Here is a 57,671-nt window from a genome sequence, read left to right on the forward strand (position 1 = left end):
CAGCGCGAGCTTGCCGTCACTGCCTTCGCTGAACCACCCGCCGCCGGAAGAGCCGCCGGTCATGGTGCAGCCGATGCGGTACATCGTCGGAGTGCTCGGGCTGACGGAGAGCCGGCCGGGGCGGTCGACGCACTTGTGCATGATCAGGCCGTCGTACGGCGGGGCGGCGGGGTAACCCCAGGCGCCCATCGCGCTGATCTTCGAGATCTCAGGGGCATCGAAGTTGACCGGCAGGGCGTTGCCCACGGTCTCCTCCAGGGACTTGCTGCCCTTCTCCGGCTTCACATGCAGCACCGCGTAGTCATAGGGGGCGCCTTCGCCCCCGGTGGGACCGCCATCGGCGAGCCATTCACCGGACGTCGTGGCCCAGTCGGCCCAGTACGCGCCGTACGGGGCGATCTCCTGCGGCTGCGCGTTCTCCAGCGCGGCGGCGGACTTGCCCTTGTCGTTGTACGCAGGAACGAAGACGATGTTGCGGTACCAGCCGCCCTTCGAACCGGCGTGCACACAGTGTCCGGCGGTCCATACCAGATTGGACCTGCCCGGGTTCTCCGGGTCCTTGACGACCGTGCCCGAGCAGACCATGGTGCCCTCGGGGGAGTCGAAGAACACCTTGCCGACCGGGGCCGCGTAGTCGTGGTACGGAATCTTCTCGCGCTCGGCCTTGACCGGGGCGGGCTCCGGGTCGGTGACGCCCTGGTCGCCGGAGAGGTCGCCGGCCGCCATGGTCTTTGCCGGGTCCTTTGCCGACTTCATCCGGTCGGGCTTCCACAACCCCTCGATGACCGGGTTGACGAAATCCTTGGCCTCACGCAGCCACTTGTCCTTGTCCCAGTTCTTCCACTCGCCGTTCTTCCACTTCTCCGGGTCGACGCCATGCTTCTTCAGCGCGTCGGCCAGACCGTCGGACAGGGAGCCGGAGTCCTTGGTGCCCGCGGAGTCGGCGGCGGCGGGTTTGTCGGCTGCGTTGTCCTCGCTCGGACCACAGGCCGTGGCCGTCAGCGCGAGCGCCGCGACGAGGCCGGTCGCGGCGAGCAGCGGACGTATGGATCGCATGGAAAGGATTCCCCCTGAAATCTCCGAAATTGCCATGAACTTGTCATGTGAAACGGTGGCCGGACCAATGGCCACCGGCGGTGCAGGCCCACCCTATGACGGTGCGGACCATGCTCCCTTCCACAGAGACGCAACCCGCATGGGGTGCGCGCCACTCGGGCCCGTAGCGCGACGACAAAGGCCCCGGCGGGCAGCAGCCGCACCGGGGTCCCTGATGTGCCGTCACCGTCACCCGAACCTCGCCGGGTGACGGTCCGTCGTCACTGCCCTGCGTACTTCTTGCTGACCGACTCGTAGACGCCCTTGGCTTCCTTGCCGAAGCGCGGTCCGGCCAGCCAGCCGGCCGTCACCGGGCCGATGGAGGTGTTCGAGACGAGGGCGGGCTTGCCGTCCTGGCCCGCCGCGACCCAGCCACCACCGGAGGCACCGCCCGTCATCGTGCAGCCGATGCGGTACATCGTGGGGTCCTGCGCGGTCAGCGAGAGCCGACCCGGCTTGTCCGCGCACTGGAAGGCCTTCTGGCCGTCGTAGGGCGGAGCGGCCGGGAATCCGGTGGCGGTCATGCTGTCGATGTTCGGTACGGCCGGGGCATTGAACTCGACAGGCAGCGCCGAGCCGACCGTTTCCTCCAGGGACTTACCCGTCGAGCCCTTCTCCGGCGTGACATGCAGCACCGCGAAGTCGTACGGGGCGCCCTGCCCGCCGATCGAGGAACCCTGAGAGATCCACTGGTCGGATGTCTGTGCCCACTGGCCCCACCACACGCCGTAGGGTGCGATCTCCTGCTTGCTCGCCTTCTGCAGCTCGGCCGTCGACAGACCGCTGTTGTTGTACGACGGCACGAAGGCGATGTTGCGGTACCAGCCGCCCTTCTTGCCCGCGTGCACACAGTGCCCCGCGGTCCACACCAGGTTGGACTTTCCGGGGTGCGCCGGGTCCTTCACCACGGTCGCGGAGCAGACCATGGAGCCCTCGGGGCTGTCGAAGAGCAGCTTCCCGGACTCCGCGGCATTGGCGTGGTACGGCGTCCGGACACCGGCGGCCTGGACCGGCGCGGGCGTCGGGTCCGTCACACCCACGTCACCCGAGATGTCATTGTCGACCGGCTTCTCCGGCGACTTGTCGGCATCCCGCATCCGGTCCGGGTCCCAGAGGCCCTCGATGATCGGGTTGACGAAGTCCTTGGCCTCGCGCAGCCACTTGTCCTTGTCCCAGTTCTTCCACTCGCCGTTCTTCCACTGGTCGAGGTCGATCCCGTGTTCCTTGAGCCGGTCCTTCAGATCGTCCGGAATGGTGATCTTGCCGTCCGAGGACTGGCCGGCGGAACTGCTCTGCTTGTCACTGGCGGTGTCCTCGCTCGGACCGCAGGCCGTGGCGGTGAGCGCAAGGACCGCAGCGACCGCTGCCACGGCGAGCACCGAGGAACGCGTGCGACGTGCGCTCCCCTGACGTGCGGTGAGAGCTGGTCGAATGAGTCGCATGTGGTGATCCCCCTGGGACTTCGTAACTCAACACTTCTGTACTGCACTTCGGTACTGCTCCGAGCCATCGGATCCGAACGTCCTGCGGACTCCCGGAAATCTGCCCGAGCCCTCCGTGCGGCCCCCACTATGCCGGTGCCGATGGGGACGGCACGCAGCAGGGCCACGGTTCCGCCCCGCAAGGATCTTCGGATTTACCCGTGATCCCCTGCGTTCTGCGTCGTTGGTACGTGCGAGGGACTCGAGGGCAGCGTTCATCCCCGCAGTCCGTCCGTGCGCCGACGTACTGACGTGCAACGCAACTGTTACAGCGGGAGGACCAACAGCCGTGGCCGTGACCGAACCAGCCCCGGTGGCAGCACCGGCGGTGCACGAGGGGATCCTGCGCCGTCAGTCGCTGCGCGAATCCGCCGCCCGTACCTATGCGCGCTCACTGCCGATCGTGCCGGTGCGCGCCCGTGGGATGACCATCGAAGGCGCGGACGGGCGGCGATACCTCGACTGTCTCTCCGGAGCCGGCACCCTGGCGCTCGGGCACAACCACCCGGTGGTTCTGGAAGCGATCAGGAAGGTGATCGACTCGGGCGCACCGCTGCATGTGCTCGACCTCGCCACCCCCGTAAAGGACGCCTTCACCACGGAGCTGTTCGCCACCCTGCCGCGGCAGTTCGCCGACAACGCCCGGATCCAGTTCTGCGGACCTGCCGGTACGGACGCCGTCGAGGCGGCGTTCAAACTGGTCCGTGCCGCGACCGGCCGCAGCGGACTCCTCGCCTTCACCGGCGCCTACCACGGGATGACGGCAGGAGCCCTTGCCGCCTCGGGCGGTGCCGAGGACGTACGGGTGACGCGTCTGCCCTTCCCGCAGAACTACCGCTGCCCCTTCGGCATCGGTGGCGAGCGCGGTGCGGAGATCGCCGCCCGGTGGACCGAGAACCTCCTGGACGACCCCAAGGGAGGCGCGCCGGCGCCGGCCGGGATGATCCTCGAACCGGTGCAGGGGGAGGGCGGTGTGAACCCCGCCCCCGACAGCTGGATGCGCCGGATGCGCGAGATCACCGAGACCCGGTCCGTCCCCTTGATTGCCGACGAGGTCCAGACGGGCGTCGGCCGCACAGGTGCCTTCTGGGCGATCGAGCACAGCGGGATCGTGCCCGATGTGATGGTGCTCTCCAAGGCCATCGGCGGTTCCCTCCCGCTCGCAGTGATCGTCTACCGCTCCGAACTCGACACCTGGCAGCCGGGCGCCCACGCCGGCACCTTCCGGGGCAATCAGCTCGCGATGGCGGCGGGCACGGCCACCCTCGCCTTCGTGCGCGAGCACCGTCTCACCGAGCGCGCCGCGACACTCGGCGCCCGGATGGTCGCACGCCTCCAGGCACTGGCCACGGACCACCCGTCCATCGGAGACGTCCGCGGACGGGGCCTGATGATCGGGGTGGAACTCGTCGACCCCGAGGCCGCTGCGCGGGGCGGCAGCCCTGAGCCACCGCCCGCCCCGGTGCTCGCCGCAGCCGTCCAACAGGAGTGCCTGCGCCGCGGGCTCATCGTCGAACTCGGCGGACGCCAAGCCACCGTCGTACGACTCCTCCCGCCCCTCACCCTCACCGACGAACAGGCAACAGCGGTCGTGGACCGCCTCGCCGATGCCCTGGCGGCCGCCGAGCGCCTGCCGCACCGCCGGACCACGACCGGGTCGATCCGCTGACCCCGGACACCATCACAAGAAAGACCGCCGTGAACCCCACCCCCGCACCCCAGGCCGACGGCTCTCCCCCCACCCCGCAGCGAGGACAGGCCGGACCGGCCGGCAACCTCGTCGTCGAGCAGACCACCGTGCCCCGTCAGATGGCGGCACTGCACGTCGAGCGGTACGCCCCGCAGACCACGTTCACCTGTGCGGCACCGGCCGACCTCCTCGACCATCCGGACCCGCTGAGGGCCGCCGACACAGCGGCTGTCGAAAATCTGCTCCGCTGCTGGGTCCGGGAGTGCGACCTGCCCCGGCCGGCCGGGGAAACGCTCCGCATCCCGCTCCCCGTCAGCGGAACCGCTCTGCTCGTCCCCGTCCTCTACTGGTCCGCCACGGGCTGGCACCGCTTCGGCATGCCTGCCCTGGAGGGGGCACCCGAAGGAGCACCGCCCGCCGACGCAGTCACGGTCGCCGCTCTCCTGGGACGCGAGGCCGACCGCCATGAAGGCGCCGACATGGTGGCCCGGGTCGCCGACTCCGTACAGCGGACGGCCGGCTTCATCGCCGAGCGGCGCCGCGCCCCCGGCGCCCCGGCCGAAGCGGACCTCTTCCTCACCGCCGAGCAGTCACTTCTCCTCGGACATCCGCTCCATCCCACCCCCAAGAGCCGTGAAGGCCTCTCGGAATCCGAATCCCGCCTCTACTCACCCGAGTTGCACGGCTCCTTCCCGCTGCACTGGATGGCTGTCGACCGGTCCGTACTGGCCACCGACTCCGCCTGGACCGACGGAGGCCGTCCAGTTTCGGCCACGGAACTGATCACCTCCCATGCCGAAGGGCTGCAACTCCCCGACAACACCACACCGATTCCGCTCCACCCGTGGCAGGCCCGCGAACTCGGACACCGGCCCGCAGTCACCGCCCTGCTCGACGCCGGACTCCTGCACGACCTCGGACCGCACGGGAAGCACTGGCACCCCACCTCATCCGTCCGTACCGTGCATCGGCCCGGTGCGGAGCTCATGCTCAAGCTCTCCCTCGGCGTTCGCATCACCAACTCCCGTCGAGAGAATCTCCGCAAGGAACTCCACCGCGGAGTGGAGGTCCACCGGCTGCTCCGCAGCGGACTCGCCGCGCAGTGGCACGCCGTCCATCCGGGCTTCGACATCGTCCGTGACCCCGCATGGCTCGCCGTCGACGGCCCGGACGGCGAGCCTGTCGCAGGCCTCGACGTGATGCTGCGCCACAACCCGTTCGGTCCGTACGACGACGCGGTCTGCATCGCCGCGCTCACCGCCCCGCGCCCCTGGCCGGGCCGCACGGGCATGCACTCACGCATCGCCGAGATCGTGATCTCCCTGGCCGCTGCCACTGGAAGAGCCGTAGGTGCCGTCGCCACCGAGTGGTTCCTGCGCTACCTCGACCGCGTCGTACGCCCTGTGCTCTGGCTCGACGCCCACGCAGGCGTGGCCCTCGAAGCCCACCAGCAGAACACCCTGGTGCTGCTCGATCCCCACGGCTGGCCCGTCGGCGGCCGGTACCGCGACAACCAGGGTTACTACTTCCGCGAGTCCCACCGTGCGGCACTGGAGCACCGGCTCCCAGGCATCGGATCGGTCAGCGACACCTTCGTCTCCGACGCGGTCACCGACGAGCGCTTTGCCTACTACCTCGGCATCAACAATGTGTTCGGCCTGATCGGAGCCTTCGGGGCCCAGCACCTCGCCGGCGAGCACGTACTCATCGCCGCGTTCCGTCGATTCCTCGGCTCGGCCGCCGCACTGGGCTCCCCGTTGCCCGCACATCTGATGGAAAACCCCCATCTGCGGTGCAAGGCCAACCTGCTGACCCGGCTGCACGGCCTCGACGAACTCGTCGGGCCTGTCGACACCCAGTCCGTCTACGTCACCATTGCCAACCCCCTGTGTGCCTGAGGGAATATGACCACCGCCTGAACCACCGAGAGGAGAGCGACACCATGGCCCCCGCCGATGCGCACACCGACGCCGGTACCGGCCCTGCCCCACAGGCCGACACAGGCGCCGAGGACACTCTGGACCTGCCGCTCTCCGAAGAACTCCTCGCCCTGTTCGGCGAGGACGCACCCGCCACCACGACACGTCCCCGGCCGCCGAACGCGTCCGCGTCATCCGAACCGGACGACGCGGGCCCGGTCACAGGCACGCAGGCAACCATGAGCAGGCCGGCCGCCTCGGATCTGCTCGACCACCCTGCCGACTGGGGACCGGTCACCACCCCGGCCGGAGTGTTCCAACTCGTCCCCGTGCGACTGGAACGCGATGTCGCCGTGATCAGTCGTTGGATGAACGACCCCGCAGTCGCCGCATTCTGGGAACTCGCCGGATCCGAATCCGTCACAGCCGACCATCTGCGCCCTCAACTCGGCGGTGACGGACGCAGCGTCCCGTGCCTCGGCGTGCTGGCAGGCGTCCCCATGAGCTACTGGGAGATCTACCGCGCGGATCTCGATCCGCTGGCGCGTCACTACCCCGCGCGACCGCACGACACCGGAATCCACCTCCTCATCGGCGGTGTGAACAACCGCGGACGCGGGGTCGGTACCACCCTGCTCCGGGCCGTCTCCGACCTCGTACTCGACAACCGTCCCCTGTGCGCACGTGTTGTGGCAGAGCCCGACCTGCGTAACACCCCTTCCGTCTCCGCCTTCCTCAGCGCAGGCTTCCGCTTCTCCGCAGAAGTCGAACTCCCCGACAAACGAGCCGCCCTGATGGTCCGCGACCGAACCCACCGTGCCCAGCTGTGAACGATCTGCTGCTTTGCATACACCGCTCGAACCCCATCGGTTTCATCCCGAGGAGTCCCCGTGCCGAAATATCCTGCGAGCCGTGATTCGGCGGAGTCTGCCGACCTGCTCAGCACGCCAGAACTGAACCGGACGGTCTGGGACAAAGCCGCTGCCCGACTGCTCGCGAAGATGCTCGGTCAATTCGCCTACGAGGAAGTCATCGAGCCGGTCCGGCAGGCCGACGGGGGCGATACGTACACCCTCGGGCTCGATGACGGTGGAACCCTGAGCTTCAGTGCCCGGCGGGGCGTGTACGGCAGTTGGCACATCGCCCCCGATTCGGTTCGGGAGACGTGCGGGAGCGCCCGGGAGTCACCGGCGGAATCGATGCGGGAGGGCGTCCGGGGCACGCCTGCCGAGCCATTGCGGGACCGGAACACCGACACCGTCTCCTTCCGCGACCCGCTGCAGTTCCTCGCCCGCGCCCGCCACATCCTCGGGATCGACGGTGCCACCCTCGGCCACCTCATCCGCGAGATCACCACCACCCTCGCCGCCGACGCCCGGCTCGACCACACCGCGCTCTGCGCCGACCGGCTGGCCGATCTCGACTACGCCGAGCTGGAAGGGCACCAGACAGGACACCCCTGGCTCGTCGCCAACAAGGGACGCCTCGGCTTCTCCGCCACCGACGCCTCCCGTTACGCACCGGAGGCCCGCACGCCGGTCAGGCTGCCGTGGATCGCCGTCTCCACCAGGATCGCCGCCTACCGCGGAGTGACCGGCCTGGCCACACCCGAGCAGTTGTACGTGCAGGAACTCGACCCGTCGGTCCGCGACTCCTTCGCCGCCGTGCTCCGCGCCCGCGGCCTCGATCCCGGCAGCTATCTGTGTCTTCCCGTGCACCCCTGGCAGTGGGACGAATGGATCGTTCCGGTCTTCGCCCCGGCCATTGCCGCAGGCGACATCGTTCCGCTCCACACCGACGCCGATCTCCGGCTGCCTCAGCAGTCCATCCGCACGTTCACCAACGTGGCCCGCCCCGACCGGCACACCGTCAAACTGCCCCTGTCGATCCTCAACACGCTGGTCTGGCGAGGACTGCCGACCGAACGCACCCTCGCGGCCCCCGCCGTCACCGCCTGGGTCCAGGGTTTGCGCGACCGAGACGCCTTTCTGCGCGACACCTGTCAGGTCATTCTGCTCGGTGAGGTGGCCTCCGTGACCGTCGAGCATCCGCTCTACGACCACCTCCCGGAGACCCCGTACCAGTTCAAGGAGATCCTCGGTGCGATCTGGCGAGAACCCCTCCAACCCCGGCTCGCGCCGGGAGAACGGGCCCGGACCCTTGCCTCGCTGCTCCACACCGATCCACAGGGCCGCGCCTTCACAGCCGAGCTCGTCGCCCGCTCGGGGCTCACGCCCACGGCCTGGCTGACCCGGCTCTTCGCCGCGCTGCTTCCGCCGCTGCTGCACTTCCTCTACCGCTACGGCACCGTGTTCTCCCCGCACGGCGAGAACGCCATCGTCGTCTTCGACAACCAGGACGTACCGGTACGCCTGGCGATCAAGGACTTCGTGGACGATGTGAACATCAGCGCCCGGCCGCTGCCGGAGCATGAGTCGATGCCACAGGACGTACGCCGCATCCTGCTCACCGAGGAGCCTTCCTTCCTCACCCAGTTCATCCACGCCGGACTGTTCATCGGTGTCTTTCGCTTTCTGTCCCCACTGTGCGAGGAACAGCTGGGAGTTCCGGAGGACGATTTCTGGTCACTTGTGCGGGCCGAGATCCTGCGGCACCACGCCCGCTTCCCCGAGCTCAAGGAGCGATTCGAGATGTTCGACATGCTGACGCCCCGCATCGAACGTCTCTGTCTGAACCGCAACCGCCTGCACGTGGACGGCTACCGGGACCGCCCCCGGCGCCCGCACGCTGCCATTCACGGGACCGTTCCCAACCCGCTCCACCCCTCCGTCCGAGTCCGGGAGTGATCGCCGTTGTCAGTGGTGCCCCGTAGGCTGGTCGAGCTATGACAAAGCCATCCCTCCCCGAGCTCCTCCACGCCGCCGTGACCGCCGTCGGTGGTACGGAACGGCCCGGCCAGGCCGCCATGGCCGAAGCCGTTGCCGAGGCTGTCGACGACAATGCCCATCTGCTCGTCCAGGCCGGCACCGGCACGGGCAAATCCCTCGGCTACCTGGTGCCCGCGCTGGCGCACGGGGAGCGCGTCGTGGTGGCGACGGCGACGCTGGCATTGCAGCGCCAGCTCGTGGAGCGCGACCTTCCGCGCACGGTCGACGCCCTGCATCCGCTGCTGCGCCGCCGTCCCCAGTTCGCCATGCTCAAGGGCCGCTCGAACTATCTCTGCCTGCACCGGCTCCATGAAGGAGTGCCCCAGGACGAGGAGGAGGGGCTCTTCGATCAGTTCGAGGCAGCGGCCCCGTCGAGCAAGCTCGGTCAGGATCTGCTGCGGCTGCGGGACTGGTCGGACGAGACCGAGACCGGCGATCGCGACGACCTCACCCCGGGCGTATCCGACCGGGCCTGGGCGCAGGTCTCCGTCTCCTCCCGCGAATGCCTGGGCGCCAGCAAGTGCGCGTACGGCGCGGAGTGCTTCGCGGAGCAGGCCCGTGAGCGTGCCAAGCTCGCCGATGTCGTCGTCACCAATCACGCCCTCCTCGCCATCGATGCCATCGAGGGCGCCCCCGTGCTTCCGCAGCATGAGGTACTGATCGTCGACGAGGCCCATGAGCTGGTCTCCAGGGTCACCGGAGTGGCCACCGGCGAGCTCACCCCCGGCCAGGTCAACCGCGCGGTGCGCCGAGCGGCGAAGCTGGTCAACGAGAAGGCCGCTGACGCCCTGCAGACCGCGTCGGAGGGCTTCGAGCGAGTGATGGAGCTGGCGCTCCCCGGCCGCCTGGAAGAGGTCCCCGAGGATCTCGGCTACGCACTGCTGGCCCTTCGTGACGCCGCGCGTACGGTGATCTCGGCCCTGGGCGCCACACGGGACAAGTCGGTCCAGGACGAGGACGCCGTCCGTAAGCAGGCACTCGCATCGGTGGAGACGATTCACGGCGTCGCCGAGCGCATCACCCAGGGCTCGGAGTACGACGTCGTCTGGTACGAGCGGCATGACCGTTTCGGCGCCTCTGTGCGGGTCGCCCCGCTCTCCGTATCCGGACTTCTGCGCGAGAAGCTCTTCGCCGAGCGGTCCGTCGTCCTCACCTCGGCCACGCTCAAGCTCGGCGGGGATTTCAACGGGGTGGGGGCGTCGCTCGGACTCGCCCCCGAAGGCACTGAGGGCGACGACATTCCGCAGTGGAAGGGGCTCGACGTCGGGTCGCCGTTCGACTACCCGAAGCAGGGAATCCTGTACGTCGCCAGGCATCTGGCCACGCCCGGCCGGGAGGGTTCTCGCACCGACATGCTGGATGAACTCGCCGAACTGGTGGAGGCGGCGGGCGGGCGCACCCTCGGGCTGTTCTCGTCCATGCGGGCGGCCCAGGCCGCCGCCGAGGAACTGCGCGGTCGGCTCGACAAGCCGATCCTGCTGCAGGGCGAGGAGACCCTCGGAGAGCTGATCAAGAACTTCGCAGCCGATCCCGAGACCTGCCTCTTCGGCACGCTGTCGCTCTGGCAGGGCGTGGATGTGCCCGGGGCCAGCTGCCAGCTGGTCGTCATGGACAGGATTCCGTTCCCGCGTCCCGACGACCCACTGATGAGCGCACGCCAGAAGGCGGTCGAGGAGGCCGGAGGCAATGGGTTCATGGCTGTCGCGGCGACGCATGCCGCGCTGCTGATGGCTCAGGGCGCCGGCCGGCTCGTACGGGCCACGGGCGACAAGGGTGTGGTCGCGGTGCTCGATCCGCGGCTGGCCAACGCCCGGTACGGCAGCTATTTGCGCGCCTCGCTGCCAGATTTCTGGTACACCACCGACCGCAATCAGGCGCGCCGCTCACTTGCGGCTATCGACGCGACGGCCAAGGCCAACGACCAGTAGCCCGCCCTCGGCCCCCGGTGCCCGGCGGCACAGGCAGGACCCCGGGATCGGCGCAGTGGATCCCGGGGCCTGGTCGGAACCGGCGAGTCTTCACACCCGCCGCAGTACCGCCACCACCTTGCCGAGAATTGTCGCCTCGTCGCCCGGGATCGGCTGGTACGCGGAGTTGTGCGGGAGCAGCCACACATGGCCGTCCTCGCGCTTGAAACGCTTGACCGTGGCTTCGCCGTCCAGCATGGCTGCCACGATGTCGCCGTTCTCAGCGACGGGCTGGCGGCGCACGGTGACCCAGTCGCCGTCACAGATCGCCGCCTCGATCATCGAGTCACCGACGACCTTGAGGACGAACAGCTCTCCGTCACCGACCAGCTGGCGGGGGAGCGGGAAGACGTCCTCAACCGATTCCTCGGCGAGGATCGGGCCACCGGCTGCGATCCGGCCGACCAGCGGCACATACGACGCCGCGGGCTTTCCTGTTGTATCGGTGGGCTGCGAGCTGGGCTGGTCCGAACCACGGACCTCGTACGCCCGCGGGCGATGTGGGTCGCGACGCAGGAAACCCTTGCGTTCCAGGGCCATCAGCTGATGGGCGACGGAGGACGTGCTGGACAGGCCCACCGCCTGACCGATCTCCCGCATCGAGGGCGGGTAGCCACGCCGCTGCACGGAGTCCCGGATCACCTCGATCACTCGCCGCTGCCGGTCCGTGAGCCCCGAGCTGTCCGCCCGGATACCTGGAGGTCGGCCGGGCAATGAGCGCGCCGGGCGCACGGGCTCTGGCCCCTCCGTGTTCGTGACTGAGTCATTCATGGCATGCACCGGCTCGAGTCGGCTCTGGGAGCGGTCCTGGGCAGTGATGGTGGCACTGTCTGCGGTGGTGGTCACGTCGGCCCCTCTCGAATGGTCTCCCTAGCTGGACAACGGTAGTAGCTTTCGAAAGGTTGCGCCAAACACACGTTCGAGTGAAAAACGAATAAAAGTCTGTCGTGTGTTCACTGCTGGGTGTATGCGCAATGGCTGGAGTGACCGGAACCCTGCTTGGACCGACCTCTTGGGCCGACCGGCAATTCGGACTATTACGGTAGCGTTCGCCGGCGCGGCGTCGCCACGCGGGGTGGCCTCCGCGTCGTTGTCCGAGTCTGACAGCGGGAGCCCCGCAATCCTGGCAGCCGCGCGGTTCCCGTAACCTCGTGCTCGGCCGTACGCTGCCTGCGGTCCGCCCGCGATGTGCGACACGCGCTAGGGCTGAATGAGCGGCCAAACCCAAGATCTAGTGGTTGGATTGTTCCAACCGCCCAGAAGTTGTGGTCCCTGGTCCGCCGGGGGTGCGGCCATCGCCTATGCTTGTGACAGCTTCGAGGGGCCTTGACGGGCCCTGAAGAGGCTATTCAGTCGTGCTGTGAAGGAGGGTTGGGAGCCATGCACTGCCCCTTCTGCAGGCACCCCGACAGCCGGGTCGTCGACAGTCGCACCACCGATGACGGCACGTCGATCCGCCGTCGCCGTCAGTGCCCCGACTGCTCCCGCCGTTTCACGACGGTGGAGACCTGCTCGCTGATGGTGGTGAAGCGCAGCGGTGTGACCGAACCCTTCAGTCGTACCAAGGTCATCTCCGGCGTGCGCAAGGCGTGCCAGGGGCGGCCGGTCACCGAGGACGCCCTCGCCAAGCTCGGCCAGCGGGTCGAGGAGGCGGTGCGTGCCACCGGCAGCGCCGAGCTGACCACCCATGACGTGGGTCTGGCCATCCTCGGCCCCCTGCAGGAACTCGACCTCGTCGCGTACCTGCGTTTCGCGTCCGTGTACCGGGCGTTCGACACACTTGAAGACTTCGAGGCCGCCATCGCGGAACTTCGCGAGCGGCGGCCTCCCGTGGAGGAGCGTGGGAGGGGCGAGACCCTTGAGGTCCCCGTTCCCGCCGTCGCCGCCGACTGAGTGACACCGGCCGATCGACACATGTCCGTGGATCGGCGACAGGGCGGCTGCATATAGACCCGCTCCGGGTGCTGTGCGTGGCACCCGAAGTATCAGAGACAGACTGTGCCCCGGGAAGTTCTGGGCACTTCAGGGCGTTTTTGCCCACATATGGGAGGCGGCATGACAGAGACGGCGAGCGGCCCGGCACGAGGTTCCCGAGCCAAGGGATCCAAGTCGAGCAAGGGTCTGCGTATCGAGCGCATCCACACCACCCCCGGCGTACATCCGTACGACGAGGTGGCGTGGGAGCGCCGTGACGTCGTCATGACCAACTGGCGCGACGGCTCGATCAACTTCGAGCAGCGTGGCGTCGAGTTCCCCGACTTCTGGTCGGTGAACGCGGTCAACATCGTCACCAGCAAGTACTTCCGCGGGGCCGTCGGCACCCCGCAGCGCGAGACCGGTCTGCGACAGCTCATCGACCGGATCGTGAAGACGTACCGCAAGGCCGGTGAGGACCACGGCTACTTCGCCTCTCCCGCGGACGCCGAGATCTTCGAGCACGAGCTGGCATACGCCCTCCTGCACCAGATCTTCAGCTTCAACTCGCCGGTCTGGTTCAACGTCGGAACGCCCCAGCCGCAGCAGGTCTCCGCCTGCTTCATCCTGGCCGTCGACGACTCCATGGAGTCGATCCTCGACTGGTACAAGGAAGAGGGCATGATCTTCAAGGGCGGCTCCGGCGCCGGCCTGAACCTCTCCCGTATCCGCTCCTCCAAGGAACTGCTGTCCTCCGGTGGCAACGCCTCCGGTCCTGTCTCCTTCATGCGAGGCGCCGACGCGTCCGCCGGAACGATCAAGTCCGGTGGCGCCACCCGTCGTGCGGCCAAGATGGTCATTCTCGACGTCGACCACCCCGACATCGAGAACTTCATCGAGACCAAGGTGAAGGAGGAGGAGAAGATCCGCGCCCTGCGTGACGCGGGCTTCGACATGGACCTGGGCGGGGACGACATCACGTCCGTCCAGTACCAGAACGCCAACAACTCGGTCCGTGTGAACGACGAGTTCATGAAGGCCGTGGAGTCCGGCGGCAAGTTCGGGCTGCGCGCCCGGATGACCGGTGACGTCATCGAAGAGGTGGAGGCCAAGTCCCTCTTCCGCAAGATGGCCGAGGCGGCCTGGGCCTGTGCCGACCCCGGCATCCAGTACGACGACACGATCAACCAGTGGCACACCTGCCCGGAGTCAGGCCGGATCAACGGCTCGAACCCCTGCAGCGAGTACATGCACCTGGACAACACCTCGTGCAACCTGGCCTCGCTGAACCTGATGAAGTTCCTCAAGGACGACGGCAAGGGCAACCAGTCCTTCGAGTCCGAGCGCTTCGCCAAGGTCGTCGAGCTCGTCATCACCGCGATGGACATCTCCATCTGCTTCGCCGACTTCCCGACCCAGAAGATCGGCGAGAACACCCGCGCCTTCCGTCAGCTCGGTATCGGTTACGCCAACCTCGGCGCCCTGCTGATGGCGACCGGCCACGCGTACGACAGCGACGGCGGCCGCGCCCTCGCCGGTGCCATCACCTCGCTGATGACCGGCACCTCGTACAAGCGCTCCGCCGAGCTCGCCGCGGTCGTCGGTCCGTACGACGGCTACGCCCGCAACGCCGAGCCGCACCAGCGCGTCATGAAGCAGCACGCCGACGCCAACGCCGCGGCCGTCCACATGGACGACCTGGACAACCCGATCTGGGCCGCCGCCACGGAGGCCTGGCAGGACGTGATCCGTCTCGGCGCGAAGAACGGTTTCCGCAACGCGCAGGCCTCGGTCATCGCCCCCACCGGCACCATCGGTCTCGCGATGTCGTGCGACACCACCGGCCTCGAGCCCGACCTCGCCCTGGTCAAGTTCAAGAAGCTGGTCGGCGGCGGCTCGATGCAGATCGTCAACGGCACCGTGCCGCAGGCCCTGCGCCGCCTGGGCTACCAGGAGGAGCAGATCGAGGCGATCGTCGCCCACATCGCCGAGCACGGCAATGTGATCGACGCCCCCGGCCTGAAGACCGAGCACTACGAGGTCTTCGACTGCGCGATGGGCGAGCGTTCCATCTCCGCGATGGGCCACGTGCGCATGATGGCCGCGATCCAGCCGTGGATCTCCGGCGCGCTCTCCAAGACGGTGAACCTGCCGGAGACGGCCACCGTCGAGGATGTCGAAGAGGTCTACTTCGAGGCGTGGAAGATGGGCGTCAAGGCGCTCGCGATCTACCGCGACAACTGCAAGGTCGGCCAGCCCCTCTCCGCGAAGACCAAGGAAAAGGGAAAGTCCGCAGCGGATGCAGTCACGGCCAAGGCCGAGGAGACCATCCGTACCGCGGTCGAGAAGGTCGTCGAGTACCGCCCGGTCCGTAAGCGCCTCCCCAAGGGCCGTCCCGGCATCACCACCTCCTTCACGGTGGGCGGCGCCGAGGGCTACATGACCGCCAATTCCTACCCGGACGACGGTCTCGGCGAGGTCTTCCTGAAGATGTCCAAGCAGGGCTCCACCCTCGCGGGCATGATGGACGCCTTCTCCATCGCAGTCTCGGTCGGTCTGCAGTACGGCGTCCCGCTGGAGACGTACGTCTCGAAGTTCACCAACATGCGCTTCGAGCCGGCCGGTATGACGGACGACCCGGATGTGCGAATGGCGCAGTCGATCGTCGATTACATCTTCCGCCGCCTCGCGCTGGACTTCCTGCCCTTCGAGACTCGCTCGGCACTCGGCATCCACTCGGCCGAGGAGCGCCAGCGGCACCTCGACACCGGTTCGTACGAGCCCTCCCTGGAGGACGACGAGATGGACGTCGAAGGCCTGGCCCAGTCCGCCCCGGTGCGGACGGAGCCCCTGAAGGCGGTGGCCGCCGTACAGGAGGCCGAGAATCCGGCCCCGAAGACGGCGCATACCTCGGCGGAGCTCGTCGAGATGCAGCTGGGCATCAGCGCGGACGCGCCGCTCTGCTTCTCCTGCGGTACGAAGATGCAGCGCGCCGGATCCTGCTACATCTGCGAGGGCTGCGGCTCGACCAGCGGTTGCAGCTGACACCGGGCGCCACCGCGTGGGGCACAGCGTCCGACGTAACCTGCGCGCCTAGCTGATCAGCAGCTCGTACGAAGGGGATCGACCGATGGTCGGTCCCCTTCGTCGTGCCGCGGCTCCAAGGCAGGGACGGGACGCGTGCTGCGTGGACCGCGCCCTGTGACATGTCACGCTCCGGGCGTGCGGCTTCCCATCATTCCGGCGAACGAATCGGGGTCCCCGTCGAAGCCCCGGACCGATCCGTGGAACTCCCAACTGTCGGAGGCGCCGCGGATGAACTCGGCGACGGTTGCCGCGGTGGCGGCGCCGACCGCGGAGAAGTCGTCCTCCGCGAGATTCGTGTAGCCCTCCCGAATCTGAACGCCGGTGTTCGCTATTTCGGCGAATGTCCTGCGGCCGTCGCGCTGCTGAATGGCGACTCCGACGACGACCCGGGTGTACGTGGTCGACAACCGGCCCAGTTCCAGAGTCATGACCTCGTCGAAACCGAGGCCCTGGCCGGTTCTGCTGTCGCGGTTGAGGGCGATGGTGCCGTCCGGGGAGCGGCTGTCGAAGTGCACGAGATATGCAGGGCTGCCGTATGGCGCCTCCGCGAGGTAGGTCGCCGCGATGATGTCGAGGTCATGGGCCGGGGCACCTGGAGGGCTGGGATCCCATTTGAGCCTGACTTCGACCTTCTCTATGTCCTTGTTGGGCGTGCTCATCGGACTTGCCTCCCTGGCTTGCCGCTGGTCCGTTGTCGGGCTACATACCACCCGATCATGTCCGTAACCGACCGTGGATCCAACCGGCTTGGCCGTCGGCGACGGAATCGGGCCACTGCCGGTTCGGCGGTTCAGTGCGGAATCCGGCGCGGTGGTCTCTGGCGGACCTCTTCCCGGAAGACCTCGATGGCGCTGCTGACCTGTCGGATGAGGTGGGTGTGCTCGATGCGGTCGAGATAGAGGCAGTTGCGGGCCACTCCGTCCAACTCGAAGGCGAAGCAGAGCGTCATCAGAGGGTTGATGAAGAGTTCGCTGCCCCGGGTGCGCGAGGTGAACTGGGCGTCTCCGAAGGCTCCCTGGACTGCTGCGGCAATCGACCCGTTGACGATGCTGGGGTGGTCAGGAGTGTGGTGCTGAGCATGCGCCACCGCATCGACGAAGAGGGCGCCTTCGCGTGTCGTACGGGATATGGAGAATGCGCCGAGGAAGGAACCGTCGCGTTCGAGGGCGGCGATGTTCTCCAGTACGAGGCCGTGGCTCACCCCGTGATAGGCGTCGATACCGAAGCCGACGGACACAACCAGGCTTTCCGGTACGTCGATTGCGGCGAGTGCCGCGACGCTGGTCAGGTCCTCCTCCGGTGTGCCGAGCCCGGATTCGTCGCCGCGCATCAGGATGTCCGTACCGCCGTCGACCAGGACGACCGCATCGATGTCGTATGTCTCGATCAACGCCCGGTAGGCGGCGCGCAGCGGTTGCACACCCACTCGGGAGAAGGCGTGCACACTGCTCGGGTAGCTGTGCAGGGCGAGCCACTGGGCGAGGGTGCGTTCCGGGAAGTAGGCCTGGTGGAGGGCCGTTTCGGGCGTGATGACGGCGACGTCCGGCGCGAGCCAGGCGTCGAGGGGCAGCCCTTCGAGAGCACTGAACGACAGATTGGCGAGCTGGACGTGCTTGCCCTGGTGGAGCAGGGAGAGCGCGATGGGGAGGCCCGCGTAGATGTCGAAGCCGCCGCCGGCCCCTGCGACGAGGATGCGTTCTGCGGATTCGAGTCGGGAGAACAGGGAGTTGGTGTGCAACGAGACCATGGAGATCATTCTGCGATTCACGGCCATCGATTCGGGCGTACTCCAATAGAGCGTGACCCGTGCCACGTTCGGCACCGTACGATGGCGCGGTGCTGGTCAAGTGGATTCGTTGCACCGTGGTGGACCGTCGAGGTTTTGAACGGGGACAGCGAAAGTGGGCGGGGCTGCTGGGTGAGCCGGGGTTCAGGGGACAGGGCGGCGGGTGGAGTCGAGGGCGTCCGGAAGTGGCCCACGTCTTTGCTTTCTGGGAGAACCGCGTCTTCTACGACTCGTTCATGGCGCGTGCGCACGACCGACTGGCTGCCGAGCAGTCCGGCACGTACAGCAGCATCCAGGTCAAGCTGTTCGAGTACCGCTTCGATGTGAAGACCGGCTTTGAGCCGCGCTTCACCGATGCGGATGTTGTCAGGGTGGCGCACAGCAAGGTGCACGAGGACCGGGTCGAGCATTTCGCATTGATGCAGGAGCGGGTGTGGAATCCGGCGATGGCCGGATCGCCGGGCATGCTGCGAGGGGTGTTCGGGGAGGCACCGGGGCATGAGTTCCTCGTGTTGTCCATGTGGCAGTCGAGCGCCGAGCGCGGCAAGTATCGGGCGGGGAGCATTGAGCGGCTGACTCAACGGGCGCGGACCGAGGACGATGTGGCGGCGGTGACGGGAGACGTCGTGCAGCTTGAGCCGTCCTGGACAGTGTGATCGGCCGACGCGGATCGGTGTGGCCGGGACGGTGTGCCGGGGGCGATTCGGCTGCTGATCAGGCAGGTTCGGCCGAGATGGGTGGAGTCGGGATGGGTGGAGTGCTGAAGACGCCCGCTCGGGCAGCTGCCAGGGCCGCGTCGGCAGCCCGGTCGGCCAGCGCCTCGTCGACGGGCTCGCGGGTGATGAACAGCCTCAAGAACAAGGGCGAGGCTACGGCCCTGACCAGCGCTCCCGAGTCTGTGTGCCGCGCCAGTTCGTTGCGGGCGACGGCGCGCGCGACGATGATCTCGCAGCGGGCGAACCGCTCCGCGTAGAAGGCGCTCAGCGCTTCGGCGGCGCGCTGGGACTGGAAGGCCGCGGCGATGAACGCGGTCGGTGCGGCCGCTGCGGCAGGGTCGGTGAAGGCGTCGGCTGTCATGTGCGCCAGGGCGCGCAGATCGCCTTCCAGGCTTCCGGTGTCGGGCGGTGCCCAGCCGTCCTCTCCAGCCAGGTCCAGGGCGTCACCGACGAGCCCTTCGAGGTTTCCCCAGCGGCGGTAGAGGGTGGTCTTGTGGACGCCGGAACGCTCCGCGACGTATTCGACTGTGAGGCCTGGGTAGCCGTGCTCGGCCAGGCCGGTGAGGACAGCATCCCGGACCGCCGCGCGGGTGCGAGCGGTGCGACCGCCCGGGCGGCGGGTGCCGGGGGCGAGCGGGACTGCCGGAACGTCGGTCTCCGGGGCGGCTTCCTGTCCGGCCTGTCCGACGGCCCCTTGTCCAGTCAATGGCTACTCCTGTTGCGTTAGTGCGTTCCATTCTGTCATACTCGCGTTAATGCGACATCGGTTGTGTTTATTTGCGGCCGCGAGGCAGGGCTGTTCTCGGTCGTTCCCTGCCGGTCGCCTCTGTTTCCGTTGCCCGTTGGTTGTCCTGGTTCGGAGGCCCCTTGCCCACACAGATCTCTCTGCATGACGTGACCGTGTCCCGCGGTGAAAGGCTGTTGCTCGACGATGTCTCGCTGGCCGTGCGCCCAGGTGAGCGGATCGGCATCGTGGGGGAGAACGGTGCGGGGAAGACGACGCTGCTCCGCCTGCTAGCAGGCCTCGAACCGCCCGCTTCCGGTCGGGCGTTCACAGCTGCCGGCCGCGGCACGGGTCTGCTGGCCCAGACTCCACGGCTGCCGCTTGACAGCACGGTCCAGGACACGATCGACGACGCCCTGGCGGAACTGCGCACCATGGAGCGGAAGTTACGGGAGGCCGAGGCGGAGCTCGGCACCGCCGACAGCACCGCGCTGGCCGCCTACGGAGACTTGCTCACGGCGTTCGAACTGCGCGGGGGATATGAAGCGGACGCGCGCGTCGAAAAGGCGATGCACGGCCTCGGCCTGGCACACATACAGCCGGTCAGGAGGCTCAGCAGTCTCTCCGGCGGTGAGCAGGCACGGCTCGGCATCGCCTGTCTGATAGCGGCGTCCCCCGAGGTGATGCTGCTCGACGAACCCACCAATCACTTGGACGGAGCCGCTCTCGAATGGCTGGAGAGTGCCCTGCTGTCCCATCCCGGCACCGTGATCGCCGTGTCCCATGACCGGATCTTCTTGGAACGCGTGGCCACAGCAATCCTGGAGGTCGACTCCGACCGCCGGACGGTTGTGCGCTACGGCGGTGGATATGCGGGATTCCGGACGGAGCGGAACGCAGCGCGGCGGCGCTGGGAGCAGTCCTATGCACAGTGGTGCGAAGAGACGGCGCAACTGGAGGAGTACACGGCGACCACGGCTCACGATGTCGCGGTCGGCCGCACCATCAAGGACAACAACAAGATGGCGTACGACCGGGCTGCGGGTCGGGTCCAGGCCTCGGTGTCCGGGCGGATCCGCAATGCTCGCAGGCGTCTGGAGCATCTGCGGAAGGAGCCTGTCCCCAGGCCGCCGGACCCGCTGCGCTTCACCGCTCGGCCCGCGGCCGGCGCGACCGAAGGGGAGCTGGTGTCCCTGACGAACATACGGGTCGGTGATCGCCTCGCAGTCGACCGGCTCTGCGTGGCGGCGGGCGGCAGACTGCTGATTCACGGTGGCAACGGGGCAGGGAAATCCACTCTGCTCCGCGTCATGGCAGGCGTACTCGAACCGGACGCGGGCCGAGTGGTCCGGCGGGGTGGAATCGGCTATCTCGCGCAGGAAATACCCATGCACCGCCCGGCGGAGCGTGTGCTCGCGGCATTCGGTCGAGGACTGGCGCTCACCGAAGAAGAACAGGCGGAACTGCTGCTTTCGTACGGACTGTTCCGGTCACGTGACCTCCAGGTGCCGGTCGGATCGCTTTCTGCAGGGCAGCGCAGACGGCTCGCCCTTGCCCGTCTGCTGGCCCGGCCCGCGGACCTGCTGCTGCTCGACGAGCCCGCGAATCATCTGGCACTCGGACTCGTGCAGGAGCTGGAAGAAGCTCTGGCCCTCTGGCAGGGCGCGCTGGTGGTGGTCTCCCACGACCGGCTGCTGCGCCGCCGCTTCACCGGCGACATCCGTCCGATGGATTCCGGACAACTGCTCGAATGAGCCGCAGTCGATCTAGGGTCGGTACATGGCACGGCCGCAACGCATTGTCCTCGTCCGGCACGGGGAGTCCGAAGGCAACGCCGACGACACGGTGTACGAGCGTGAGCCGGACCATGCGCTGAGGCTCACCGCCACAGGGCTGCGGCAGGCCAGGGAGACGGGCGTGCGGCTGCGCGAGCTGTTCGACGGCGAGCGGGTCAGCGTGTATGTCTCGCCCTATCGCCGCACGCACGAGACGTTCAGGTCCTTCGGGCTGGACCTGGAGCGGGTGCGTGTGAGGGAGGAGCCGCGGCTGCGGGAGCAGGACTGGGGGAACTGGCAGGACCGGGATGATGTGAGGCTGCAGAAGGCATACCGGGATGCGTACGGTCACTTCTTCTACCGCTTCGCGCAGGGAGAGTCCGGGGCCGATGTGTACGACAGGGTCGGGGCCTTTCTGGAGAGTCTGCACCGCAGCTTCGAAGCCCCCGACCACCCGCCGAATGTTCTGCTGGTCACGCACGGCCTGACCATGCGTTTGTTCTGCATGCGCTGGTTCCACTGGTCGGTGGCAGAGTTCGAGTCACTGTCCAACCCGGGCAACGGGGAGACCCGGACGCTCATACTCGGAGAGGATGGGCGCTACACCCTTGACCGGCCGTTCGAGCGCTGGCGTACCCCTGAGCCGTACGGCATCACCGGATAGAGTGGAAGGGCGATGACAACCGCTGACTCTGCTTCCGACCAACGTTTCGAACGCGCCCTGGCCAGCCTGCGAGGGCTGTCCGTGGGGGACGCACTGGGTTCCCAGTTCTTTGTGCCAGCCAACTATCCGCTGCTGAAGCAGCGCGAACTTCCCCCCGGCCCCTGGCAGTGGACGGATGATACCGAGATGGCCTCGTCGGTGCTGGCCGTGCTGGTGGGTCATGAGCGAATCGACCAGGACGCGCTCGCTCGTTCCTTCGCCGAGCATCATGACTTCGACCGGGGATACGGCCCCGCCGTGAACCGGCTGCTCAGGCTGGTACGGGAAGGCGGCGACTGGCGGGAGCTGGCGTCGGCGCTGTTCAACGGTCAGGGCTCCTGGGGCAACGGCTCGGCGATGCGCATTGCGCCGCTCGGCGCCTGGTACGCGGACGACCCGGAGCAGGCCACACACCAGGCCGAGATCTCCTCGTACCCCACGCACCAGCATCGCGAGGCGGTCGTGGGCGCGATGGCCGTTGCGGCCGCAGCCTCTCTGTCGGCGGCGACCGCGGGACCACCCACCCCGACGGAGCTCCTCGACGGCGTGATCGCACTCGTACCGCGCAGCGCGGTCGGTGCCGGACTGCGTCGAGCACGCGACATGCTCGACTACGGCGATGCCGGGACGGTCGCCGCGGTTCTCGGCAATGGCCGACGTACCAGTGCACATGACACTGTTCCGTTCGCTCTCTGGTCGGCGGCGCGAAGCCTTGGAGACTTCGAGCAGGCTTTCTGGCTGACGGCTCAAGCAGGCGGCGACGTCGACACGACCTGTGCGATCGTCGGAGGCATCGTCGCAGCGGGCAAGGCAGGCGCACCGCCTGCCGACTGGTCGGCACAGACGGAAGAGCTGCCGGACTGGCTCCCGCGATAGGCCGAAGGCGACGACAGCGCCGCCCACGATGGCGGCCGCGTCAGCCGGGCCACCCGACTGTCACGGTACTGCCACAGCCCTTCCTCACGCGGTCGGAGACAATAAGGGGAAGCTACTCTTTCGGCCACGCCGCCCTCGATGATCATCCTGACGGGTGTGCACCGAAATGAGACGCCGGGGTGCCCCCGCGCTGCCCAGTGGCGGTGCGTGCAGACCCCGGTGGGGGAGGGGTCCCATGTCCGATCACACGTCAGAAACGCCCCGGCAGGAAGCTGCCCCCGAGCGGTCCGAGCCCTCGGGTCAGGCCGGGACGTCCGAACCGACCGCATTGTCGAAGGCTCCGCTGCCGGAGCCTCGCGGAGCCGCTCCCGAGCCGCCGAAAGTGCCGGCATACGCGCAACCGGACGGGCAACAGCATTCGCCCAACCCCTGGCAGCCAGGCAAGCCCCAGGCCTCGGCGCTCTCGCGACTGCGCCCGGCCAGACCCGCCATCATTCAGAGCGCGACGCTCTACTCCGTCCTCGCCACCGCGATACTGAGCGCCCTGCTGCTGGGTGACGGCCTCGGCCTGAACCTGCTGATCGTCGCGGTCCCCGCAGCGCTCGCGGCCTTCTTCGCCGCGCAGGCGGCCGGCCGCCGCCTGCGCCCTTGGACAGCTGTCTGGGCGGTCGGTGGCTTGGCGCTCCTCGCCGTCCCGGCCCTTCGGGACGCCGGATGGCCCACCTTCCTCGCCATTGTGTCGGCCGTCGCACTGGGCTCACTCGCCCTGCACGGCAGTCGCAGCTGGCTCGGGGTGTTTCTCGGCTCACTGGGTCTGTTCAGCTCCATCGCCGACGGTCTGGCCTGGGGCGGGCGAGGCGTGCGCGAGCGGATGGCGGGCTCCCGAGGCCGGTTGGGCGTGGTATTCCGCACCACTGCGGTGGCAGCCGTCCTGCTCATTGTGTTCGGGGCACTGTTCGCAAGCGCCGATGCCGCCTTCGCCGACGTGCTCGGCAACCTGATACCCGATGTGTCGGTGGGTGGCAGTCCCTGGCGGTTGTTCCTCTTCGTCGCAGGCCTGATCGGTGCGCTCGCCGCTGCGTACACCGCAGCTGCCCCGGTGCGCTGGGACGGCATAGCCGTTCGCCCGGGGAAGGCCCGCGGGCGGCTGGAATGGGCCCTGCCGCTCATCGTGCTGAATCTGCTGTTCGCCGTCTTCATCGCCATCCAGCTCACTGTGCTGCTCGGCGGATACGACAAGGTGATGGCAGAGACCGATCTCAGCTACTCCCAGTACGCCCGGCAGGGTTTCTGGCAGCTTCTCTGGGCCACACTCCTCACGCTGCTGGTGATCGCACTCGCCCTGCGCTGGTCCCCTCGCGGGCGAGGGAGCGACCGCACTCTCGTCCGGAGCGTGCTCGGCGTGCTCTGCCTGCTCACCCTCATCGTCGTGGCGTCCGCGCTGAGGCGCATGGACCTGTACGTCGATGCGTACGGTCTGACGCGGCTGCGAATATCCGTGGCTGCGGTGGAACTCTGGCTGGGCGTGGTGCTCGTCCTGATCACGGCGGCCGGAGTGTTCGGCGCCCGCCTGCTGCCGCGCGCCGTGGCTGCGAGCGCAGCCGTCGCCGTGCTCGCGTTCGGATTGATCTCGCCCGACGGGCTGATCGCGGAGCAGAACGTTCAGCGGTACCGCAACGACCACTCGATCGACATCGACTACCTGGGAGGCCTGTCGGCCGACGCCGTACCCGCCTTGGACACACTGCCCGAGCCACTCCGCTCCTGTGCCCTCATGGACATTGAGCGGTCGCTGCGAGACTCCGACGATCCCTGGTACGCCACCAGCTGGGGCGAGGCGCGGGCCCGGGACATTCTGAGAAAGCGGAGTTCGAACGATCTGGCGCAGGCATGCAACGCCTCGCGTACGAGCGGCGGAGGCAGTGATCGCGGCGGTGACGGAGACGATACCTACGATCCCTACGACCCCTACTGACGTGGGCTGCCCCCCCACAGGTGCAGGCCGAGCGACCATGGTGGGGCCTGCACCTGCTGTGCGTGTGGCTGTGGCGGCGTGCCCATGCTCTGTGTGACAGTCAGAAGGTCCGCCGCCCCGGCTCGGCGCTGCGTTCCGTGCTTCGCGAATGTGATGCAGCCACTGCTGAGCACCTCAGCTGGTGATCCTCAGTCGCGTTTCCCTGGGGTCGGCACAACATTTCGTGAGCACCGCCTTTGTACGTACAGCTCTTCGGACGCATGTACCGCAGCAAACTGAATACCGGGGCCGATGACCGTGTCGCCAGCTGCTCTGCGGCTCGGTGTGCGGCCGGGGCGGCCGTCGGGCGCCCCGGGGTGTTGTCGGCGTCCCCATCGGCGTACGCTGACAGGCGCCATGCCGTACGAACCACCCACGCACACCGTCGAGCGCTCACTGCGCGCTACCACTGGTGCCAAGACCGTCGCCGGTGTCGACGAGGTCGGACGCGGAGCGTGGGCGGGACCGGTCACTGTGTGTGCGGCCGTCACCGGCCTTCGCAGACCTCCCGCCGGACTCACCGACTCCAAGCTGATCAGCCCCAAGCGCCGCGCAGAGCTGGCCCCGTTGCTGGAGCGCTGGGTCACTGCGTTCGGTCTGGGTGATGCCTCTCCGCAGGAGATCGACGACTTGGGGATGACGGCTGCACTGCGCCTCGCCGCTGTGCGTGCCCTCGAAGCCCTGCCGGTGCGGCCCGACGCGGTGATACTCGATGGCAAACACGACTACCTGGGACGGCCCTGGCAGGTCCGGACAGTGATCAAGGGCGACCAGTCCTGCATCGCGGTGGCGGCTGCTTCGGTGATCGCGAAGGTCCGGCGGGACACGATGATGGCCGAACTGGGCGCGGATTCCGGCGAGTACGCCGCCTTCGCCTTCGGCGCCAACGCAGGTTACCCGTCGCCCGTGCACAGGGCCGCGCTGGAGGAGTGGGGACCCACACCCCACCACCGCCTCTCGTGGTCCTACCTCGATGCGCTGCCCAGGTGGCAGCACCTCAAGAAGGTCCGCTTCTCCGCCGAAGCGGCTGCACTGGAAAGCGGGGGCCAACTCGGCTTCGACTTCTGATCGCGCACATGTACCCACCCGCTGATGCCTTGCGTGTCGGCGTTTGATAGACAACCACCCATGCCTCTCATCCCCGAGGAGCCTCAGATTCACGAGAGCGTCCAGGGTCCCCGCGTCACTCCGGCCGCAGGCCGCACCGCGTCGACCCCCCGTCCTGTACCTGGTCCGCGTTCAGCGGCCATGCCACGCCCCGGTCGCCCGGGACCCGGCCCCGCGAGGCCCGCGCCCCCGGCGCAGCGTCCGCACTCCACCTCTGGCCAGCCGCAGGAGGCCCGGCCGGAGAATCGTTCCGCACCGCAGATCCAGCTGATTCCCGCGTCGGCTGCCGGCGCACTCGACGCTGCCGACGAAGCGGTGGACCTGCTGCTCGATTCCGGACGCGCACCGGGCGACATCCTGGTGCTCACCACTGGTGAGCAGCACCCGTGGGCAGCGCACGAACTCTCCTTCGGCGAGGCCGCCTACTGGGCGCAGCACGAGGCCGGCGATGACGTGTTCTACGCCGGTGCCGCGGTCACGGAGCGGGTGAAGCCCCGCCCCGTGGTGATCGTCGCCGTCAACGGCGACGGCGGTGACGCCGTTGCCGGTGCACTGTCCGGTGCGCGGGAACGCTCCGGTGCCCTGCTGATCGTCTGCGGGGACCCGCAGACGATCAACACGGTGCTCGGCGCCGACGCCTGATCCGTAGGGGACACAGGGCCGTGGTGACCCGGCTGCCCGACAGGGCGGCCGGGTCCGCAACCACGGGTCAGCGTGCCGCGGTGCGTCGCAGCGCCTGAGTCGCACCGCCGCCGGGGCGCAGCGGGACCGGATCATGGTCGAGCAATGTGTCGGCAAGAGCGGACGGCTGCGATGTCGAGCTGGGCCGACGTCCACCCCGGCCCTCGCCCAGCACCTGCCAGCCGCTTCGGGTCAGCGTGATGTACGCGCCGCACCGAAGGCCGTGCAATGTGCAGGCGTCCCGCAGGCCCCACATCCACGCTCCATCTTCCTCTGTCCAACGCTCGTCGCCCTCGCGGCAGTAAAGCAGTACTGCGGTACGGACAGGTGTGCGGCGGCGCAGGTCGTGCGGGATGACCCGTCGCAGATGCCCGAGCAGCGCGTTGCGGAACTCCCAGCCGTCGGCGGCTATGGAGCGGCGGGCGAACGAGGCGCTGGCCGTAAGGCGTTCCTCATGGTCGAGTACGGCGACCACAGCGGTCGCCGGGGTCGGCCGGTGCCGGGCGTGCAGGCCGCTGACAACCTCGCGGGGACTGCGCAGCAACGGTATGCCCGCTTCGGCCCACTCGGCCGGTTCGAGCATCCTGGCAAGGCGGTTGGCGGAATCGGCAGATGCCGAGGACGCCGACATCGAAGTGGCTGCGGACGGAGCGAATCCGAAGGTCACGATCCTCCCTTCGCATACGCGCCCACGGTGCGGGCAGGGTCGGGTGAGGGCGCACCGCGGCACAGCCCTTCCGGGCCGCGAAAGGGCCGTGCGGGGAGCGGTCCAATTCTTGCTGGCGTATCGGCAGGCGGCAACGAGCAATTGGCGCAGCTGACGGGAATCAGCCGGAATGACTCTGATATCCCTGCCCACGCCGTGCATGGATGACGCTTCCTGTCATGCCTGAACGGCGAGGACCAGCGGAAATACTCCCTGCGCCCCGGCCCGGCGCAGCAGCCGCGCGGCCACGGCCAGTGTCCAGCCGCTGTCCGAGAGATCGTCCACGAGCAGCACGGGACCGCCCGCCGCGGCCAAGGCGTCGGCCAGCTCGGGTTCCACGACCAGTGCTTCGTGCAGAGCCCGGACCCGCTGTGCGCTGTTGGCCTGCGAGATCCGTACCCCGGCGGCCGCCGGTGCATAGGCGACGCTGCCGAGCAGGGGCATCCGGCCGACCTCGGCGATGCGGCTGCTGAGTGACTGGATGAGCTGCGGCTTGCTGCGCGAGGCGATGGTGACCACCCCGACAGGTCGGGGCGCGGCGTCCTCCGCCCCGGATGCCCAGCCCCCGGGCCCCCTGGCCCAGTCGGCCAGCACGCTTACCACCGCGTTGGTCACATCGTCCGGCACGGGGGCATCCGGTGTCTGCGCTGCCAGCATCGGGCGCAGCCGGTTGCCCCAGCCGATGTCGGAGAGCCGGCCCAGTGCGCGGCCGGTGAACGACAGTTCTCCGGCAGGAATGCGGCCCTTGAGATCGACGCCCACGGCGGCGAGACCGGTCGGCCACATCTTGCGGGGCTCCACCTCCACGCCGGGCCTGCCGAGTTCGCCCCGCGCACCGTCCAGGGCCGCATCGGACACGTGGTCGTCGAAGCGGGCTCCCGCGCAGTTGTCGCAGCGCCCGCATGCGGTTGCCTGCTCGTCGTCCAACTGGCGGCGCAGGAACTCCATCCGGCAGCCGGTTGTCGTCGCGTAATCGCGCATCGCCTGCTGCTCGGAGGCCCGTTGACGGGCCACCCAGGCGTAGCGCTCGGAGTCGTACACCCAAGACTCACCCGTGGCGATCCAGCCGCCCTTGACCCGCCTGACCGCGCCATCGACATCGAGCACCTTGAGCATGGTCTCCAGCCGGGTGCGTCTCAGGTCGACCAACGGCTCCAGAGCCGGCAGTGAAAGCGGACGGCCGGCCTGGGCGAGAGCGTCGATCGTCCGCCGGACCTGCGCCTCGGGAGGGAAGGCAACCGATGCGAAGTACTGCCAGATCGCCTCGTCCTCCTTGCCCGGGAGCAGCAGCACCTCCGCATGCTCGACACCGCGGCCCGCGCGTCCCACCTGCTGGTAGTAGGCGATGGGGGAGGAAGGTGAGCCCAGATGAACGACGAAACCCAGGTCGGGCTTGTCGAATCCCATGCCCAGAGCGGACGTTGCCACCAGGGCCTTGACACGGTTGGCAAGGAGATCGTCCTCGGCCTGCTGGCGGTCGGCATTCTCGGTGCGGCCGGTGTAGGACGCCACCGTGTGCCCGCACTGGCGCAGATATGTGGTGATCTCCTCGGCGGCCGCGACCGTCAGCGTGTAGATGATCCCCGAGCCGGGGAGTTCCTTGAGATGATCGCCCAGCCAGGCCAGCCGGTGTGCGGCATTGGGCAGTTGAAGGACGCTGAGGCTGAGGCTCTCCCGGTCCAGCGGGCCACGCAGTACGAGCGCATCCGTACCCGCGCCGGTACCCAGTTGCTCAGCGACATCCGCGGTCACCCGTGCGTTCGCGGTGGCGGTGGTCGCCAGCACGGGTACGTCGGCAGGCAGGTCGGCCAACATGGTCCGCAGACGTCGGTAGTCGGGCCGGAAGTCATGGCCCCAGTCGGAAATGCAGTGCGCCTCGTCGACCACGAGCAGCCCCGTCGCGGCGGCAAGCCGGGGCAGGACCTGATCCCGGAAATCGGGATTGTTGAGCCGCTCGGGGCTGACCAACAGCACATCCACCTCCCCGTCCGCCACCTCGGCCTGGACGGTGTCCCACTCCTCGGTGTTGGACGAATTGATCGTGCGGGCGGTGATTCCGGCCCGGGCCGCTGCCGCGACCTGGTTACGCATCAACGCCAGCAGCGGCGACACGATCACGGTCGGTCCACCGCCCTGCGCACGGAGCAGCGACGTCGCGACGAAATACACAGCGGACTTGCCCCAGCCGGTTCGCTGGACGACCAGGGCTCTGCGCTTGTCGGCGACGAGAGCTTCGATGGCCCGCCACTGGTCCTCCCGCAGCCGTGCAGCACCTGAGGAGTCCCCGACGAGTCGGGCAAGTACGGAATCGGCCGAGGCCCTGAGCTCTGCGCGGTCTGCGTTGGTCATGCCCCCATGCAACCCGATGGGTACGACAAACCGCGAACGGCCCCGCGGCCCTGTGGATAAAGTTATCCACAGGGGTCGCGGATTCTGGCTGCCCGCGGGACGGTCAAGCCATGAACCAGCACCACGAATCCACCGGTCCGGCCGACGAACAGCAGATCACTCTGCGGGGTCCTGCCGAACTCGCCGATGCCCTCCCGTATCTCATGGGGTTCCACCCGAACGACAGCGTGGTCATGGTCGCCCTGCACGGCGGCCGGGGCCGTTTCGGCGGGCGGCTCAGGCTCGGCATCCCGCAGTCACCTCAAGAATGGCCACCCGTCGCCGAGCAGCTGGCCGAGTGCCTGATCAAGGGGAGCGAGAGGCGTGGGGAGCGCCCTGACGCGATCGTCATCTTCCTCTGCCAGGATCCTGCCGAAGGCGAGAGCGGCAGTCAGATCATGGAGCGGCTGAAGCCCCTTGCCCAGCGTCTGCGTACGGCCTGCGGTGCGCTCGACGTACCCGTACTCGAAGCGCTCTGCATCTCTGCCGGCCGGTACTGGTCGTACTGCTGCCCGGACGAGCGTTGCTGCCCGGCCGAAGGAAACCAGCTGGCTCTGCCCGGCACCTCGGTGATGGCGGCTGCCGCCGCATACGCGGGCATTCAAGTGCGCGGAACGCTTCGGGAGATGGAGGCCAAGCTCGCACCTCTGAACACGACGGTGGCTGCAGAACAGCAACGGGCACTCGACTCGGCCGGGGCCGAGCTGGTGCCGAAGATCCTCGACGAGGTGGGACGCAAGGACGTGGCCCGAGAGACCTTGGGGCTTGCCCGGAGGCTCATGAAACGCCTCAGGGAGGCGCCGGTTACGGTGCCCTCCGCGTCGGACATCAGTGACGACCGGCTGATCAGCCATGACGAGGCCGCTGCGGTGATCCTCGGTCTGCAGGACCGGGAAACCCGCGACAAGGCCGCCGAATGGATGGAGGGGCCCGAAGCCGATTCCGCGTTGCGACTCTGGCGGGCGCTGTCCCGTCGCTGCGTCGCACCGTACGAGGAGCACGCTGCGGCGCCGCTGACCCTGGCCGGGTGGGTCTCCTGGTCGACGGGCGATGAACCGGGCGCACGGGTCGCGCTGGGTCTCGCCCTGCGGGCGGATCCCGGGTACACCTTTGCTCAACTTCTCCATGAGGCGTGCAACCAAGGCCTTGATCCGGAGACGCTGCGCCGCTGTCTACGAGGGGAGCGCAGTGCTCGGACGGGCCGTCGCGGCCACCGTACGGACCGGAGCACGCGGCCCCGCACGGCACGCCCGACTGCCACACGGCGAAGGAAGACCCGATCCGGCTCCGCCCGCCCCGAAACGACAACCACCCGACGCAGGCCAGGGCAAGCCTCCCCCAGCCGTCGCGGGTCCAGGAGCGGTCGATGACCCTCGTGCCTCGTCGCTCCGACCCAGCAGCTCTCCCCGCCTGACGGGGGCCGGCAGCGCCCGGACTGCCGTCGTCGACGGCCCCCACGCTGCGGGGACGGCCGGCAGGAGTCGCCATGGTGCGCGGACTCGGCGATCTCCAGGGCGTCCATGGCAGGTGCCCCGGAGATTCCCGGCCGGCGAGCGGGCCGGGGCCACAGTGAGGAATCTGGCGTCATGACGGACGAAGAGCACGGCGAAGGGAGTGTTTATCGTCAGGCAGACGACTATGATCACGGCATGCCGCCCTACGACCCGTCGACCTTCCCGCCCTTTGCTGTCACCGTCGACCTGGTCGTGCTCACGGTGCGCCGTCATGCGCTCTGCGCGCTGGTGGTACGCCGCGGTGAGCCGCCGTTCCAGGGCCGATGGGCGCTGCCCGGCGGGTTCGTCAAAGCTGATGAGGATCTCGGAGCCGCAGCAGCGCGCGAACTCGTCGAGGAGACCGGTCTGTGCGCCCAGGATCCCGCAGCCCCGGCGGTCGGCAACGGCGCCCATCTCGAACAGCTCGCCACCTACGGCGACCCCGGGCGTGACCCACGGATGAGGGTTGTCAGCGTCGCTCACCTCGCTCTGGCCCCTGATCTTCCGGCCCCCCGGGCGGGTGGCGATGCGAACAGTGCGCGTTGGGCGCCTGTCGAGGATCTGCTCGGACAGGAGGGTGGCTTCGGCCATGAGGGCGAAAACCAGGCCCCACTCGCCTTCGATCATGCGCAGATCCTTGCCGACGGGGTCGAACGGGCGCGTTCCAAGATCGAGTACTCCTCTCTGGCCACCGCTTTCTGCCCGCCGGCTTTCACGGTCGGCGAGCTTCGGAGGGTGTACGAGGCAGTGTGGGGCGTTGTCCTCGACCCGCGGAACTTTCACCGCAAGGTGACAGGCACGCCCGGCTTTCTGGTGCCTGCCGGCGGGACGACCACTCGGCAGGGCGGCCGCCCTGCCCAGCTCTTCCGGGCCGGCGCGGCCACGGTGCTCAACCCGCCGATGCTGAGGCCAGAAGTCTGACCTTGCGGAACGCCCGCAAGGTCGGCGCTGCGCAAAAAGTCGGATATGTCGCGTTATCTTGCTGCGGTACCCGCCCTGCCGCCGGGCGGTCTCACCTTCCGCGAGAGAAGCGATGCTCCAGGTCATCGGACTCACCAGCGCCCGCCACCGTGGCCTTCCGGCTGCCGTGGACGATCTCACCTTCGAAGCCCGGCCGGGCCGCGTCACCGCACTTCTGGGCGCCCCCGGCTCGGGCAAGACCACAGCCCTCCGCCTGATGCTCGAACTCGACTCGGGGTGGGGGGTCACCTGCTTCCGGGGCAGACCGCTGCACCGCATCCCGCACCCCGCCCGTGAGGTGGGCGTACTCCTCGGGGACGCACCGGGTCACCCCGCCCGTACCGCCCGCGGCCAGCTCCGCATGCTCTGCGCCGCCGCAGGCGTACCGGCGTCCCGTGCTGATGAACTGCTCGAGGCCGTCGGTCTTGCCGGACTCCGGGACCAGCGCATCGGCACACTCCCGCTCGGCATGGACCGCCTGCTCGCCCTCGCTTCGGCGCTGCTCGGCGACCCGCACACGCTCATCCTCGACGACCCCGCCGAAGGTCTCTCTCCGCGCGAGGAGTGCTGGTTGCGCGGGCTGCTGCAGGCCCATGCCGCCCAGGGCGGGACCGTCCTGTACACCACGACCGATCCCAAGGAGGCCGCGCGAACGGCCGACCATGTGGTCACCATCGACGGCGGACGTCTCGTCGCCGACCAGAGCATCAGGGACTTCTCCCGGACCCGCCTCCGCCCCCGGGTCGCAGTCCGTACCCCACACGCAGCCCGCCTTGCCGCCGTCGTCAGCCGCGAGGCCCGAGCGGCCAGGCGCTCCGTCGAGGTGGTCACCGAAGCAGGCAGCCTCCTGTCCGTGTACGGCTCCACCTGCGCGGAGATCGGCGACGCGGCATTCCGGCACGGGCTTCCGGTGCACCGGCTTGCCGACGAGGTCGGCGACGCCGGTCCCGCAGAACCTGCAGATGCCGCAGACCCCGCTGTCGGCCAAGGTGAGGGGCAAGCCGAACCGCGACCGCAGGCGCGGGCGGCCGGCTCGGAACTGTCGCCGCCGACCCGACGCCGCCCGCTCCGTGGTCCGCTCCACCCGCTGCGATACGAACTGCGCCGCCTCCTCGGTGTCAGAACAACAGCCTTGATCGTGGGTGCTGTTCTGGTCGCCTCGGTCGGGCTCTCCGTCCTCCTCGCCCGCTCCGGCCATGCTCAGCTGCCGAAGGTGTTGGCGGCCTGGCCGTCGCTGCTGCCACTGCCGCCCGCAGCGGTCGGGGCCGGACTGCTCGGTGCTTTCTCGTTCGGCGACGAGTTCCGCTACCCCGCGCTGGCGGCGGGCAGAGGCAGTGTTCCGCGCCGCCTGGGGTTGCTTCTTGCGAAGCTCGTGGTGTCAGCGGGCGTCGCCCTGGTGCTCGCTCTGGCTGTCGTGCTGGCCTCCGCCGAAGCCCTTCACCTTGTGTACGGCAACGAGATCAAGGTTCCTTCGAATTCGGTTTATCTGGGCGTGAGTTGGGCCGGTCTGACCGTGGGCTGCGCCTGGGCGGGCCTCCTGGCTGCCGGAGTCTTCGGAGCGACGACGGCCGGTATCGCTGCGGTACTTGCCGTTCCTGTGCTCGTCGTGCCGATTGTCCAGGGCTTGCTGGCGGGTCAGGCATCTCGGTCGGCCGTCGGCCTTCCAGGCAGGCTCCGTGGACTGGTGTGGCCGCGCTGGCCGCAGGAGACGGACCGATGGGTGGCAGCTGTCGTGCGCGTGGTGGCACACCCCGTGGGGGCTGCGTTGTCGTTGTCGTTGTCGGTCCTGATCTGTGCGTATCTGTTCACCAGCCTTCGCGGCAGGGTCCGTTGGTGATCGCAGGGTGGTGGTGAATCGCTCCGAGCCTCACAACTTCCTAGGAGGTGACCGATTTCAACCAATAAGGCGTCAATTGGGGGGTGGGTGCCGATCACCCTTTCGTGTGCTTTTCACCAAAGACCTCAAGGGGCGGCTGGGCCGCGCCGACAAAGGATGCGTGAGTACCCTTGCGCACACCATGATGACCGCCGCCCGCTCCGCCGATTCCGGCCTCGCCGGCCCGGGTGAACTCGACCGCTACCCGTATGCGGAGGCGCCGGCTGGCGAGCGTGCCGCTCTTCGCTCCTGGGACGGTCCCGATGCCGAGCTCGGCCGGGCGAGCCGACGAGGCTCGGCCAGCCGTGGCCGTGGCCTCCACGGCCAACTCGTTCAGCAGCTGGGACAGATGATCGTCTCCGGCGATCTGGGCGCCGATCGCCCCCTCGTACCGGAAGAGATCGGTCAGCGTTTCGAGGTCTCCCGCACCGTCGTACGTGAATCGCTGCGCGTTCTTGAGGCCAAAGGCCTGGTCAGCGCCCGGCCCAATGTGGGTACCCGGGTCCGCCCCGTCAGCGACTGGAATCTGCTGGACCCTGACATCATCGAATGGCGCGCCTTCGGTCCTCAGCGCGAGGATCAGCGCCGTGAGCTGGGGGAGCTCCGGTGGACGATCGAGCCGCTCGCTGCCCGTCTCGCCGCAGGCCATGGTCGTGAGGACATTCAGCAGCGCCTCGGTGACATGGTCGAGATCATGGGGCACGCGCTCGGGCAGGGTGACGGGATCACCTGCTCCCGGGCCGACGTGGAGTTCCATTCCCTGCTCATCCAGGCGGCGGGCAATCGCATGCTTGAGCACCTCTCCGGCATCGTCTCGGCGGCGCTGCAGGTCTCGGGTGGTCCCGTCACGGGCTGCGACCGCCCCAGTGAGACATCCCTCGGTCACCATGCCCGGATCGTCGATGCCCTTGCATCCGGCGACTCGGCGGGCGCCGAAGCCGCCATGCGCCAACTGCTCGTCGTCCAGCCGGAGGTGGAACGGGTGGTGCCCGCGCCCCGCGAGCACTGAGAGCAACACGGCCAGGGTGTACGAACCACGTGTCGCCGGGCCCCAGTGGTCCGGCGGCACAATTGTGGGGGGACGGTACCTCTGGTCACGTTCGTCGCAAATGAGGTGTGACTCGGGCCACGCGGATTGGGCGTAACACTCCTCGAAACAGTGCGATGACTTAAGAGGTGACCGCCGCGGAAGGAATACAGCAGCCATTCAGTGCGCTGTGCAGTTCTGAGGCCAAACCCGCGCCGTCGGTACATTCCCAGCCCGACGGTCGTCGGCTCCAGCCCACTCCAGGGCCGGGCCGGAAGCCGTTTCCATCGTTCCGAGAGGTTGTTCGTGTCGGCCAGCACATCCCGTACGCTCCCGCCGGAGATCGCCGAGTCCGAGTCTGTGATGGCGCTCATCGAGCGGGGAAAGGCTGATGGGCAGATCGCCGGCGATGACGTGCGTCGGGCCTTCGAGGCTGACCAGATTCCGCCAACCCAGTGGAAGAATGTTCTGCGCAGCCTCAACCAGATCCTCGAGGAAGAGGGTGTGACGCTGATGGTCAGTGCCGCGGAGCCGTCAAAGCGTGCCCGCAAGAGCGTCGCAGCAAAGAGCCCGGTCAAGCGCACCGCCACCAAGACTGTCGCGGCCAAGACGACCGTGACCAGGACCGTTGCGGCCACTGCCGCCCCGTCGGCAGAGACCGTGGACGTGGTGGCTGACGACGCTGCCGCGGCCGGCCCTGCGAAGAAGGCGGCAGCCAAGAAGACGGCCGCCAAGAAGACCGCCGTGAAGAAGACGGCGGCCAAGAAGACAGCAACGAAGAAGTCCGGAAAGCAGGACGACGAGCTCCTCGACGGCGACGAGGCGGCCGAAGAAGTAAAGGCCGGCAAGGGCGAGGAAGAGGAGGGCGAGGGCGAGAACAAGGGCTTCGTCCTCTCCGACGACGACGAGGACGACGCACCTGCGCAGCAGGTCGCCGTCGCCGGCGCCACCGCTGACCCGGTCAAGGACTACCTGAAGCAGATCGGCAAGGTTCCCCTCCTCAACGCCGAGCAGGAGGTCGAGCTCGCCAAGCGCATCGAGGCCGGTCTGTTCGCCGAGGACAAGCTGGCGAACTCCGACAAACTCGCGCCGAAGCTCAAGCGCGAACTGGAGATCATCGCCGAGGACGGCCGCCGCGCCAAGAACCACCTGCTGGAGGCCAACCTCCGTCTCGTGGTTTCGCTGGCCAAGCGCTACACCGGCCGCGGCATGCTCTTCCTGGACCTCATCCAGGAGGGCAACCTCGGTCTGATCCGCGCGGTCGAGAAGTTCGACTACACCAAGGGCTACAAGTTCTCCACGTACGCCACCTGGTGGATCCGTCAGGCGATCACCCGCGCCATGGCCGACCAGGCCCGCACCATTCGCATCCCGGTGCACATGGTTGAGGTCATCAACAAGCTCGCCCGTGTACAGCGTCAGATGCTCCAGGACCTGGGCCGCGAGCCCACGCCGGAGGAGCTGGCCAAGGAACTCGACATGACCCCCGAGAAGGTCATCGAGGTCCAGAAGTACGGTCGTGAGCCGATCTCCCTCCACACCCCGCTGGGTGAAGACGGGGACAGCGAGTTCGGTGACCTGATCGAGGACTCCGAGGCGGTCGTCCCGGCCGACGCGGTCAGCTTCACGCTCCTCCAGGAGCAGCTGCACTCGGTGCTCGACACGCTCTCCGAGCGTGAGGCGGGCGTGGTCTCGATGCGCTTCGGCCTCACCGACGGACAGCCGAAGACGCTGGACGAGATCGGCAAGGTCTACGGCGTGACGCGCGAGCGCATCCGTCAGATCGAGTCGAAGACCATGTCGAAGCTGCGCCATCCGTCGCGTTCGCAGGTGCTGCGCGACTACCTCGACTAGGTCCCAGGAGTACACAGACCGAAGGCCCGGCTCCCGTGGGGAGCCGGGCCTTCGGCCTATCTGCGGGTGCGGTCGGCGACGGGTCGGATGACTCTGGGTGTGAATGGTTCACCACAGAGTCAGGAGTGTGCATGTCCCGTACAGTTTTTTGCGCCATGGCCGGGGTGTTCGCCCTTGTTGCGGCAACGGCAGCGATACCGCTCGGATCCCCTGCTGCAGCTGTTTCGGACAGCATCGTCATCGGTGGCCAGCCCGCACACGTCAAGGACAGCCCCTGGGTTGTGGCACTGTCCAGTCGCGACCGGTTCGGAGAGACACGCGCCGGGCAGTTCTGCGGCGGTGTCGTGGTGGCGCCGAAGAAGGTACTGACTGCTGCGCACTGCCTGAACCGGGAAGCGCTCGGCGTCGATGTCGGCGAGTTGCGCGATCTGCGGGTCATCTCCGGCCGGGACGTCCTGCGCGGAACCGGCGGGCAGGAGGCACCGGTACAGGCGGCGTGGAGTAATCCGGGGTTCGACCCCACCACGAACGCGGGGGACTTGGCGGTGCTCACCCTGGCCGACGCACTGCCCGCCAAGAGCGTGATCCCGATGGCTGAATCCGGTGACGCGGCATACGAGCCGGGTACCGGCGCCGTCGTCTACGGATGGGGTGACACGACCGGCAATAGCGACTATGCGTCGTCACTCCGCTCCGCCGAAGTGAGCGTCCTGCCGGACAGCCTGTGCCGGCAGGCCTACCCGGGTGGCAGAGACGGTACGTACGACGCCTCAGCGATGCTCTGCGCGGGCGAACTGCTGGGCGGGCACGACGCATGCCAGGGCGACAGCGGCGGGCCGCTGGTGGCCCGTGGGCGGCTCATCGGGCTGGTGTCCTGGGGGAACGGCTGCGCCCGGGTCGGGAGCCCCGGCGTGTACACGCGGATTTCCGCTGCGATCGGCTGGATGCCGGGCGGTAGCTGAACGACATCACTGCGGGTGCGAGAACGGGCGGCTTCCCGATCGGGAAGCCGCCCGCCGTCAGGTCCGGGACCTGACCCTGGCTCGTCGTGGATGCGAGGTGTCAGTGTTGTTCCTCTTCGGCGGCTTGGGCCTGCACGGCCGTCAGCCGGTCCGTCTCATCCTGTATTTCCGCGGCGATCTTCTTGAGTTCCGGCTCGAACTTGCGACCGTGGTGGGCGCAGAAGAGCAGTTCACCGCCGCTGATCAGGACGACGCGCAGATAGGCCTGGGCGCCGCAACGGTCGCAGCGGTCTGCTGCGGTCAGCGGGCTCGCGGGGGTCAGAACAGTAGTCACGTCGCCTCTTCTCTAGCTCGACGAGCTGTCGTACCAGGGTCAACATCCAACCAGGCCGAAAACGTTCCCGCTCGTGGCTTTTCTTCGAAACTTCTTCTCAAAATGGCTGTCTGTTGCCGGTTGGCGGCGAATGTGCCGTATTGCGTAGCGCTACGGTTTCGCGTTGCTTGTCTTGGTGGATCCTCCCGGCTGGCTTGCCGGTTTGTTCATGAGGACGTGCCCGGAGCCTAAATGGTTCATGCCTGGAAGGGAACGTGATGTTCACGTCACTCCTACGAGGGATCGAACGTGTATGCGAGGCTGGACTAGTGTGAGGGTTCTGGAGGGTGGCGTTACAACCGCTCTACCAGGCCTCGGTACCCTCTCAGCGGCGACCGAAGCCGAGCCCGCTACCGACTGGGCCCCAAATGAAATTCAGCGAGGAGCGAACCGCGTGACCGCCGATACGTCCGTGCCGTCCACTGCGCTGCTGACTGGAGCAGACCGAGACGGTTCCAACTACACTGCGCGGCACCTGCTCGTACTCGAGGGGCTCGAAGCGGTTCGCAAGCGTCCCGGGATGTACATCGGGTCCACCGACAGCCGCGGCCTCATGCACTGCCTCTGGGAGATCATCGACAACTCGGTCGACGAGGCTCTGGGCGGCTACTGCGATCACATCGAGGTCATCCTTCACGACGACAATTCCGTGGAGGTCCGGGACAACGGGCGCGGCATCCCTGTCGACGTCGAGCCCAAGACGGGCCTGTCCGGCGTCGAAGTCGTGCTGACAAAGCTGCACGCCGGTGGAAAGTTCGGCGGCGGCTCCTATGCCGCGTCGGGCGGTCTGCACGGCGTCGGCGCCTCTGTGGTCAACGCGCTTTCCGCCCGGCTGGACGTCGAGGTCGACCGCAACAGCGCGACCCACTCGATCAGCTTCCGGCGCGGAGTCCCGGGGATTTTCACCGAGCAGGGGCCTGACAGCCCGTTCGACCCGGCCAACGGCCTGCTCAAGGGCAAGCGGGTGCCGAAGGCGCGCACCGGCACCAGGGTGCGTTACTGGGCGGACCGGCAGATCTTCCTCAAGGACGCCAAGCTCAACCTGGAGACGCTCCATCAGCGGGCGCGGCAGACGGCCTTCCTCGTCCCCGGCCTCACGATCGTCGTCCGTGACGAGCGCGCTCTCGACGGCGAGGGCAAGACCGAGGAGACCTTCCGTTTCGACGGCGGAATCAGTGAATTCTGCGAGTACCTCGCCCAGGACAAGGCGGTCTGCGACGTCCTGCGCCTGACCGGTCAGGGCACTTTCAAGGAAACCGTGCCGGTCCTGGACGAACGCGGACACATGACGGCGACCGAGGTCACCCGCGAACTCGCCGTCGACATCGCCCTGCGCTGGGGCACCGGATACGACACCAACCTCAAATCCTTCGTCAACATCATCGCCACCCCCAAGGGCGGCACCCATGTGACCGGATTTGAACGCTCCGTGACCAAGACGGTCAACGAGGCGCTGCGCTCCGCCAAGCTGCTCCGCGTCGCCGAGGACGACATCGTCAAGGACGACGCACTGGAGGGTCTCACCGCGGTCGTCACCGTGCGACTGGCGGAGCCGCAGTTCGAGGGCCAGACCAAGGAGGTGCTCGGCACCTCGGCGGCCAACCGGATCGTCGCCAACGTCGTGGCCAAGGAGCTCAAGGCGTTCCTGACCTCGACGAAGCGTGATGCCAAGGCCCAGGCCAGGGCGGTCCTGGACAAGGCCGTGGCGGCCGCGCGCACCCGCATCGCGGCCCGCCAGCACAAGGATGCACAGCGCCGCAAGACAGCGCTGGAGTCCTCCTCGCTGCCGGCGAAGCTCGCCGACTGCCGCAGCGACGACGTGGACCGCAGCGAGCTCTTCATCGTCGAGGGCGACTCCGCGCTCGGTACGGCCAAGCTCGCCCGGAACAGCGAGTTCCAGGCACTGCTGCCGATCCGGGGCAAGATCCTCAATGTCCAGAAGGCATCCGTCTCGGACATGCTGAAGAACGCCGAGTGCGGTGCGATCATCCAGGTCATAGGAGCCGGGTCGGGACGGACCTTCGACATCGACGCCGCTCGCTACGGGAAGATCGTCCTGCTGGTGGACGCCGATGTCGACGGCGCGCACATCCGCATTCTGCTGCTGACGCTGTTCCAGCGCTACATGCGACCCATGGTCGAGGCAGGTCGGGTCTTCGCCGCCGTACCCCCGCTGCACCGGATCGAGCTTGTCCAGCCCAAGAAGGGCCAGGACAAGTACATCTACACGTACTCCGACGGCGAGCTGCGTCAGCGGCTGCTGGAACTGCAGCGGAAGAACATCCGGTACAAGGACTCGATCCAGCGCTACAAGGGTCTGGGCGAGATGGACGCCGACCAACTGGCGGAAACCACGATGGACCCCCGGTACCGCACACTGCGGCGGATCAACATCGGCGACCTGGAATCGTCCGAGCAGGTCTTCGATCTGCTGATGGGCAATGAGGTGGCGCCACGCAAGGAGTTCATCACCAGCTCGGCCGCCACCCTGGACCGCTCACGCATCGACGCCTGAGCGTCGCCGTCTCCACCCCTGGGTGGAGACGGCGGCTCCACCCAGGACCAACCCCTGAGCCGATCCTCTGACCTGGTCGTTTCCGTAGCGTCGAAGGCGTTCAACCTTCCCGCATCTCGGAGGCAGCCATGTCCGGGCTTGTCAATGTCCTGGTGATCGTCGCCGTCATCGCTGTTGTCGTGGTCCGCCAGTGCTCGTCACGGCGGATCTCCGACGACAAGCGCTGGTGGATCCTGCCGGGCATTCTCCTCGTCATGTCGCTGCGCGAGCCGGGGCTGGTGGATCCGCGTCACGAGGCGCTGTCCGTGGCGGTCCTGGGCGCAGAGCTGGCGGTGGGGCTGGTGACCGGCGCCGGCTGGGGCCGGACCTCTCGGCTGTGGCGCGAGGCGGACGGCTCGCTGTGGAGCAAGGGCACCAAGGCCACCGTCTTCGTCTGGACAGGGGGACTGGCGCTGCGGGCGGCCCTCTACGGGGCTGCCGCGCTGATGGGCATACATCAGGGCAGCGCCGCACTGTTGTCGGCTCTCGCGGTTACGTTGGCGGTGCGCAGTGGTGTGCTGATGTGGCGGGCTGGGCAGATGCGTCCGGCGTACGGTGGCTCCGCCGACGTGATGTCGTCGCAGCCGGCGTGGAAGGACCGTGTGTGACTCGCACGATCTGGACGAGCTGGCCGTCCAGGGAAGCCCTCTCACGGGCGAGCCGCCCCCGCCCACGGGCGGCGATCGCCTGGTCCATCCGGCTGGGTCTGCTCACCGCCATGCTCTGGGGCACATTCACCGGCGAACGGTTCGGGCCCTGGGAACTTGCGCTCGGACTGGTGGGCGTACTGGGCTGTGCGGTTGCCGCGTGGGCGTTCTTCCGGACCAGCCTGGAACACCGGCTGTGGCCATCGCTGGGACTTCTGGTGTTGCTGATGGTGGCGGCACTCGGTGCGCAACAGGCCGGTGCCGGTGTGCCCGCGATGATCCTGTGGTGCGGTTGCGCGGTCGCCGCGCTGGAGAGGTTGCCGCTCGCGGCGGGCCTTCCGACCACGGCCGTCGCACTCGGCGCGTACGGCGCCGTCAACACCGACGGCTGGCTGACCACGGCCATGACCACAGCGGGCCTCTCCCTGGCGGGCTACGTGATCAGACTGGATGCCGAGGCCCGAGGCAGCACCCAGAGACTTCTCACGCAGGAGCGGGCGGCCCGCGCGGCGGAGGCCGAGACGGCTGCCCTGGACGAGCGGGCCAGGATCGCCCGGGAGATCCACGACGTGCTCGCTCACAGCCTCTCGGCGCAGCTGGTACATCTGGAGGCGGCGCGACTGCTGATCGAGCGGGAGCCCGCGGGCGAGTTCCGGGACCGGGTGCTCGAGCGGGTGGTGGCTGCACGCTCCATGGCGCGTCAGGGGCTTGCGGAGACCCGTCAGGCTCTGTCGGCGCTCCGGGGGGAGGTGTCCCCGGTGGAGGATTTCCTGCGGCAGCTGGTGGCCGCGGAGCCCGCCGAGCTCAGCGTGTCGGGGGAACAGAGGGTGCTGACCGCTGAGGCGTCGCAGACGGTCCGGCGGGTGGCGCAGGAGGCCCTGACCAATGTGCGCAAGCACGCACCGGGGGCCAGGGTCCTGGTACGGCTGGAGTATCTGCCGGACGAAATCGTTCTGAAGGTCCGGGACTCGGGTGGGCACGGACACGAGGAGGAGCTCGCCGTCAGTGGCTCCGGATACGGTCTGCTGGGGATGCGGGAGCGAGCTGAGCTGATGGGCGGGACGCTGGAGGCCGGTCCCGGCGAGGAGGGTTTCGTGGTGAGTCTGCGGGTGCCCGCGTGAACGCGCGGGTCGTGGTCGCCGATGACCAGTCGGTGGTGCGCGAAGGAATCGTGATGCTGTTGGGGCTGCTGCCCGGAATCGAGGTGGTCGGGTCGGCGAAGGACGGTGAAGAGGCCGTCGCGCTCGTGGCCGAGCTGGCCCCCGACGTGGTTCTCATGGATCTGCGGATGCCCCGTTGCGACGGGGCGGAGGCAACACGGCGGATCCGCAAGGAGTATCCAGGAACCCAGGTGGTGGTGCTCACGACATTTGCGGATGACGAATCGCTCTTCCCCGCGCTGCAGGCGGGAGCCCGGGGCTATCTCACCAAGGACGCCGGGGGCGATGAGATCGTGCGGGCCATCCAGGCCGTGCTGTCGGGCGAGGCCGGGCTCTCGCCGTCCGTGCAGCGCCGTCTGCTGGAGCGCGTCACCACGCAGCCCCCGTCGCCCGGTTCGGCCCCCGAGCCCCAGCTGCCCGACGGTCTGACACCACGTGAGCTGGAAGTGCTGGTGCTGATCGCGGAGGGGCTGTCCAACCTGGAGATCGCCCGCAGGCTGCACATTTCGCAGGCCACCGTGAAAAGCCACATCAACAACCTCTTCGCCAAGGCCGGAGTACGCGACCGGGCACAGGCCGTTCGCTATGCGTACGTTCGGGGCCTCGCACAGCCGCCCGGGTCAACCTTCACCTGAAGTGGTGAAGACGGGCGAATGAATGCCCGAGATCTTCCCGATCTGCCCATTCTTGGGTACACGGCCGAAGTGGTCTGTGGACAAGGGGAGTTGTTCGGTGGAGAAGGAAGCAGGGCACGAGGCCGCAGCGATGCGACTCGACGACCCGTGGGACGACGCGCTGGCCTCCGGATGGGGCGAGTCGGATGGTGCAGGGAGCTTTGCTCCCGCCGGACCACCCGGGCACGCTGACCCGCAGCGCGGCCACAGTGCGGCCGGCATCTATCTGGAGGTGCAGCGCAGCGAGGCCTTCCAGGAAGTGCGCCGTCGGTACCGGCGGTTCGTCATCCCCGCCACCCTCGCCTTCCTCGTCTGGTATCTCGCCTACGTCGTCGCCGCGATCACCGCACCCGGGCTGATGGCCCGTCCGGTGGCCGGAGCGGTCAATGTCGCGATGGCCGCAGGGCTCGGGCAGTTCCTCACGACGTTTCTTCTCACCGGGGCATACGCACGTCACGCACGACTTCGCAGGGACCGGGCCGCACTCGATCTGCGCTGGGAGACACAGGAGATGACGCGGGGGATCGGGCGTTGAACGGGAACCACCAGACCCTGGCGCTCCTGCTGTTCAGCGCCTTCATCGCAGTGACGCTTGCCATCACCACCTGGGTGAGCCGTAACCGGCACGGCTCGGCAGAGGAGTTCTATGCCGGCGGCCGGTTGTTCTCCCCCATGGAGAACGGTTTCGCCATCGCCGGCGACTACATGTCGGCCGCGTCCTTCCTCGGCATCTCCGGCCTGATCGCCCTCTTCGGCTACGACGGCATGCTTTACTCGGTCGGGTTCCTCGTCGCCTGGCTCATCGTCCTGCTCCTGGTCGCCGAACTGGTCCGCAACTGCGGCCGGTTCACACTCGCCGACGTGGTGGCGGCGCGGATGGCGGAGCGCCCGGTCCGGATCGCCGCCGGCACCTCGTCCGTCACTGTCTCCGTGCTCTATCTCGTCGCACAGATGGTGGGCGCGGGCAGCCTGATCGCGCTGCTTCTCGGCGGTACGAGCAGCGCTGCCCGTTCCTGGACCGTCATCGGTGTCGGGGCGCTCATGGTGATCTACGTATCGCTCGGCGGGATGCGCGCCACCACCTGGATCCAGATCGTCAAGGCCGTCCTGCTGATTGGGGGAGCGGTCGTGCTCACCGTGCTCGTCCTGGTCCACTTCCACGGCAACTTCAATGCCCTGCTCAACTCCGCCGCCGAACGGAGCGGGCATGGAAGCCGGTTCCTCTCGCCCGGCCTCCGGTACGGCGGATCCTGGACGGCACGGATCGACTTCATCAGCCTGGGCCTGGCCCTGGTACTCGGTACGGCGGGGCTGCCGCACATCCTGTCGAGGTTCTACACCGTGCCCACCGCCCGTGCGGCCCGCCGTTCGGTCGTCTGGTCCATCGGGCTCATCGGAAGCTTCTACCTGATGACGATCGTGCTCGGATTCGGGGCGGCGGCACTGGTCGGCTCGGCGGAGGTACGAGCGTCGAATTCCGGGGGGAACACAGCGGTTCCGCTGCTGGCCCTGGTGCTCGGCGGTGGCGAAGGATCCACAGGGGGAACGATTCTGTTCGCCGTGGTCGCCGCCGTCGCCTTCGCGACCATCCTTGCCGTCGTCGCGGGGATCACCCTCGCCTCGTCCGCCTCTGTGGCCCATGACCTCTACGCCTCGCTCAGGCGTCCTGGTTCCAAGCAGTACAGGGAGGTCACCGTGGCCCGGGTCGCCGCAGCGGGGATCGGGATGGCCGCCATCGGGCTCGGTCTGGTCGCCCAGGATCTGAATGTGGCGTTCCTGGTGGGGCTCGCGTTCGCCGTCGCCGCTTCGGCCAACCTCCCCGTGCTGCTGTACTCCCTGTTCTGGCGGAACTTCACCACCCGGGGAGCGGTCTGGTCGGTCTACGGCGGGCTGATCCCCGCCGTGCTGCTCGTGCTGCTCTCCCCGGTCGTCTCCGGCAGCCCCACCTCGCTCTTCCCCGGCGCCGACTTCCAGCTTTTCCCCCTGGAGAACCCCGGCCTGGTCTCCATTCCGCTGGGCTTCCTGGCCGGCTGGATCGGAACTGTCACGTCCACCGAGCCGCCCGACGCCGCCAAACATGCGGAGACCGAGGTCCGTGCGCTGACCGGGGCAGGGGCGGTGTAGCCGCGCGTGCGTACCGTACGGACCGGATCTCTCAGGCCTGCCTGCCGGTGGACCAGGTGTAGCGGTGTTCCGGGCGGCCCGTCTCGCCGTACCGCAGCGTCAGCCGCACCCTGCCGGTCCTCTCCAGCAGCTTCAGATAGCGCTGGGCGGTCTGCCGGCTCATCCCGGCACTCTCCGCGATCTCCTGCGCGGAGAGTGGTCCTTCGGCGCTCCGGAGCGCTTGTTTGACCAGCTCCGCCGTGGTCGGTGAGTGGCCCTTGGGCAGGTCGGGTTCGCCCGCCGCCCACAGGGCGCCGAAGAGCCGGTCCACCTCACCCTGCTCCGCCTCGCCGCCGCCTTCGAGGGTGTGGCGCAGAGTCGCATACGCCTCCAGCTTGGTACGCAACCCCGCGTAGGTGAACGGCTTCACCAGGTACTGCAACGCGCCGTGTCGCATGGCCTCCTGGACGGTGGCGACGTCGCGCGCCGCCGTCACCATGATCACGTCGGTGTGGTGACCGAGCCTGCGCAGCTCACGCACCATCGTCAGACCGTTGCGTTCGGGCATGTAGTGGTCCAGCAGGACCAGGTCCACACGCTGTTCCTCGATCGTGGCCAGGGCTTCGGCGGCGGAGTGCGCCTGGGCGGCCACCCGGAATCCCGGCACCCTGGAGACATAGGCCGCATTGACCTTCGCGACCCGGATGTCGTCATCCACGACCAGGACTTCGATCACTGAGCCTCTCCCACGATGCCGGTTTTCGGTTCGGCCATTTCCCGTTCAGTCATTTCAGGGTCCTGTATGTCCTGGACGGCCAAGGCTTCCGGCAGCACGACGGTGAACTCGGCGCCACCGTCCGCGGCCCCGTCGACAGTGACTCCGCCACCCTGCCGTTCCGCCAGCCGCCGCACCAGTGCAAGGCCCAGGCCGCGCTTGCCGTGCGCCGGGAGTGCCTTCGTCGACCAGCCCTCCGTGAAGATCGATTCGCGTTGCCCGGGCGGAACCCCGGGGCCGCTGTCGCGGACCCGCAGCACCACGGTACGGCCCTCGGCGTGCAGGCCCACCTCGATCAGGGCACCGTCCGCTCCGGCCGCAGCGTCCAGTGCGTTGTCCACGAGGTTGCCGACGACGGTGACCAGCCCGCGAGGGTCCACCAGCCGGTCCGGTAGCAGGGTCCCGGGGGCCATGCGGAGCGCGACGCCGCGCTCCGCCGCAACCGTGGCCTTGCCGACCAGGAGCGCGGCCAGCAGTGGGTCGTGCACCTTCTCGGTGACCTGCTCGGCCGTTGCCCGGTGGACGCCGACGACCTCGGTGACGTACTCCATGGCGTCCTCGTGCATGTCCAGTTCCAGCAGCCCCAGGAGGGTGTGCATCCGGTTGGCGTGCTCGTGGTCCTGGGCCCGCAGCGCGTCGATCAGGCCACGGGTGGAGTCGAGCTCGCGGCCGAGATGTTCGAGTTCAGTGCGGTCGCGGAGGGTGGCGACGGCGCCGCCGTCGTCGGTCGGCATCCGGTTGGCGAGCAGGACCCGGGTGCCCTGCACCGTCAGCAGATCGTCGCCGATCACCCGGCCGGCCAGTACATCGGCGGTCCGCCCCTCGCCGAGCACGGCGTCGAGCGGGCGGCCCGCGGCATCGGGGCCGAGCCCGAGCAGCCGCTGCGCCTCGTCGTTCAGGAGCCGGATGCGGCCGGTCCGGTCGAGTGCCACGACCCCTTCCCGGATGCCGTGCAGCATCGCCTCGCGCTCCGTCAGCAGCGCGGAGATATCGGAGAAGGCGAGGTCATGGGTCTGCCGCTGGAGGCGCCGGGAGATCAGACAGGCGGCCAGCGCCCCGACAGCGAGCGCCCCGCCCGCGTAGGCGAACAGCCCTGGAATCGCCGCGAGGAGCCGGGCGCGGACACTGTCGTACGCGATCCCGACGGAGACCGCGCCCACGATGTGGTCCGTCCCGTCGCGCAGAGGTACCTTCCCGCGGGCCGAGCGGCCGAGCGTGCCGCTGTCGATCTCCATGACGTTCCGGCCGGCGAGCGCGTCGCTCGGGTCGGTGGAGACGACCTTGCCGATCTGGTCGGTATCGGTGTGCGACCAGCGCACCCCGCGCCGGTCCATGACGACGATGTACTCGGCGCCGGTGGCGCGTCTGATCCGCTCGGACGCGGTCTGTACGGGTCCGGTGGGGGCCGGGGCCGTGGAGAGCAGTGACTCCGTGATCTGCGGCTGGGCCGCCGTGCTCTGCGCGATGGCGAGTGCACGGCGCATCGCCTGATCGTCGAGCTGTGCGCTGAGGGGTGCCAGAAAGAGTCCGGTGGCGAGTACGGTGACACCGGTGGCGATGGCCAGCTGCATCAGCAGGACCTGGGAGAAGACCCGCTGCGGCCAGCCGAGTCGGCGTGCTCTCCTGGCGGTGGGCGGTGAAGCGCTCATCGTATGAACGGTAGAGGACTTTCCGACGCTCTCCGAAATTCCCTTCCGCTTTCCGGGATTCTCCTCGTTTCCATATTTCCGTAATCTGCTTGCGCTTCTTGCGTAATCTTGCGCGCAGGACGCGACGACTTGCTCAGGTGGCGCAGAAGGTGGGAGTCAGCGAGGCCACGGTCGGCCGGGTGCTCAACGGCAAGCCCGGCGTCCCGGACGCAACCCGGAAGGCCGTCCTCTCCGCGCTCGACGTCCTCGGTTACGAGCGCCCCACCCGGTTGCGCGGTGAGCGGGCCCGGCTGGTCGGCCTGGTCCTGCCCGAGCTGCAGAACCCGATCTTCCCCGCCTTTGCCGAGGTCGTCGGCGGCGCGCTCGCCCAGCAGGGACTCACCCCGGTGCTGTGTACCCGGACCAAGGGTGGCGTCCGAGAGTCCGACTATGTCGAGCTGCTCCTTCAGCAGCAGGTGTCGGGCGTGGTTTTCGCAGGTGGGCTCTACCACCGGGCCGACGCCCGCACGACCACTACAAGGTGCTCGCCGACCGCAGGATCCCGGTCGTCCTGATCAATGCGGCCATCGATCATCTCGGCTTCCCCGGCATCTCCTGCGACGACTCCGTTGCCGTGGAACAGGCCTGGCGCCATCTTGTCTCGCTCGGCCACGAGCGCATCGGCCTGGTGCTCGGCCCCTCCGACCACGCCCCCTCGCAGCGCAAACTGGCCGCTGCCCGCGCGATCGCCGCGGAGTCGGGCACGACCGTGCCGGACGAGTGGGTGGCCCGGGCCATGTTCTCGCTGGAGGGCGGGCAGGCCGCCGCCCTGCGCCTGCTCGGCCGGGGCGTCACGGGCATCATCTGCGCCGGCGATCCGCTCGCGCTCGGAGCTGTGCCCGGCGCGCACCGTCGAGGCCTTTCGGTCCCTGCCGATGTCTCGGTCGTCGGTTACGACGAATCGGCCTTCATGAACTGCACCGAGCCTCCGCTGACCACCGTCCGACAGCCGATCGAGGCCATGGGTCGCGCCGCCGTCGAGCTGCTCTGTGTGCAGATCGGGGGGCGTACCGTGCCGTCCGACGAGATGCTCTTCGAGCCGGAACCGGTGGTGCGCGGCTCCACCGTCCGGCCGCCGCGCACCTCTTGCTGACCGTCGCGATTTTGCGTTGCACGAGCTGTCTAGCGCAGCGGCTCACTCGCGGGGGTGGGCAGCGGCTGAGGGGGGCGGGGGCCTCCGTACTGGCCGCTGGGGCGCATACGCAGCGGCCGTTCCCCGTACTCCTCCAGTGCATGCGCGATCCAGCCCGCCGTGCGCGACACCGCGAACACTGTCTCGCCTGCCTCCGCGGCCATGTCCGAGGAGACCGAGAGCACGGCGAGCGCCAGGTCGACATTGGCGTGCAGGGGCGCGTGGCGGGCGGTCGTGGTGACCACGTCGCGCGCTGCGGCGAGCGCGGGGGCCGCCTGTGGGACGTCTGCGAGCAGGGCGAACAGCGTCTGCGCCCGCGGGTCCTCGGAGGTGTACAGGCGGTGGCCGAGGCCCGGGACCCTGCGTCCCGTACGGAGATGATCCGCGACCACCGGTACCGCGCTGCCCCGCTCCAGGACCTCGGTCAGCATTCGGTGCGCCAGACCGCTCGCGGCCCCGTGCAGCGGGCCCTCCAGGACTCCCAGGCCCGCGGAGACCACCGCGTACGGATGGGCGTGGGCGGATGCGGCGACCCTGGCGGCCAGTGTCGACGCCGCGAGATCGTGGTCGATCAGCAGGGCGAGGGCGGTGTCCAGCGCGGCGACCGACGGCTCGTCGGCCGGCCGGGCAGTGAGCTTCGGCCACAGCCGCCGTGCCAGCCCGGCCCCGCTCCTGTCCGCCCTCTCTTCAAGTCCGTCACCCGTCGAAGAAGTGTCCGAGGCCAGGGGTAGCGCTCCGACCAGGGTTGGAATCAGGCTCCGTGCACTGGCGAGCACTGCCTCGCGTGAGAGGTCGAAGCGGAGCGGGTCGGCGGTCGCCGCGGCGATCACGGCCACCCGTAGCCGGTCCGTCGAGCCGCTGTGCGCGGGCAGCGCGTCGACCGCCCGGCGTGCCGCAGTCAGCGCCTCAGCGGGTGCCGTGAAGCGGATGCCGGGCCGCAGGTCGCCGGTCCAGAGCCATTCGGCGACCTCCTCGTAGGCGTACTGCCTGGCCAGTTCGGTCGCGTCGACGCCACGGAAGTAGTAGCGGTCGCTCTCGATCAGGGTGATGCCGGTACGGAAGACCAGATCACCGGTGGCAGCCGAGGACTCCCGGCGGCCCGTGCGCCGGGCCAGTGCATCGACCTCCGCGACGTCGAACGTGCTGCCGCGTCCGCCGGGAGCGCGCCTGCTGCTCAGCTGGCCCCGGCTGACATAGGCGTACACCGTCTCGGGCTTCACGCCGAGGCGCTCAGCCGTCTCCCGGGTGCTGAGCCGCTGCGGGGCCGTCGCGCCGGGGCCGTCACCGGGTGCTGCTTGATCCTTCATGTCGCCAACCGTATCCATATTGATGCAATCAACATTGACAGGATTGAAGTCAATCATAGATGGTCGAATCAATATTGATGAGATCCATCGGGACGCTCACAGAGGAAGAGATGCCGACCATGACCAGCGGAACACCGCTCGACGTACCCCGAGGGCTCGCCGGAGTCGTCGTCACCGACACGGCCCTCGGCGATGTCCGCGGGCGCGAGGGCTTCTACCACTACCGGCAGTACTCGGCGATCGAACTGGCACAGACCCGCAGTTTCGAGGACGTCTGGTACCTGATGTTCGAGGGCGCGCTGCCCGATGCCGCAGCCCGTGCCGAATTCGCCGCCCGCACCGCCGCACTGCGCCGACTGCCCGCGGAGGTACGTGAGGCCCTGCCCGCCATAGCCCGCGCGGGAGCCGTCTCCGGACCCCTGGCCGGCCTGCGCACCGCCCTCTCGCTCCTCGGTGCCTCGGCCGGCTTCCGGCCGGTGTACGACATCGACGCCGACCGGCGCCGCAGCGACGCCCTGGCCGCCTGTGCCGCAGTCCCCACCGTGCTTACGGCCCTGCACCGGCTCGGCCAGGGCCTCGAACCGGTCGAGCCGCGCGACGATCTGCCCTATGCGGCCAACTACCTCTACATGCTCACCGGCTCCATACCGGACGCCGCACGCGTCAGGGCCGTGGAGCAGTACCTGATCTCCACCGTCGACCACGGCTTCAACGCCTCGACCTTCACCGGCCGCGTCGTCGCGTCCACCGGTGCCGACGTCGCGGCTTGTCTGGTGGCGGCTGTCGGCGCGCTCTCCGGACCGCTGCACGGCGGAGCGCCCAGCCGCGCCCTCGACACCCTGGACGCCATCGGCACCCCCGACCGCATCGACGGCTGGATCCGCGAACGGGTGCTCGCGGGCGAGCGGATCATGGGCTTCGGCCACCCTGTGTACCGCACCGAGGACCCGCGCTCACGCATGCTGCGCGGAATCGCCCAGGGCTTCGGCGGCCCGCTCGTCGACTTCGCCGTCGAGGTCGAACGGCAGGTCGAGGCGATCCTCGCCGAGCTCAAGCCGGGCCGTGAGCTGCACACCAACGTGGAGTTCTACGCCGGAGTCGTCATGGAGCTGTGCGGGCTGCCGCGTGAGATGTTCACGCCGACGTTCTGCGCGGCGCGGGTGGTCGGCTGGAGCGCCAATATCCTGGAGCAGGCGGAGGACTCGAAGATCATCCGTCCGGCGGCCCGATACGTCGGTACGCCCCCGCCGCAGCCGGTCCCGGCGCCCTGACGTCCCCGAGGAAGGTTCCCGTTGAACCCGTCGTCCCCGCCCCGCAAGCAGCAGATCCCGGTCATCGTCCTTGCGGGGTTTCTGGGATCCGGCAAGACGACACTGCTCAACCACCTCCTCCGTAACCGTGCGGGAAACCGGATCGGCGTGATCGTCAACGACTTCGGCTCCATCGAGATCGACGCCATGACGGTCTCGGGGCAGGTCGGCTCGACGGTTTCGCTGGGCAGCGGATGCCTGTGCTGCGCGGTCGACGTGAGCGAACTCGACACCTTCCTGGAGACGCTGACCCGGCCCGCCGCCCGCCTCGACGTGATCGTCATCGAGGCCAGCGGACTCGCGGAGCCGCAGGAGCTCGTGCGCATGCTTCTGGCCAGCGACAATCCGCACATCGTGTACGGGGGACTCGTGGAGGTCGTCGATGCCGCAGAGTTCGACGCCGGCCGGGAGCGCCATCCGGAGATCGACCGCCACCTCGCTGTCGCCGATCTCGTCGTGCTCAACAAGACCGACCGGGTCGGGAGCGAGGAACAGGCCCGTATCCGGGACGTCATCGCTTCGGCAGGTGCCCCGGCCGGCGACGCGGCGGCGGGCGGCAGCGCGGCCGCCGTCATCTGCGCCACGTACGGACGCATCGACCCCCAGCTGCTCTTCGATCCGGCGCTGCGGCCGGACGGTGAGGAGAAGGCGCGCCAGCTCACTTTCGAGGATCTGCTCCTGGCGGAGCGGGCCGAGGATGAGGCGGGCGTCGGACATGGCCACCATCTGCATGCCGCGTACGAGAGCGTGTCCTTCACCGCGGACGTCCCCATGAACCCCCGCCGATTGATGGAGTTTCTCGACTCCAGGCCGCAGGGTCTCTACCGGATCAAGGGGTTTGTCGACTTCGGCGTGGGCGACCGCGGCAACAAGTACGTCCTGCACGCGGTCGGCAGGTTCCTGCGGTTCGCCCCGCAGCCGTGGACCCGCGACGAACCGCGCCTCACGCAGCTGGTGCTGATCGGCTCAGGCATCGATCCGGAGCAGCTGCACAAGGAGCTGGCCGACTGCCGCGAGAGCGCCACCCCGACGCCTGAGATGACGCAGGACGCCGCACATGAACGAAGCATGTGGGGCGTCCTGCGGTACGTGCAACAGCCCGACGACGACGCGTAGCGGCAGGCCACCCGTCGTCGGCCGAATGCCTACACCGGCCCCGCGATCACCGCGACCGGCTTGGCCAGCGGCGTCCCCGAACCGTCGCGCCGCGGGTCGGGCTCCGGCAGCTCGGTCGGCGTGCCGTTCTTCTGCGCGGCCCGGGCAGGCGTCGCGCCCGCCCAGCCGAACACCAGAACGTCCTCGCCCTTGAGGAACCGCTGGCAGCGCACCCCACCGGTGGCCCGGCCCTTGCGCGGATACTGGTCGAACGGGGTCAGCTTGGACGTCAGCACCGAGTCGTCCAGCGTGCCGTGCGAGCCCGCCACCGTGAACACCACGGCGTCCGCCGCCGGATCGACCGCCGTGAAGGAGATCACCTCGGCATCCGCCGTGAGCTTGATCCCCGCCATGCCTCCCGCGGGCCGGCCCTGCGGCCGCACCTGTGCCGCCGGGTAACGCAGCAACTGCGCGTCGGACGTGATGAAGACCAGGTCCTCCTCGCCCGTACGCAGTTCGGCCGCGCCGACGATCCGGTCACCGTCCTTGAGGGTGATGACCTCCAACTCGTCCTTGTTGGCCGGGTAGTCCGGCACGACCCGCTTGACGACCCCCTGAAGAGTGCCGATCGCCAGGCCGGGGGAGGCCTCGTCGAGCGTGGTGAGGCAGATGACCTCCTCGTCGCTCTCCAGCGTGAGGAACTCCGAAACCATCGCACCGCCCGAAAGGTTGGGTGCGGCATGGGTGTCCGGCAGCTGGGGCAGATCGATCACCGTGAGCCGCAGCAGCCGCCCCGTGGACGTCACCACGCCCACATCGCCACGGGCCGTCGCCGGTACGGCCGACACGATCGCATCGTGCTTGGCACGCTTGGCGTCCTCGGCGAAGACGATCGGATCGTCATTGGCGGTACGGGCGAGCAGGCCGGTCGAGGACAGCAGCACCCGGCACGGGTCGTCCGCGACCTCCAGCGGCACCGAGGCGACCTGCGCACCGGCCGACTCCAGTAGCACCGTACGCCGGTCGGTGCCGAACTTCTTGGCGACCGCGGCCAGTTCGGAGGAGACGAGCTTGCGCAGCTCGGTGTCCGATTCGAGGATGGCGGTCAGCTCGTCGATCTCGGTGTTGAGCCGGTCCCGCTCGCTCTCCAGCTCGATCCGGTCGAACCGGGTCAGCCGGCGCAGCGGGGTGTCCAGGATGTACTGCGTCTGGGTCTCGCTCAGCGAGAAGTGCTCGATGAGCCGCTCCTTCGCCTGGGCCGAGTTGTCGCTGGACCGGATGAGCCGGATGACCTCGTCGATGTCGATCAGCGCGACGAGCAGGCCCTCGACCAGATGCAGCCGGTCGCGACGCCTGCCCCGGCGGAACTCGCTGCGCCTGCGCACCACGTCGAAACGGTGGTCGAGATAGACCTCGAGGAGCTCCTTGAGGCCCAGCGTGAGCGGCTGTCCGTCGACCAGCGCCACGTTGTTGATACCGAAGGAATCCTCCATGGGAGTCAGCTTGTAGAGCTGCTCCAGCACGGCCTCCGGCACGAAGCCGTTCTTCACCTCGATGACCAGGCGCAGGCCGTGCTCGCGGTCGGTCAGGTCCTTCACGTCCGCGATGCCCTGGAGCTTCTTCGCCGAGACCAGATCCTTGATCTTGGCGATCACCTTCTCCGGTCCGACGGCGAAGGGAAGCTCGGTGACGACCAGACCCTTGCGGCGTGCCGTCACATTCTCCACGGCGACGGTCGCACGGATCTTGAACGTGCCGCGCCCGGCGGCGTACGCGTCCTTGATGCCACCCAGGCCCACGATCCGGCCACCCGTCGGCAGATCGGGACCGGGGATGAACCGCATCAGGGTCTCCAGGTCCGCACCTGGATGCTTGATCAGATGGCGGGCGGCGGCGATGACCTCGCCCAGGTTGTGCGGCGGCATATTGGTCGCCATGCCGACCGCGATCCCGGACGACCCGTTGACCAGGAGGTTCGGGTAAGCGGCCGGGAGAACGGTCGGCTCCTGCTCCTGACCGTCGTAATTCGACTGGAAAGCGACGGTGTCCTCGTCGATCGACTCCGTCATCAGTGACGTCGCGTCGGCCATCCGGCACTCGGTGTACCGCATGGCGGCCGGCGGGTCGTCGTTTCCGAGCGAGCCGAAGTTGCCGTGGCCGTCGACCAGGGGGAGCCGCATGGAGAACGGCTGCGCCAGACGGACCAGCGCGTCGTAGATCGACGCATCGCCGTGCGGGTGCAACTTACCCATGACCTCGCCGACGACCCGGGCGCACTTCACATAGCCACGGTCGGGGCGCAGGCCCATCTCGTTCATCTGGTACACGATGCGGCGGTGCACCGGCTTCATGCCGTCACGGGCGTCCGGCAGGGCCCGTGAGTAGATCACCGAGTACGCGTACTCAAGGAAGGAGCCCTGCATTTCGTCGACGACGTCGATATCGAGGATCTTCTCCTCGAAGTCGTCCGGCGGCGGGGTCTTCGTGCTGCGGCGGGCCATCGCTGCTGCGACTCCTTCACGGATTCTGTTCGGGCAACCTCAGGTTCTGACGCGGACCATTGTGGACCGCCGCACTGACATCGCCGACCTCGACCCGTCCCAAGAGCCGTTCCCGACCCCTGGCGAGGTGGTTTCACGACCCGTTCCGCGGGGGATGCGCCCCTCTTTCACGCGAACTTCCGAGGTATGGGAACTTCGCCAGGTGTCTGTGCGCTTGCTTACAGTGGCAGGTCTCGCAGGAAATCCAGTATCGCGATCGAAGGGACGTACATGCCCATGGGTCACACGGCCACAGCCCAGGCCGGCTCAGGCGGCTTGACAGCGACCGAGCACCGTCTGGCCAACGGCCTGCGCGTGGTGCTCTCCGAGGACCATCTGACCCCGGTCGCCGCGGTCTGCCTCTGGTACGACGTCGGCTCGCGCCACGAGGTCAAGGGACGCACCGGTCTGGCTCACCTCTTCGAACACCTGATGTTCCAGGGATCCGGCCAGGTCAAGGGGAACGGACACTTCGAGCTGGTGCAGGGAGCCGGAGGTTCGCTCAACGGGACCACCAGCTTCGAGCGCACCAACTACTTCGAGACCATGCCCACGCACCAGCTGGAGCTGGCTCTCTGGCTCGAGGCCGACCGGATGGGCTCGCTGCTCGCCGCGCTCGACGAGGAGTCCATGGAGAACCAGCGCGACGTCGTCAAGAACGAGCGCCGCCAGCGCTACGACAACGTCCCCTACGGCACGGCGTTCGAGAAGCTGACGGCACTGGCCTACCCCGAGGGTCACCCGTACCACCACACGCCGATCGGCTCGATGGCGGACCTGGACGCCGCGACCCTCGAGGACGCCCGTGCCTTCTTCCGTACGTACTACGCGCCCAACAACGCGGTGCTCTCGGTCGTCGGCGACATCGACCCCGAGCAGACCCTCGCCTGGATCGAGAAGTACTTCGGCTCCATCCCGTCCCACGACGGCAAGCGGCCGCCGCGTGACGGCACGCTCCCCGAGATCATCGGCGAGCAGCTGCGCGAAGAGGTGCAGGAAGAGGTTCCGGCACGGGCGCTGATGGCCGCCTACCGGCTGCCGCACGACGGCACCCGTGAGTGTGACGCGGCAGACCTTGCGCTGACCGTGCTCGGCGGTGGCGAGTCGTCGCGGCTGCACAACCGCCTGGTCCGCCGCGACCGCACAGCCGTGGCGGCCGGGTTCGGGCTGCTGAGGCTGGCCGGTGCGCCCTCGCTCGGCTGGCTCGACGTCAAGACGTCCGGCGGCGTCGAGGTGCCGCAGATCGAGGCCGCGGTCGACGAGGAGCTTGCCCGGTTCGCCGCCGAGGGCCCCACGCCCGAGGAAATGGAACGTGCTCAGGCCCAGTTGGAGCGCGAGTGGCTGGACCGGCTCGGTACGGTCGCGGGCCGCGCCGACGAACTCTGCCGGTTCACCGTGCTGTTCGGCGACCCGCAGCTCGCCCTGACCGCCGTACAGCGGGTGCTCGATGTCACCGCGGCAGAGGTCCAGGCGGTCGCCAAGGCCCAGCTGCGCCCCGACAACCGGGCGGTGCTGGTCTATGAGCCGCTCGAATCGGCCGAGCCCGCAGATGCAGCGGACACCGAGACCGGCGCCGACGGCGCCGACGACACCGACGCGCACGAAGGAGCGGACAAGTGACCGACGCTGCCGCGACTGGAGTTTCGATGCAGTACCACCCGCAGCCGGCCCCCGGCCTCGCCCGCCCCTGGGCCTTCCCCGCGCCAGAGCGTGGCGCCCTGCCCAACGGCCTCACGGTGCTGCGCTGCCACCGCCCCGGCCAGCAGGTCGTGGCGGTCGAGATCTTCCTCGACGCCCCGCTGGACGCCGAGCCCGAGGGCCTCGACGGCGTGGCCACGATCATGTCGCGGGCGCTGTCCGAGGGCACCGACAAGCACACCGCCGAGGAGTTCGCCGCCGAGCTGGAGCGCTGCGGCGCCACCCTCGACGCGCACGCCGACCACCCCGGCGTCCGGGTCTCCCTGGAGGTCCCGGCCTCCCGGCTGGCCAAGGCGCTCGCGCTGGTCGCCGAGGCGCTGCGGGCGCCCGCCTTCGCCGACAGCGAGATCGAACGGCTGGTACGCAACCGGCTCGACGAGATCCCGCACGAGCAGGCCAACCCGGCCCGGCGCGCCGCCAAGCAGCTCTCCAAGGAGCTCTTCCCGGCCGCGGCGCGGATGTCGCGCCCGCGCCAGGGCACCGAGGAGACGGTGGAACGGATCGACTCGGCGGCCGTGCGTGCCTTCTTCGACGCCCACGTCCGACCGTCCACGGCGACCGCCGTGGTCGTCGGTGACCTCACCGGCATCGACCTGGACGCCCTGCTCGCCGACACTCTCGGCGACTGGTCGGGAGACACCGCAGAGCCTCGTCCCGCCCCGCCGATCACCGCCGACGACACCGGCCGAGTGGTGATCGTCGACCGTCCGGGTGCGGTGCAGACACAGCTGCTGATCGGCCGGATCGGCGCCGACCGGCACGACAGCGTGTGGCCGGCCCAGGTGCTGGGCACGTACTGCCTGGGCGGCACGCTCACCTCCCGGCTGGACCGTGTGCTGCGCGAGGAGAAGGGCTACACCTACGGGGTACGGGCCTTCGCCCAGGTGCTGCGGTCGTCGGCCCCGGATTCCGCCTCGGGGGCGAGT

At 68.5% G+C, this 57,671-nt stretch carries 43 protein-coding genes and 1 pseudogene (2 of these 44 cut by a window edge); 31 read left to right on the top strand and 13 right to left on the bottom strand.

Annotated features, from left to right (window positions below):
- Positions 1-1,056, bottom strand: partial view of a trypsin-like serine peptidase gene (locus IEZ15_RS27085; RefSeq protein ID WP_189279756.1) — the 5' portion only. Its footprint begins 114 nt before the window's first position; only the first 1,056 of its 1,170 coding nucleotides appear in the window; it begins with the start codon at positions 1,054-1,056; the stop codon falls past the left edge of the window.
- 260 nt (positions 1,057-1,316) lie between these two features.
- A complete protein-coding gene (locus IEZ15_RS27090; RefSeq protein WP_189279757.1) occupies positions 1,317-2,537 on the bottom strand; it encodes a trypsin-like serine peptidase in 1,221 nt (406 codons plus the stop codon).
- Positions 2,538-2,865: 328 nt separating this feature from the next.
- Here IEZ15_RS27090 and IEZ15_RS27095 point away from each other — a divergent pair, with 328 nt between their 5' ends.
- The 5 genes from IEZ15_RS27095 to IEZ15_RS27115 are packed head-to-tail and all read left to right on the top strand — an operon-like array spanning position 2,866 to position 11,001.
- On the top strand, positions 2,866-4,245 hold the full coding sequence (locus tag IEZ15_RS27095; RefSeq protein WP_189279758.1) for a diaminobutyrate--2-oxoglutarate transaminase family protein: 1,380 nt from the start codon (positions 2,866-2,868) through the stop codon (positions 4,243-4,245).
- A gap of 29 nt (positions 4,246-4,274) precedes the next feature.
- Positions 4,275-6,164, top strand: coding sequence for an IucA/IucC family protein (locus IEZ15_RS27100; RefSeq protein ID WP_189279759.1), 1,890 nt, complete (start codon positions 4,275-4,277; stop codon positions 6,162-6,164).
- Positions 6,165-6,208: 44 nt separating this feature from the next.
- Positions 6,209-7,015: a GNAT family N-acetyltransferase gene (locus tag IEZ15_RS27105; protein ID WP_114247050.1), complete on the top strand. Its 807-nt coding sequence runs from the start codon at positions 6,209-6,211 to the stop codon at positions 7,013-7,015.
- 60 nt (positions 7,016-7,075) lie between these two features.
- On the top strand, positions 7,076-8,992 hold the full coding sequence (locus IEZ15_RS27110; protein WP_189279760.1) for an IucA/IucC family protein: 1,917 nt from the start codon (positions 7,076-7,078) through the stop codon (positions 8,990-8,992).
- A gap of 38 nt (positions 8,993-9,030) precedes the next feature.
- The gene (locus tag IEZ15_RS27115) at positions 9,031-11,001 is read left to right on the top strand and encodes an ATP-dependent DNA helicase (RefSeq protein WP_189279761.1); all 1,971 of its coding nucleotides are present in this window, start codon (positions 9,031-9,033) and stop codon (positions 10,999-11,001) included.
- A 90-nt stretch (positions 11,002-11,091) separates the two neighbouring features.
- Here the strand turns inward: IEZ15_RS27115 and lexA are convergent, their stop codons facing one another.
- The gene (lexA, locus tag IEZ15_RS27120; protein WP_093898912.1) at positions 11,092-11,886 is read right to left on the bottom strand and encodes a transcriptional repressor LexA; all 795 of its coding nucleotides are present in this window, start codon (positions 11,884-11,886) and stop codon (positions 11,092-11,094) included.
- Positions 11,887-12,420: 534 nt separating this feature from the next.
- On the opposite strand from lexA, the gene nrdR reads away from it, so the two are divergent.
- Both nrdR and IEZ15_RS27130 read left to right on the top strand, forming a co-directional pair.
- Entirely contained in the window at positions 12,421-12,933 is a 513-nt protein-coding gene (gene nrdR / locus IEZ15_RS27125) for a transcriptional regulator NrdR (RefSeq protein WP_093898913.1), read from the top strand.
- 162 nt (positions 12,934-13,095) lie between these two features.
- Complete coding sequence (locus IEZ15_RS27130) at positions 13,096-15,999, top strand: vitamin B12-dependent ribonucleotide reductase (protein WP_189279762.1); 2,904 nt, start codon at positions 13,096-13,098, stop codon at positions 15,997-15,999.
- A 164-nt stretch (positions 16,000-16,163) separates the two neighbouring features.
- Here the strand turns inward: IEZ15_RS27130 and IEZ15_RS27135 are convergent, their stop codons facing one another.
- Both IEZ15_RS27135 and IEZ15_RS27140 read right to left on the bottom strand, forming a co-directional pair.
- The gene (locus IEZ15_RS27135; protein ID WP_114247053.1) at positions 16,164-16,700 is read right to left on the bottom strand and encodes a TerD family protein; all 537 of its coding nucleotides are present in this window, start codon (positions 16,698-16,700) and stop codon (positions 16,164-16,166) included.
- Between the two features lie 131 nt (positions 16,701-16,831).
- Positions 16,832-17,788 (bottom strand): DUF1152 domain-containing protein, encoded by a 957-nt coding sequence (locus IEZ15_RS27140; protein WP_189279790.1) that lies wholly within the window; start codon positions 17,786-17,788, stop codon positions 16,832-16,834.
- An 89-nt stretch (positions 17,789-17,877) separates the two neighbouring features.
- Between IEZ15_RS27140 and IEZ15_RS27145 the strand changes: the two genes are divergently transcribed.
- On the top strand, positions 17,878-18,483 hold the full coding sequence (locus IEZ15_RS27145; protein WP_114247054.1) for a YdbC family protein: 606 nt from the start codon (positions 17,878-17,880) through the stop codon (positions 18,481-18,483).
- Between the two features lie 58 nt (positions 18,484-18,541).
- Here the strand turns inward: IEZ15_RS27145 and IEZ15_RS27150 are convergent, their stop codons facing one another.
- Positions 18,542-19,249: a TetR/AcrR family transcriptional regulator gene (locus tag IEZ15_RS27150; protein ID WP_189279763.1), complete on the bottom strand. Its 708-nt coding sequence runs from the start codon at positions 19,247-19,249 to the stop codon at positions 18,542-18,544.
- Positions 19,250-19,410: 161 nt separating this feature from the next.
- On the opposite strand from IEZ15_RS27150, the gene IEZ15_RS27155 reads away from it, so the two are divergent.
- The 6 genes from IEZ15_RS27155 to IEZ15_RS27180 all read left to right on the top strand — a co-directional run bounded on the left by IEZ15_RS27155 (position 19,411) and on the right by IEZ15_RS27180 (position 26,384).
- The gene (locus IEZ15_RS27155) at positions 19,411-21,021 is read left to right on the top strand and encodes an ABC-F family ATP-binding cassette domain-containing protein (RefSeq protein WP_189279764.1); all 1,611 of its coding nucleotides are present in this window, start codon (positions 19,411-19,413) and stop codon (positions 21,019-21,021) included.
- 25 nt (positions 21,022-21,046) lie between these two features.
- Positions 21,047-21,706 carry a histidine phosphatase family protein gene (locus IEZ15_RS27160; protein ID WP_189279765.1) on the top strand — a complete coding sequence of 220 codons (660 nt, stop codon included), beginning with the start codon at positions 21,047-21,049 and terminating at the stop codon, positions 21,704-21,706.
- A gap of 12 nt (positions 21,707-21,718) precedes the next feature.
- The gene (locus IEZ15_RS27165; RefSeq protein ID WP_114247058.1) at positions 21,719-22,621 is read left to right on the top strand and encodes an ADP-ribosylglycohydrolase family protein; all 903 of its coding nucleotides are present in this window, start codon (positions 21,719-21,721) and stop codon (positions 22,619-22,621) included.
- A gap of 235 nt (positions 22,622-22,856) precedes the next feature.
- Positions 22,857-24,596, top strand: a complete 1,740-nt coding sequence (locus tag IEZ15_RS27170; protein ID WP_229846134.1) for a DUF4153 domain-containing protein — start codon at positions 22,857-22,859, stop codon at positions 24,594-24,596.
- A 396-nt stretch (positions 24,597-24,992) separates the two neighbouring features.
- A complete protein-coding gene (rnhB, locus tag IEZ15_RS27175; RefSeq protein WP_093898918.1) occupies positions 24,993-25,703 on the top strand; it encodes a ribonuclease HII in 711 nt (236 codons plus the stop codon).
- Between the two features lie 60 nt (positions 25,704-25,763).
- Positions 25,764-26,384: a hypothetical protein gene (locus IEZ15_RS27180; protein WP_189279766.1), complete on the top strand. Its 621-nt coding sequence runs from the start codon at positions 25,764-25,766 to the stop codon at positions 26,382-26,384.
- Between the two features lie 67 nt (positions 26,385-26,451).
- Here IEZ15_RS27180 and IEZ15_RS27185 read toward each other — a convergent pair whose 3' ends face one another.
- Both IEZ15_RS27185 and IEZ15_RS27190 read right to left on the bottom strand, forming a co-directional pair.
- The gene (locus tag IEZ15_RS27185; protein WP_189279767.1) at positions 26,452-27,090 is read right to left on the bottom strand and encodes a hypothetical protein; all 639 of its coding nucleotides are present in this window, start codon (positions 27,088-27,090) and stop codon (positions 26,452-26,454) included.
- 216 nt (positions 27,091-27,306) lie between these two features.
- Entirely contained in the window at positions 27,307-29,478 is a 2,172-nt protein-coding gene (locus IEZ15_RS27190; protein ID WP_189279768.1) for a RecQ family ATP-dependent DNA helicase, read from the bottom strand.
- 110 nt (positions 29,479-29,588) lie between these two features.
- On the opposite strand from IEZ15_RS27190, the gene IEZ15_RS27195 reads away from it, so the two are divergent.
- From IEZ15_RS27195 to IEZ15_RS27220, 6 genes are all read left to right on the top strand, one after another.
- Positions 29,589-30,887, top strand: coding sequence for a DUF4192 domain-containing protein (locus IEZ15_RS27195; RefSeq protein WP_114247063.1), 1,299 nt, complete (start codon positions 29,589-29,591; stop codon positions 30,885-30,887).
- A 279-nt stretch (positions 30,888-31,166) separates the two neighbouring features.
- A complete protein-coding gene (locus IEZ15_RS27200; protein ID WP_189279769.1) occupies positions 31,167-31,931 on the top strand; it encodes an NUDIX hydrolase in 765 nt (254 codons plus the stop codon).
- A gap of 112 nt (positions 31,932-32,043) precedes the next feature.
- Positions 32,044-33,807, top strand: coding sequence for an ATP-binding cassette domain-containing protein (locus IEZ15_RS27205; RefSeq protein ID WP_189279770.1), 1,764 nt, complete (start codon positions 32,044-32,046; stop codon positions 33,805-33,807).
- Between the two features lie 160 nt (positions 33,808-33,967).
- Positions 33,968-34,855, top strand: a complete 888-nt coding sequence (locus IEZ15_RS27210; protein ID WP_189279771.1) for a FadR/GntR family transcriptional regulator — start codon at positions 33,968-33,970, stop codon at positions 34,853-34,855.
- Between the two features lie 324 nt (positions 34,856-35,179).
- Positions 35,180-36,727, top strand: coding sequence for an RNA polymerase sigma factor (locus IEZ15_RS27215; protein WP_114249338.1), 1,548 nt, complete (start codon positions 35,180-35,182; stop codon positions 36,725-36,727).
- Between the two features lie 131 nt (positions 36,728-36,858).
- The gene (locus tag IEZ15_RS27220; RefSeq protein ID WP_189279772.1) at positions 36,859-37,689 is read left to right on the top strand and encodes a S1 family peptidase; all 831 of its coding nucleotides are present in this window, start codon (positions 36,859-36,861) and stop codon (positions 37,687-37,689) included.
- 100 nt (positions 37,690-37,789) lie between these two features.
- Here IEZ15_RS27220 and IEZ15_RS27225 read toward each other — a convergent pair whose 3' ends face one another.
- Positions 37,790-38,023 (bottom strand): DUF7455 domain-containing protein, encoded by a 234-nt coding sequence (locus IEZ15_RS27225; protein ID WP_024489001.1) that lies wholly within the window; start codon positions 38,021-38,023, stop codon positions 37,790-37,792.
- A 433-nt stretch (positions 38,024-38,456) separates the two neighbouring features.
- On the opposite strand from IEZ15_RS27225, the gene IEZ15_RS27230 reads away from it, so the two are divergent.
- The 6 genes from IEZ15_RS27230 to IEZ15_RS27255 all read left to right on the top strand — a co-directional run bounded on the left by IEZ15_RS27230 (position 38,457) and on the right by IEZ15_RS27255 (position 45,221).
- Positions 38,457-40,577 carry a DNA gyrase/topoisomerase IV subunit B gene (locus IEZ15_RS27230; RefSeq protein ID WP_114247067.1) on the top strand — a complete coding sequence of 707 codons (2,121 nt, stop codon included), beginning with the start codon at positions 38,457-38,459 and terminating at the stop codon, positions 40,575-40,577.
- Positions 40,578-40,705: 128 nt separating this feature from the next.
- Entirely contained in the window at positions 40,706-41,224 is a 519-nt protein-coding gene (locus IEZ15_RS27235) for a CcdC protein domain-containing protein (RefSeq protein WP_189279773.1), read from the top strand.
- Complete coding sequence (locus IEZ15_RS27240; RefSeq protein ID WP_189279774.1) at positions 41,221-42,384, top strand: sensor histidine kinase; 1,164 nt, start codon at positions 41,221-41,223, stop codon at positions 42,382-42,384. Before IEZ15_RS27235 ends, IEZ15_RS27240 begins: the two co-directional genes overlap by 4 nt.
- Positions 42,381-43,058, top strand: coding sequence for a response regulator transcription factor (locus tag IEZ15_RS27245; RefSeq protein WP_114247070.1), 678 nt, complete (start codon positions 42,381-42,383; stop codon positions 43,056-43,058). The genes IEZ15_RS27240 and IEZ15_RS27245 overlap by 4 nt, the downstream gene beginning before the upstream one ends.
- A gap of 130 nt (positions 43,059-43,188) precedes the next feature.
- Entirely contained in the window at positions 43,189-43,632 is a 444-nt protein-coding gene (locus IEZ15_RS27250) for a DUF485 domain-containing protein (RefSeq protein ID WP_114247071.1), read from the top strand.
- Complete coding sequence (locus IEZ15_RS27255) at positions 43,629-45,221, top strand: monocarboxylic acid transporter (protein ID WP_189279775.1); 1,593 nt, start codon at positions 43,629-43,631, stop codon at positions 45,219-45,221. The genes IEZ15_RS27250 and IEZ15_RS27255 overlap by 4 nt, the downstream gene beginning before the upstream one ends.
- Before the next feature lie 31 nt (positions 45,222-45,252).
- On the opposite strand, the gene IEZ15_RS27260 is transcribed toward IEZ15_RS27255, so the two are convergent.
- Both IEZ15_RS27260 and IEZ15_RS27265 read right to left on the bottom strand, forming a co-directional pair.
- A complete protein-coding gene (locus IEZ15_RS27260; protein ID WP_189279776.1) occupies positions 45,253-45,936 on the bottom strand; it encodes a response regulator in 684 nt (227 codons plus the stop codon).
- Positions 45,933-47,624 carry a sensor histidine kinase gene (locus tag IEZ15_RS27265; RefSeq protein WP_189279777.1) on the bottom strand — a complete coding sequence of 564 codons (1,692 nt, stop codon included), beginning with the start codon at positions 47,622-47,624 and terminating at the stop codon, positions 45,933-45,935. The genes IEZ15_RS27260 and IEZ15_RS27265 overlap by 4 nt, the downstream gene beginning before the upstream one ends.
- A gap of 137 nt (positions 47,625-47,761) precedes the next feature.
- Here IEZ15_RS27265 and IEZ15_RS27270 point away from each other — a divergent pair.
- A pseudogene (locus IEZ15_RS27270) lies at positions 47,762-48,756 on the top strand (LacI family DNA-binding transcriptional regulator).
- A gap of 29 nt (positions 48,757-48,785) precedes the next feature.
- Here IEZ15_RS27270 and IEZ15_RS27275 read toward each other — a convergent pair.
- Complete coding sequence (locus IEZ15_RS27275) at positions 48,786-50,102, bottom strand: citrate synthase (protein WP_189279778.1); 1,317 nt, start codon at positions 50,100-50,102, stop codon at positions 48,786-48,788.
- A 110-nt stretch (positions 50,103-50,212) separates the two neighbouring features.
- On the opposite strand from IEZ15_RS27275, the gene IEZ15_RS27280 reads away from it, so the two are divergent.
- Complete coding sequence (locus tag IEZ15_RS27280) at positions 50,213-51,373, top strand: citrate synthase/methylcitrate synthase (RefSeq protein WP_373302626.1); 1,161 nt, start codon at positions 50,213-50,215, stop codon at positions 51,371-51,373.
- Between the two features lie 21 nt (positions 51,374-51,394).
- Complete coding sequence (locus IEZ15_RS27285; RefSeq protein ID WP_189279780.1) at positions 51,395-52,528, top strand: CobW family GTP-binding protein; 1,134 nt, start codon at positions 51,395-51,397, stop codon at positions 52,526-52,528.
- A gap of 29 nt (positions 52,529-52,557) precedes the next feature.
- Here the strand turns inward: IEZ15_RS27285 and IEZ15_RS27290 are convergent, their stop codons facing one another.
- Positions 52,558-55,008 carry a DNA gyrase/topoisomerase IV subunit A gene (locus IEZ15_RS27290; protein WP_189279781.1) on the bottom strand — a complete coding sequence of 817 codons (2,451 nt, stop codon included), beginning with the start codon at positions 55,006-55,008 and terminating at the stop codon, positions 52,558-52,560.
- Between the two features lie 270 nt (positions 55,009-55,278).
- Between IEZ15_RS27290 and IEZ15_RS27295 the strand changes: the two genes are divergently transcribed.
- The gene (locus IEZ15_RS27295; protein ID WP_189279782.1) at positions 55,279-56,667 is read left to right on the top strand and encodes a M16 family metallopeptidase; all 1,389 of its coding nucleotides are present in this window, start codon (positions 55,279-55,281) and stop codon (positions 56,665-56,667) included.
- A gap of 26 nt (positions 56,668-56,693) precedes the next feature.
- On the top strand, positions 56,694-57,671 hold the 5' portion of the coding sequence (locus tag IEZ15_RS27300) for a M16 family metallopeptidase (RefSeq protein WP_189279792.1). It continues 405 nt past the right edge of the window; the window shows 978 of its 1,383 coding nt (coding positions 1-978); it begins with the start codon at positions 56,694-56,696; its stop codon lies off the right edge, out of view.

This window comes from Streptomyces atratus (assembly GCF_014648655.1).
GTDB classification, from domain to species: Bacteria; Actinomycetota; Actinomycetes; order Streptomycetales; family Streptomycetaceae; genus Streptomyces; species Streptomyces atratus.

What these genes read in the sequence shown, in the direction of transcription:
- IEZ15_RS27295 (WP_189279782.1), top strand. Translation starts at nt 55,279, where the DNA reads ATGCCCATGGGTCACACGGCCACAGCCCAGGCCGGCTCAGGCGGCTTG.
- IEZ15_RS27115 (WP_189279761.1), top strand. Translation starts at nt 9,031, where the DNA reads ATGACAAAGCCATCCCTCCCCGAGCTCCTCCACGCCGCCGTGACCGCC.
- IEZ15_RS27090 (WP_189279757.1), bottom strand. Translation starts at nt 2,537, where the DNA reads ATGCGACTCATTCGACCAGCTCTCACCGCACGTCAGGGGAGCGCACGT.
- IEZ15_RS27280 (WP_373302626.1), top strand. Translation starts at nt 50,213, where the DNA reads ATGCCGACCATGACCAGCGGAACACCGCTCGACGTACCCCGAGGGCTC.
- IEZ15_RS27190 (WP_189279768.1), bottom strand. Translation starts at nt 29,478, where the DNA reads ATGACCAACGCAGACCGCGCAGAGCTCAGGGCCTCGGCCGATTCCGTA.
- IEZ15_RS27165 (WP_114247058.1), top strand. Translation starts at nt 21,719, where the DNA reads ATGACAACCGCTGACTCTGCTTCCGACCAACGTTTCGAACGCGCCCTG.
- IEZ15_RS27265 (WP_189279777.1), bottom strand. Translation starts at nt 47,624, where the DNA reads ATGAGCGCTTCACCGCCCACCGCCAGGAGAGCACGCCGACTCGGCTGG.
- IEZ15_RS27170 (WP_229846134.1), top strand. Translation starts at nt 22,857, where the DNA reads ATGTCCGATCACACGTCAGAAACGCCCCGGCAGGAAGCTGCCCCCGAG.
- IEZ15_RS27220 (WP_189279772.1), top strand. Translation starts at nt 36,859, where the DNA reads ATGTCCCGTACAGTTTTTTGCGCCATGGCCGGGGTGTTCGCCCTTGTT.
- IEZ15_RS27130 (WP_189279762.1), top strand. Translation starts at nt 13,096, where the DNA reads ATGACAGAGACGGCGAGCGGCCCGGCACGAGGTTCCCGAGCCAAGGGA.
- rnhB (WP_093898918.1), top strand. Translation starts at nt 24,993, where the DNA reads ATGCCGTACGAACCACCCACGCACACCGTCGAGCGCTCACTGCGCGCT.
- IEZ15_RS27135 (WP_114247053.1), bottom strand. Translation starts at nt 16,700, where the DNA reads ATGAGCACGCCCAACAAGGACATAGAGAAGGTCGAAGTCAGGCTCAAA.
- nrdR (WP_093898913.1), top strand. Translation starts at nt 12,421, where the DNA reads ATGCACTGCCCCTTCTGCAGGCACCCCGACAGCCGGGTCGTCGACAGT.
- IEZ15_RS27105 (WP_114247050.1), top strand. Translation starts at nt 6,209, where the DNA reads ATGGCCCCCGCCGATGCGCACACCGACGCCGGTACCGGCCCTGCCCCA.
- IEZ15_RS27250 (WP_114247071.1), top strand. Translation starts at nt 43,189, where the DNA reads ATGCGACTCGACGACCCGTGGGACGACGCGCTGGCCTCCGGATGGGGC.
- IEZ15_RS27195 (WP_114247063.1), top strand. Translation starts at nt 29,589, where the DNA reads ATGAACCAGCACCACGAATCCACCGGTCCGGCCGACGAACAGCAGATC.
- IEZ15_RS27205 (WP_189279770.1), top strand. Translation starts at nt 32,044, where the DNA reads ATGCTCCAGGTCATCGGACTCACCAGCGCCCGCCACCGTGGCCTTCCG.
- IEZ15_RS27200 (WP_189279769.1), top strand. Translation starts at nt 31,167, where the DNA reads ATGCCGCCCTACGACCCGTCGACCTTCCCGCCCTTTGCTGTCACCGTC.
- IEZ15_RS27140 (WP_189279790.1), bottom strand. Translation starts at nt 17,788, where the DNA reads ATGGTCTCGTTGCACACCAACTCCCTGTTCTCCCGACTCGAATCCGCA.
- IEZ15_RS27290 (WP_189279781.1), bottom strand. Translation starts at nt 55,008, where the DNA reads ATGGCCCGCCGCAGCACGAAGACCCCGCCGCCGGACGACTTCGAGGAG.
- IEZ15_RS27160 (WP_189279765.1), top strand. Translation starts at nt 21,047, where the DNA reads ATGGCACGGCCGCAACGCATTGTCCTCGTCCGGCACGGGGAGTCCGAA.
- IEZ15_RS27180 (WP_189279766.1), top strand. Translation starts at nt 25,764, where the DNA reads ATGCCTCTCATCCCCGAGGAGCCTCAGATTCACGAGAGCGTCCAGGGT.
- IEZ15_RS27235 (WP_189279773.1), top strand. Translation starts at nt 40,706, where the DNA reads ATGTCCGGGCTTGTCAATGTCCTGGTGATCGTCGCCGTCATCGCTGTT.
- IEZ15_RS27275 (WP_189279778.1), bottom strand. Translation starts at nt 50,102, where the DNA reads ATGAAGGATCAAGCAGCACCCGGTGACGGCCCCGGCGCGACGGCCCCG.